Source organism: Comamonas sp. MYb69 (genome assembly GCF_037479315.1).
Lineage (GTDB): Bacteria > Pseudomonadota > Gammaproteobacteria > Burkholderiales > Burkholderiaceae_C > Comamonas.
The window spans coordinates 315,306-370,540 of the sequence record NZ_JBBGZG010000003.1 but is presented as its reverse complement, the minus strand read 5'-3'; the positions used below and the strand labels follow the sequence as shown (position 1 = coordinate 370,540).

Annotated in this window: 56 protein-coding genes (1 of these 56 only partly in view); 27 read left to right on the top strand and 29 right to left on the bottom strand. The window is 64.7% G+C overall.

Annotation, left to right across the window (positions count from 1 at the left end; translation table 11 throughout):
• The 5 genes from WH303_RS05920 to WH303_RS05900 all read left to right on the top strand — a co-directional run.
• Positions 1-642, top strand: the 3' end of a protein-coding gene (locus WH303_RS05920; protein ID WP_027010752.1) for a sensor histidine kinase. Its footprint begins 696 nt before the window's first position; 642 of the gene's 1,338 nt are visible here — the last part of the coding sequence; the start codon falls outside the window, past its left edge; it ends in the stop codon at positions 640-642.
• Positions 643-905: 263 nt separating this feature from the next.
• The gene (locus tag WH303_RS05915) at positions 906-1,067 is read left to right on the top strand and encodes a DUF1328 domain-containing protein (protein WP_021026244.1); all 162 of its coding nucleotides are present in this window, start codon (positions 906-908) and stop codon (positions 1,065-1,067) included.
• Positions 1,068-1,178: 111 nt separating this feature from the next.
• Positions 1,179-1,565 carry a hypothetical protein gene (locus tag WH303_RS05910; protein ID WP_021026245.1) on the top strand — a complete coding sequence of 129 codons (387 nt, stop codon included), beginning with the start codon at positions 1,179-1,181 and terminating at the stop codon, positions 1,563-1,565.
• A 93-nt stretch (positions 1,566-1,658) separates the two neighbouring features.
• A complete protein-coding gene (locus tag WH303_RS05905) occupies positions 1,659-1,979 on the top strand; it encodes a BON domain-containing protein (RefSeq protein ID WP_021026246.1) in 321 nt (106 codons plus the stop codon).
• A 127-nt stretch (positions 1,980-2,106) separates the two neighbouring features.
• Complete coding sequence (locus WH303_RS05900; RefSeq protein WP_339517373.1) at positions 2,107-3,231, top strand: zinc-binding metallopeptidase family protein; 1,125 nt, start codon at positions 2,107-2,109, stop codon at positions 3,229-3,231.
• A 16-nt stretch (positions 3,232-3,247) separates the two neighbouring features.
• Here WH303_RS05900 and coaD read toward each other — a convergent pair whose 3' ends face one another.
• The 4 genes from coaD to WH303_RS05880 all read right to left on the bottom strand — a co-directional run bounded on the left by coaD (position 3,248) and on the right by WH303_RS05880 (position 7,454).
• Positions 3,248-3,745, bottom strand: coding sequence for a pantetheine-phosphate adenylyltransferase (gene coaD, locus WH303_RS05895; RefSeq protein WP_043339436.1), 498 nt, complete (start codon positions 3,743-3,745; stop codon positions 3,248-3,250).
• Between the two features lie 104 nt (positions 3,746-3,849).
• On the bottom strand, positions 3,850-4,563 hold the full coding sequence (rsmD, locus tag WH303_RS05890) for a 16S rRNA (guanine(966)-N(2))-methyltransferase RsmD (protein ID WP_339517372.1): 714 nt from the start codon (positions 4,561-4,563) through the stop codon (positions 3,850-3,852).
• The gene (locus WH303_RS05885; protein ID WP_339517371.1) at positions 4,563-5,906 is read right to left on the bottom strand and encodes a M16 family metallopeptidase; all 1,344 of its coding nucleotides are present in this window, start codon (positions 5,904-5,906) and stop codon (positions 4,563-4,565) included. The genes rsmD and WH303_RS05885 overlap by 1 nt, the downstream gene beginning before the upstream one ends.
• A gap of 102 nt (positions 5,907-6,008) precedes the next feature.
• On the bottom strand, positions 6,009-7,454 hold the full coding sequence (locus tag WH303_RS05880; protein WP_021026251.1) for a M16 family metallopeptidase: 1,446 nt from the start codon (positions 7,452-7,454) through the stop codon (positions 6,009-6,011).
• 28 nt (positions 7,455-7,482) lie between these two features.
• Between WH303_RS05880 and ftsY the strand changes: the two genes are divergently transcribed.
• The 3 genes from ftsY to WH303_RS05865 all read left to right on the top strand — a co-directional run bounded on the left by ftsY (position 7,483) and on the right by WH303_RS05865 (position 12,949).
• A complete protein-coding gene (ftsY, locus tag WH303_RS05875) occupies positions 7,483-8,697 on the top strand; it encodes a signal recognition particle-docking protein FtsY (protein ID WP_339517370.1) in 1,215 nt (404 codons plus the stop codon).
• Between the two features lie 155 nt (positions 8,698-8,852).
• Entirely contained in the window at positions 8,853-12,023 is a 3,171-nt protein-coding gene (locus tag WH303_RS05870) for a metallophosphoesterase family protein (protein WP_339517369.1), read from the top strand.
• A 146-nt stretch (positions 12,024-12,169) separates the two neighbouring features.
• Positions 12,170-12,949 (top strand): DeoR/GlpR family DNA-binding transcription regulator, encoded by a 780-nt coding sequence (locus WH303_RS05865; RefSeq protein ID WP_339517368.1) that lies wholly within the window; start codon positions 12,170-12,172, stop codon positions 12,947-12,949.
• 26 nt (positions 12,950-12,975) lie between these two features.
• On the opposite strand, the gene cutA is transcribed toward WH303_RS05865, so the two are convergent.
• Positions 12,976-13,338, bottom strand: coding sequence for a divalent-cation tolerance protein CutA (gene cutA, locus WH303_RS05860; RefSeq protein WP_339517367.1), 363 nt, complete (start codon positions 13,336-13,338; stop codon positions 12,976-12,978).
• Positions 13,339-13,674: 336 nt separating this feature from the next.
• Between cutA and rpoH the strand changes: the two genes are divergently transcribed.
• The 7 genes from rpoH (at position 13,675) to WH303_RS05825 (ending at position 20,920) form a co-directional block, all read left to right on the top strand.
• Positions 13,675-14,652 (top strand): RNA polymerase sigma factor RpoH, encoded by a 978-nt coding sequence (gene rpoH, locus WH303_RS05855; protein ID WP_445228260.1) that lies wholly within the window; start codon positions 13,675-13,677, stop codon positions 14,650-14,652.
• A gap of 172 nt (positions 14,653-14,824) precedes the next feature.
• The gene (locus WH303_RS05850) at positions 14,825-15,796 is read left to right on the top strand and encodes a Bug family tripartite tricarboxylate transporter substrate binding protein (RefSeq protein WP_339517365.1); all 972 of its coding nucleotides are present in this window, start codon (positions 14,825-14,827) and stop codon (positions 15,794-15,796) included.
• On the top strand, positions 15,793-16,557 hold the full coding sequence (locus WH303_RS05845) for a sterol desaturase family protein (protein WP_339517364.1): 765 nt from the start codon (positions 15,793-15,795) through the stop codon (positions 16,555-16,557). The genes WH303_RS05850 and WH303_RS05845 overlap by 4 nt, the downstream gene beginning before the upstream one ends.
• 103 nt (positions 16,558-16,660) lie before the next feature.
• A complete protein-coding gene (locus tag WH303_RS05840; protein WP_445228071.1) occupies positions 16,661-17,524 on the top strand; it encodes a fatty acid desaturase in 864 nt (287 codons plus the stop codon).
• A 6-nt stretch (positions 17,525-17,530) separates the two neighbouring features.
• Positions 17,531-19,474, top strand: coding sequence for an iron-containing redox enzyme family protein (locus WH303_RS05835; RefSeq protein ID WP_339517362.1), 1,944 nt, complete (start codon positions 17,531-17,533; stop codon positions 19,472-19,474).
• Positions 19,471-20,394: a DUF6999 family protein gene (locus WH303_RS05830; RefSeq protein ID WP_339517361.1), complete on the top strand. Its 924-nt coding sequence runs from the start codon at positions 19,471-19,473 to the stop codon at positions 20,392-20,394. Before WH303_RS05835 ends, WH303_RS05830 begins: the two co-directional genes overlap by 4 nt.
• A 22-nt stretch (positions 20,395-20,416) precedes the next feature.
• Complete coding sequence (locus tag WH303_RS05825; protein ID WP_339517360.1) at positions 20,417-20,920, top strand: gamma-glutamylcyclotransferase family protein; 504 nt, start codon at positions 20,417-20,419, stop codon at positions 20,918-20,920.
• A 14-nt stretch (positions 20,921-20,934) separates the two neighbouring features.
• On the opposite strand, the gene ureG is transcribed toward WH303_RS05825, so the two are convergent.
• From ureG to WH303_RS05785, 8 genes are read right to left on the bottom strand one after another with little or no spacing between them, the layout of a single operon-like run.
• Positions 20,935-21,594, bottom strand: a complete 660-nt coding sequence (gene ureG / locus WH303_RS05820; protein ID WP_260718963.1) for an urease accessory protein UreG — start codon at positions 21,592-21,594, stop codon at positions 20,935-20,937.
• A complete protein-coding gene (locus WH303_RS05815; protein ID WP_445228259.1) occupies positions 21,591-22,292 on the bottom strand; it encodes an urease accessory protein UreF in 702 nt (233 codons plus the stop codon). Before WH303_RS05815 ends, ureG begins: the two co-directional genes overlap by 4 nt.
• A gap of 11 nt (positions 22,293-22,303) precedes the next feature.
• Positions 22,304-22,852: an urease accessory protein UreE gene (ureE, locus tag WH303_RS05810; RefSeq protein WP_445228258.1), complete on the bottom strand. Its 549-nt coding sequence runs from the start codon at positions 22,850-22,852 to the stop codon at positions 22,304-22,306.
• Positions 22,849-23,331, bottom strand: a complete 483-nt coding sequence (locus WH303_RS05805; RefSeq protein ID WP_339517358.1) for a GNAT family N-acetyltransferase — start codon at positions 23,329-23,331, stop codon at positions 22,849-22,851. The genes ureE and WH303_RS05805 overlap by 4 nt, the downstream gene beginning before the upstream one ends.
• A 14-nt stretch (positions 23,332-23,345) precedes the next feature.
• The gene (ureC, locus tag WH303_RS05800; RefSeq protein ID WP_339517357.1) at positions 23,346-25,064 is read right to left on the bottom strand and encodes an urease subunit alpha; all 1,719 of its coding nucleotides are present in this window, start codon (positions 25,062-25,064) and stop codon (positions 23,346-23,348) included.
• 43 nt (positions 25,065-25,107) lie between these two features.
• Entirely contained in the window at positions 25,108-25,416 is a 309-nt protein-coding gene (locus tag WH303_RS05795; protein WP_339517356.1) for an urease subunit beta, read from the bottom strand.
• 14 nt (positions 25,417-25,430) lie between these two features.
• A complete protein-coding gene (locus WH303_RS05790; RefSeq protein WP_339517355.1) occupies positions 25,431-26,039 on the bottom strand; it encodes a HupE/UreJ family protein in 609 nt (202 codons plus the stop codon).
• A 34-nt stretch (positions 26,040-26,073) separates the two neighbouring features.
• The gene (locus WH303_RS05785) at positions 26,074-26,376 is read right to left on the bottom strand and encodes an urease subunit gamma (protein WP_116924691.1); all 303 of its coding nucleotides are present in this window, start codon (positions 26,374-26,376) and stop codon (positions 26,074-26,076) included.
• A 261-nt stretch (positions 26,377-26,637) separates the two neighbouring features.
• Here WH303_RS05785 and WH303_RS05780 point away from each other — a divergent pair, with 261 nt between their 5' ends.
• A complete protein-coding gene (locus tag WH303_RS05780; protein ID WP_339517354.1) occupies positions 26,638-27,468 on the top strand; it encodes an urease accessory protein UreD in 831 nt (276 codons plus the stop codon).
• 33 nt (positions 27,469-27,501) lie between these two features.
• Here WH303_RS05780 and WH303_RS05775 read toward each other — a convergent pair whose 3' ends face one another.
• From WH303_RS05775 to WH303_RS05755, 5 genes are read right to left on the bottom strand one after another with little or no spacing between them, the layout of a single operon-like run.
• Positions 27,502-28,110: an SCO family protein gene (locus WH303_RS05775; RefSeq protein ID WP_339517353.1), complete on the bottom strand. Its 609-nt coding sequence runs from the start codon at positions 28,108-28,110 to the stop codon at positions 27,502-27,504.
• Between the two features lie 7 nt (positions 28,111-28,117).
• The gene (cyoE, locus tag WH303_RS05770; protein ID WP_027010760.1) at positions 28,118-29,017 is read right to left on the bottom strand and encodes a heme o synthase; all 900 of its coding nucleotides are present in this window, start codon (positions 29,015-29,017) and stop codon (positions 28,118-28,120) included.
• Positions 29,018-29,050: 33 nt separating this feature from the next.
• On the bottom strand, positions 29,051-30,181 hold the full coding sequence (locus WH303_RS05765; RefSeq protein WP_052329889.1) for a COX15/CtaA family protein: 1,131 nt from the start codon (positions 30,179-30,181) through the stop codon (positions 29,051-29,053).
• Positions 30,182-30,193: 12 nt separating this feature from the next.
• Positions 30,194-30,934 (bottom strand): SCO family protein, encoded by a 741-nt coding sequence (locus WH303_RS05760; RefSeq protein ID WP_312987914.1) that lies wholly within the window; start codon positions 30,932-30,934, stop codon positions 30,194-30,196.
• Complete coding sequence (locus tag WH303_RS05755) at positions 30,867-31,691, bottom strand: SURF1 family protein (RefSeq protein ID WP_339517352.1); 825 nt, start codon at positions 31,689-31,691, stop codon at positions 30,867-30,869. The genes WH303_RS05760 and WH303_RS05755 overlap by 68 nt, the downstream gene beginning before the upstream one ends.
• Before the next feature lie 203 nt (positions 31,692-31,894).
• Here WH303_RS05755 and WH303_RS05750 point away from each other — a divergent pair, with 203 nt between their 5' ends.
• Positions 31,895-32,113, top strand: coding sequence for a DUF2909 domain-containing protein (locus tag WH303_RS05750; RefSeq protein WP_339517351.1), 219 nt, complete (start codon positions 31,895-31,897; stop codon positions 32,111-32,113).
• A 26-nt stretch (positions 32,114-32,139) separates the two neighbouring features.
• Here WH303_RS05750 and WH303_RS05745 read toward each other — a convergent pair whose 3' ends face one another.
• From WH303_RS05745 to WH303_RS05715, 7 genes are all read right to left on the bottom strand, one after another.
• On the bottom strand, positions 32,140-33,021 hold the full coding sequence (locus WH303_RS05745; protein WP_027010763.1) for a cytochrome c oxidase subunit 3: 882 nt from the start codon (positions 33,019-33,021) through the stop codon (positions 32,140-32,142).
• A 56-nt stretch (positions 33,022-33,077) separates the two neighbouring features.
• Entirely contained in the window at positions 33,078-33,290 is a 213-nt protein-coding gene (locus WH303_RS05740) for a DUF2970 domain-containing protein (RefSeq protein ID WP_021026277.1), read from the bottom strand.
• Positions 33,290-33,916, bottom strand: a complete 627-nt coding sequence (locus WH303_RS05735) for a cytochrome c oxidase assembly protein (protein ID WP_027010764.1) — start codon at positions 33,914-33,916, stop codon at positions 33,290-33,292. The genes WH303_RS05740 and WH303_RS05735 overlap by 1 nt, the downstream gene beginning before the upstream one ends.
• An 18-nt stretch (positions 33,917-33,934) precedes the next feature.
• Positions 33,935-34,042: a cytochrome oxidase small assembly protein gene (locus WH303_RS05730; protein WP_021026279.1), complete on the bottom strand. Its 108-nt coding sequence runs from the start codon at positions 34,040-34,042 to the stop codon at positions 33,935-33,937.
• On the bottom strand, positions 34,039-35,685 hold the full coding sequence (ctaD, locus tag WH303_RS05725; protein ID WP_021026280.1) for a cytochrome c oxidase subunit I: 1,647 nt from the start codon (positions 35,683-35,685) through the stop codon (positions 34,039-34,041). Before ctaD ends, WH303_RS05730 begins: the two co-directional genes overlap by 4 nt.
• Positions 35,686-35,724: 39 nt before the next feature.
• Positions 35,725-37,347: a cytochrome c oxidase subunit II gene (gene coxB / locus WH303_RS05720; RefSeq protein ID WP_339517350.1), complete on the bottom strand. Its 1,623-nt coding sequence runs from the start codon at positions 37,345-37,347 to the stop codon at positions 35,725-35,727.
• A 296-nt stretch (positions 37,348-37,643) separates the two neighbouring features.
• Entirely contained in the window at positions 37,644-38,552 is a 909-nt protein-coding gene (locus tag WH303_RS05715) for a biotin synthase (protein ID WP_339517349.1), read from the bottom strand.
• Positions 38,553-38,602: 50 nt separating this feature from the next.
• Between WH303_RS05715 and WH303_RS05710 the strand changes: the two genes are divergently transcribed.
• Both WH303_RS05710 and trmL read left to right on the top strand, forming a co-directional pair.
• Positions 38,603-39,370, top strand: a complete 768-nt coding sequence (locus tag WH303_RS05710; protein WP_339517348.1) for a ComF family protein — start codon at positions 38,603-38,605, stop codon at positions 39,368-39,370.
• 64 nt (positions 39,371-39,434) lie between these two features.
• Positions 39,435-39,920, top strand: a complete 486-nt coding sequence (trmL, locus tag WH303_RS05705) for a tRNA (uridine(34)/cytosine(34)/5-carboxymethylaminomethyluridine(34)-2'-O)-methyltransferase TrmL (RefSeq protein ID WP_339517347.1) — start codon at positions 39,435-39,437, stop codon at positions 39,918-39,920.
• Between the two features lie 42 nt (positions 39,921-39,962).
• Here trmL and WH303_RS05700 read toward each other — a convergent pair whose 3' ends face one another.
• Complete coding sequence (locus WH303_RS05700; protein WP_339517346.1) at positions 39,963-40,601, bottom strand: LysE family transporter; 639 nt, start codon at positions 40,599-40,601, stop codon at positions 39,963-39,965.
• A gap of 246 nt (positions 40,602-40,847) precedes the next feature.
• Between WH303_RS05700 and kefC the strand changes: the two genes are divergently transcribed.
• Positions 40,848-42,722, top strand: a complete 1,875-nt coding sequence (gene kefC / locus WH303_RS05695) for a glutathione-regulated potassium-efflux system protein KefC (RefSeq protein WP_021025341.1) — start codon at positions 40,848-40,850, stop codon at positions 42,720-42,722.
• A gap of 74 nt (positions 42,723-42,796) precedes the next feature.
• On the top strand, positions 42,797-43,231 hold the full coding sequence (locus tag WH303_RS05690) for a DUF1841 family protein (RefSeq protein WP_021025342.1): 435 nt from the start codon (positions 42,797-42,799) through the stop codon (positions 43,229-43,231).
• A gap of 20 nt (positions 43,232-43,251) precedes the next feature.
• Here WH303_RS05690 and WH303_RS05685 read toward each other — a convergent pair whose 3' ends face one another.
• Positions 43,252-43,932, bottom strand: coding sequence for a c-type cytochrome (locus WH303_RS05685; RefSeq protein ID WP_021025343.1), 681 nt, complete (start codon positions 43,930-43,932; stop codon positions 43,252-43,254).
• A 103-nt stretch (positions 43,933-44,035) separates the two neighbouring features.
• Between WH303_RS05685 and WH303_RS05680 the strand changes: the two genes are divergently transcribed.
• Genes WH303_RS05680 through WH303_RS05670 form a run of 3 tightly spaced genes read left to right on the top strand, consistent with a single transcriptional unit; the run spans position 44,036 to position 45,728 of the window.
• Positions 44,036-44,890, top strand: coding sequence for an AAA family ATPase (locus tag WH303_RS05680; RefSeq protein WP_021025344.1), 855 nt, complete (start codon positions 44,036-44,038; stop codon positions 44,888-44,890).
• Positions 44,891-44,897: 7 nt separating this feature from the next.
• Complete coding sequence (locus WH303_RS05675) at positions 44,898-45,125, top strand: hypothetical protein (RefSeq protein ID WP_021025345.1); 228 nt, start codon at positions 44,898-44,900, stop codon at positions 45,123-45,125.
• A 9-nt stretch (positions 45,126-45,134) separates the two neighbouring features.
• The gene (locus WH303_RS05670; protein WP_339517345.1) at positions 45,135-45,728 is read left to right on the top strand and encodes a GNAT family N-acetyltransferase; all 594 of its coding nucleotides are present in this window, start codon (positions 45,135-45,137) and stop codon (positions 45,726-45,728) included.
• A gap of 19 nt (positions 45,729-45,747) precedes the next feature.
• Here the strand turns inward: WH303_RS05670 and WH303_RS05665 are convergent, their stop codons facing one another.
• A complete protein-coding gene (locus tag WH303_RS05665; protein ID WP_339517344.1) occupies positions 45,748-46,341 on the bottom strand; it encodes a hypothetical protein in 594 nt (197 codons plus the stop codon).
• A gap of 73 nt (positions 46,342-46,414) precedes the next feature.
• Between WH303_RS05665 and WH303_RS05660 the strand changes: the two genes are divergently transcribed.
• From WH303_RS05660 to WH303_RS05650, 3 genes are read left to right on the top strand one after another with little or no spacing between them, the layout of a single operon-like run.
• Positions 46,415-47,602, top strand: coding sequence for a vWA domain-containing protein (locus tag WH303_RS05660; protein WP_021025348.1), 1,188 nt, complete (start codon positions 46,415-46,417; stop codon positions 47,600-47,602).
• A gap of 2 nt (positions 47,603-47,604) precedes the next feature.
• Positions 47,605-49,491, top strand: coding sequence for an autotransporter assembly complex protein TamA (locus WH303_RS05655; RefSeq protein WP_339517343.1), 1,887 nt, complete (start codon positions 47,605-47,607; stop codon positions 49,489-49,491).
• 3 nt (positions 49,492-49,494) lie between these two features.
• Positions 49,495-53,892 (top strand): translocation/assembly module TamB domain-containing protein, encoded by a 4,398-nt coding sequence (locus WH303_RS05650; protein ID WP_339517342.1) that lies wholly within the window; start codon positions 49,495-49,497, stop codon positions 53,890-53,892.
• 129 nt (positions 53,893-54,021) lie between these two features.
• Here the strand turns inward: WH303_RS05650 and WH303_RS05645 are convergent, their stop codons facing one another.
• Positions 54,022-54,723, bottom strand: a complete 702-nt coding sequence (locus WH303_RS05645; protein WP_339517341.1) for an MOSC domain-containing protein — start codon at positions 54,721-54,723, stop codon at positions 54,022-54,024.
• Positions 54,724-55,235: the final 512 nt, after the last annotated feature.

Genomic DNA, 55,235 nt, shown 5'->3' with positions numbered 1-55,235 from the left:
ACCGCCACCTTGGGCGAGCTGGCCACCCACTTGCAGCAGGTGCGCGAAGACGAACGCGCCCACCTGGCGCGCGAATTGCACGACGAGCTGGGCGCCTTGCTGACGACGGCCAAGCTCGATGTGGCGCGCCTCAAATCCAAGATCGACATGGCAGCGCCCGATGTGCAAGAGCGCATCAAGCACCTGATCGAGACGCTCAACAGCGGCATCGCGCTCAAGCGCCGCATCATCGAAAACCTGCGCCCCTCGTCGCTGTCCAACCTGGGCCTGACGGCCTCGCTGGAGATCCTGGCCAAGGAGTTTTCCGAAAGCAGCAATGTGGCCGTCGAGCTGAGTCTGGAGCAGATCAATGTGCCCGAGGCGATGCAGCTGAGCATCTACCGCCTGATCCAGGAGTCGCTCACCAATATCGGCAAGTACGCGCAGGCGCGCAATGTGCTCATCAGCCTGCAAAGCCACCCCAAGCATGTGTTCGTGCAGGTGCGCGATGACGGCGTCGGCTTCAACCCCAGCCAGGCCCATCCGAACTCGCACGGCCTGGCCGGCATGCGCCACCGCATTGAGGCGAGCGGCGGGCGGCTGCACATCGCCTCTGCGCCGCAGCAAGGCACCACCATCTCGGCCAATCTGCCGCAGAACTAAGGGGGCGCAGGCTGCGCTCTGCAGCCTCTCTGCCCACCCCTCCCCTCCCGCACAGCAGCACCCCAGGCAGCGCCGCAAAACTTCGCGCGCTGCGCTTGCTGCGCGCCTGTCAAACAGCGCCTCAGCCCCTGCGCATCAGCGCATCGCGGGAGCTGTCCTACACCTGTTCTTCGCACCTACTGGCAAGGCTGCATGCGGGCAGCGGCCAGAATGCAGTCATTGCTCGCACCTTCTTGCACAGCAAACAACATGAGGAGAAAAATATGCTGCATTACGCTGTTGTCTTCCTGGTCATCGCACTGATTGCGGCCGTCTTCGGCTTCGGTGGTATCGCGGCCAGTGCGGTCGGCATTGCCAAGATCCTGTTTGTGATTTTTATCGTGCTGGCTGTCGCATCGTTCCTGATGGGATTGTTGAAGAAGTAGCACTTTGACAACCCTTGAACCTGTGCTCACCACACGATACATTTATCTGGTACGCGCAGGTCAACGTACACTGCAAGATCTTCATTGAACATCATAGAAAGAGGCTATTTCATGGATACCGAAAAAATTGCCAAGGACGCTGTGGACAAAGTGGAAGACACCGCCAACGACGTGCTCGATGGCGCTGAAAAGGCGGTGGGCCACACGCGCCGTGCCGTGAAGTCCGCGGCCAACAAGGCCGAGCGTGCCATCGATGAATACGGCCATGAAAAGAACCATTCCATCGATCACATTGCCTCCCGTGCACAGGACTGGGCTGAGCGTGGCATTGGCCTGGCGGCAGACTCCTCGCACCGTGCCCGTGAGCAGTTCTACCGTGCCCAGGAGCGTGCCAACGAGTACGTCTCCGACCAACCGGGCAAGTCGATGGCCATCGCTATGGCAGCAGGTGCCGCCTTGGCAACCCTGGTCATCATGGCAACCCGCCGTCGCGACTGATTTTCAAGCATCTATCGGCATACAACGGATAAGTGCGGTGCAGATGCCGATCGATTTTCAAGCACCCTAACAACACTTTGCGAGGAAACAAAAATGAAACTCTCCCGTACTATCGCTATCGCTGCTTTTGCTGGTGCAACCCTGGTGATGGCCACTGGCTGCTCCGTGGCTCGCAAGCAAGAAACCGTGGGTGAATACATCGATGGCTCCGCTGTGACCACCGCTGTCAAGGCCAAGCTGGCTGAAGACAAGGACACCTCGGCCAGCTCCATCAATGTCAAGACCATGGACGGCGGCATTGTTCAGCTGTCCGGTTTTGCCAAGTCGCAAATGGAAAAGGACCGTGCCGGTCAGATCGCTCGCGGCGTCAAGGGCGTGACCGAAGTGCGCAACAGCCTGATCGTCAAGCAATAAGCTGCGCGAGCCTGGCTCACCAAAAACCAGCTGGTGCACGCCAGCTGGTTTTTTTCGTCCCTGAAAGCAGCCATCGTCCGACCTGGGAGCCATGGTCAATTGCCCAGCGATGCGTTAAGCTTGATCGATGCGTCTTTTCCACTGCGACCAATGCGGTCACCTGGTTTTTTTTGAGAGCGTGCACTGCGTCAATTGCGGCGCCACGCTCGCCTACCTGCCCGACTGCGACGACGTCGGGGCCATGGCAGCAGTGAAGGCGGACGGCACAGCACCTGCGGCCGGCGAGCCAGCCCCCTTGTGGCAACGCATTCCCTCCAAGGCGACCTACAGCAGCCAGCGCTACCGCATGTGCGCCAACCGCGACCAGTACCAGGCCTGCAATTTTGCGATTCCGGCCGGCGAGTCCAACCGCCTTTGCAGCTCCTGCCGCCAGACGCTGGTGCTGCCCGATCTCTCGGTCGCGGGCAACACCTTGCGCTGGCAAAAGCTGGAGAGCGCCAAGCGGCGCCTCTACGTCACGTTGGCGCGCCTGGGGCTGCACCCCGATCAGCCGAGCTGGACGCCCCACTACCAGTTTCTCGCCGATGTGCCCGACCAGCCGGTGATCACCGGCCATGCCGATGGGCTCATCACTATCAACATCGCAGAGGCCGACGATGACGAGCGTGTGCGCCGCCGCGTGGCCCTGCACGAGCCCTACCGCACCTTGCTGGGCCATCTGCGCCATGAGTCGGGCCATTTCTTCTGGGACAAGCTGGTGCGCGATGGCGGCGAGCTCGACAGCTTTCGCCAGCTCTTTGGCGATGAGCGCCAAAGCTATGCGCAGGCGCTGCAGGACTACTATGCCAACCCGCCGGGTTACTCGCAGTGGAGTGCGCAATTCGTCAGCGCCTATGCGAGCGCACACCCCTGGGAAGACTGGGCCGAATCCTGGGCCCACTACCTGCATATGGTCGACATGCTGGAAACTGCAGCCAGCTACCAAACCGATCTGACCATGGCCGAAGGCCGCCCCTCGGTCACCATCAGCGACCCCTTTGTCCGGCCGCCTCCGCGCTTTGAAGACATGGTCGCGCAGTGGGTGCCGGTGACCTTGCTGCTCAACAGCCTCAATCGCAGCTTGGGCCAGCAGGATGCCTACCCATTTGCGCTATCGGCCGGGGCGCTGCAAAAGCTGCGCTATGTACACGACATTGTGCGGCGGCCCCACCCGCTCGAGAGTGGCCGCCCACCGGTGATGCACCAGCACTGAGCGGCTGCGCGCCGCATCAGGCCTCTTCGGCCCGGCGCTGCGCAACCTTGCGCTGCAGCTCCTGCGCGACATAGGGCGAGACAAACTTGTCGACCTCGCCGCTGAGCATCGCGATCTCGCGCACAAAGGTGCTGCTGATGAACTGGTAGCGGGTGCTGGGCGTCAGGAAAACCGCTTCGACATCGGGCATCAGCGAGCGGTTCATGCCAGCGAGCTGGAACTCGTAGTCAAAGTCGGTGACTGCGCGCAGGCCGCGCACAATCGCATTGCCGCCTTGCGCGACGACAAAATCACGCAGCAGGCCCGAATAGCTCTCGACCCGCACGCTGGGGTAGTGCTTGACCGCTTCGCGCGCCATGTCCATGCGCTCCTTGAGCGAGAACATGGTCTTTTTGTGGTGGCCTTCGGCCACGGCCACAATCACATTGCCAAACAGCTGGTAAGCCCTGCGCACCACGTCTTCGTGGCCCAGGGTCATGGGATCAAAGGTGCCTGGGTAGATGGCCAGTGTCATGTCTGTCTCCTGCAAAGCATCATCGTTGGGCCAGTCTCCTGGCGCATTGCAGCGCAGCATAAACCATTTCTGCCACCACCCCGCCAGCGGGCAGGCATTCCCGTTCAGTCGGCTGCGGCCTCAGCCTTCTTGAGCAAATGCGCATGCACGGCGCCCGCCTTCAGGTAGCGGTGGCGCACCAGGCCCAGCTCGGCCAGGGCCTCGTCGCTCCAGGCTTCGGGGGCTTCGAGGTAGATAAAACCCTGCGCCGTCACCGCCGCCTGCGCCGCCTTGAGCGCCGGCACAAACAGCTGGCCGGAGAATGGTGGATCGAGAAAGACCAGGTCCCAGTGCGCGGTGTAGGCCTGCAGCGCAGCCAGCGCATCGCCCCGGCTCACCTCCACCTGCGTGGCACCCAGCTTCTGCGCCAGCTGCTTGATCTGCGCAGCCAGCTGCACATCGGACTCGACCATGCGCACCTGGGTTGCGTTGCGCGATGCGGCCTCCAGCCCCAGCGCACCGGTACCGGCAAAGGCATCCAGGCAGCGCCAGCCGGCCAGGTCCTGGCCCAGCCAGTTGAACAAGGTCTCGCGCACCCGGTCGGGCGTGGGCCGCAGATCGGGGCGGGTCAGCACCGCCAGCTTGGTGCGGCGCCACTGGCCGCCAATGATGCGGATCTCGCCGGCAGCGGACGCTGCCACGCGGGCGGCATTGCCGGTGTTGCCGGTCGTGCCGCGCTTGCGGGCGGGCGCCGCGTCAGGCACGGCCTCGGCCGCAGCGGCTGCTTGTTGCACCAGGGCGCGCAACGCGCCCTCGCTTTTGATGGCACTGCGTCCCATTATGGTTTTGCTCCCAAGACCACGGTCACTTGCTTGTCGGGCTGCACCATGCGCGCCATGGCCTTGCGCACATCGTCGGCGCTGAGGGCTTCGACCCGGTCCGTCCAGTGATCCAGGTAGTCCAGCGGCAGGCCATTCCAGGCGATATTGGTCACATTGCCCAAGAGTTTGGCGTTGCTGTCCACGCGCAGCGCAAAGCCGCCAATCAGGTTGTCCTTGGCATCGCGCAGCTCCTCGGCGGTGGGGCCCTTGGCGATGAAATCGCTCAACACCTCGCGCGTCACCTTGAGCGCCTCGGCTGCCTGGTCAGGCCGGGTCTGCAAACCGATCTGGAACGCGCCCGCATCCAGCCCCGGGTTGAACGACGAGTACACGCCATACACCAGGCCGCGCTTTTCACGCACCTCTTCCATCAGGCGCGACGCGAATCCGCCGCCGCCCAGAATATGGTTGCCCACCAGCACGGCCAGAAAATCCGGATCGGCGCGGCGGATGCCGGGCTGGCCCAGCAGCACCTGGGCCTGGGCCGAGTCAAACGCGATCTGGATGTCATCGGCCTTGGCCAGCGGCTGCACGGCCGGCACCTCGGAGGGCGCCGCGCACTGCGCCTTGGGCGTGGCCGGCACCTGGGCCAGCAGGCGCTTGACCAGTGCATCGGCCTGGGCCTTGTCCAGCGCGCCCACCAGCGTCACCTTGGCGCGGCAGGCATCGACCGAGCGCGCCAGGTACTGCTGCATCAGCGCCGGGCTGATCCGGGCCAGGGTTTCTTCCGTGGCACGCTGCCCGTAAGGGTGGCTGCCAAACACGGCCTGGTTGAAGGCGCGGCCCGCCACCACCGCTGGGCGCGTATTGCCCTCCTTGATCGCGGCATTCCAGCGCTCGCGCTCGCGTTGCCAGACGGCATCGTCATAGCTGGGCTGGGCCATCTGGCGCGCCGCCAGGTCAGCGGCGCGGCCCAGCAGGCTGCTATCGGTCAGCGAGCGCAACGAGAAGGTCAGCGCATCGCTGCTGGCACCAGCACCAAAGCTGGCACCCAGATCGGCCCAGGCTTCGCCAACGGCGTTTTCGTCCAGCGCAGGCGCAGTACCCTGGGCCTTGACGCCCTTGGACGCCATCATGGCCGCCGCACTGGCCAGGCCTGCCTGGTCCGCCGGGTCGCGCCGGCTGCCGGCATCAAAGTTCAGTTGCACATCCACCATCGGGATCGTGGGGCTGTTGACCAGCCAGACCTGGGCGCCGCTGTCCTGGGTCCAATGCTCGATGGGCAGCAAGGCCCAGGCCGAATGGGAGGCCAGCAAGGCGGCTGCGCCGCCGACCAGTGTTTTGCAAAAAGAGGTTCGCATGGGTATCTCTGCTAGCCAGGGCCCGCTGCCATTTGCGGCAGGCCCTGGTAAAAACAATCGTTGGCGGGTGCGCCAAGCAGCGCATCCGCCGCGAGGTGGTGCTCAGTGCACCGCCCCGTCCTTGGTCGCGGCACCGCTGCGCTTTTGCGCGGCGCGGTCGGCATCGGTCAGCGGCTGGGGCACCAGGGTCGCCACCGTCATCTGGTCATCGCCAAAATAGCGCGCAGCCACCGACTGCACCTGCGCGGCCGTCACCGTTTTCATCAGCGCCAGCAGCTTGTCGTTGGCATCGAGCGGCAAGCCCAGCACCCAGTTGGAGCCCAGGTCATTGGCCTGGCCAAAGACCGAGTCACGCTCATAGACGGTAGAGGCCTGCCACTGCGTGCGCACCCGCTCCAGTTCGGCCTCGCCCACGCCTTCCTTGGCCACGCGGGCCACTTCGGCACGCAAGGCCGCCTCGACCTCCTTGGCGGTCTTGCCTTGCGAGGGCACACCGCCCAGCAGGAAGGTCGATGGCCCCCGGTTGACCACGCTGGCACCGCTGAAGGTGGCATCGGCCACGCGGCCGGGGCCCTGGGTCAGCTGGCGGTCCAGGCGCGCGCCGTCATAGCCACTGAGCACAGAGCCCAGCATCAACAGCGCCATCGCATCCTTGTCGCTGTCCTTGGGCTCGACCAGGTTGCGCAGGTCGGGCACCTTGAAGCTCATCACCACATAGGCCTGCTCGGCAGGCGCCTTGTAGTCGAGCCGGCGCTCGCCCTTTTGCAGCGGCTCGGGCCGGGGCTTGCGCTCGGGCAAGGCGCGCGCTGGAATGCTGCCGTAGTATTTCTCGGCCAGCTCGCGCACCTTGTCCACATCCACATCGCCAGCGACCACCACCACGGCGTTCTCCGGCACATACCAGGCCTTGTGGAAGGCACGGGCGTCATCGGGGTGCATGGAGTCGAGGTCGCCCATCCAGCCAATCACCGGGCGGTGGTAGGGCGAGGCCTGCCAGGTCGCGGCATTGAGCTGCTCCATCAGGCTGGCGCGCGGGTTGTCATCGGTGCGCATGCGCCGCTCTTCCTTGATGACCTCGATCTCTTTCTTGAACTCGCTGTCGGGCCACTGGTTGTTGGCAAAGCGGTCCGACTCCAGGCGCATCACCTCTTCGAGCTTGCCCGAAGGAATCTGCTGGTAGTAGCCGGTGTAGTCGCGGTTGGTAAAGGCATTGTCCTGACCGCCGAGCGCTGCGACCTTGCGCGAGAAATCGCCGGGCGCCACAGTGGCCGTACCCTTGAACATCATGTGCTCGAGCGCATGGGCCAGGCCCGAGCGGCCGTCGACCTCGTCCATCGAGCCCACGCGCACCCAGACCATGTGCACCGCCGTGGGCGCGCGCTTGTCAGGCTGTACGATCAGGCCCATGCCATTGGACAGTTGGAACTGCTGGGCACCAGCAGAATTGGAGGCGATGGCAGTGGTGGGCACAGGCGATGCAGCCCAGGCTGGAGAAGCCCCAGCGCCCAGGGAGGCCATCAAGGCCAGCAAAATGGTGGAACGTTTCATAAAATAGGCTGATTCTACGTAGCGCACAATGTTCAGTTTTTTCAAGAAAAAATCTCCCGCTGCCGACGCAGCCCTCAGCCCTTCCGCCGCCGAGCCAGCGCCTGCGCCCGCTCCAGCGGCTGATGTCCCGCCGCCCGCACCCCAGGTGCCCAGCGCGCCGGTGACCCCGATCCCCCCTGTGGCCGCAGAGCCCGCCAAGACGGGCTGGCTGCGTGGCCTGGGCATGGGTGGCAAGGCCGCAGCCCCGGCGCCCACGGCTGCAGAAACGGTCACGAAAAACCCAGTTACACAAGCCCCGCAGGCGCCGGTAGCTCCTATCACTATAGCACCCGAGCCCGCAGGCAGCCGCGACAGCTGGATGAACCGCTTGAAGAGCGGTTTGCGCAAAACCGGCTCCAGCATTGCGACGGTCTTCACCGGCACCAAGATCGACGAGCAGCTCTACGAAGAGCTCGAAGAGGCGCTCTTGATGGCCGATACCGGCGTCAAGGCAACCCAGCATCTGCTCGATGACCTCAAGCAGCGCGTCAAGGACAGCAAGACCACCGACCCCGCCGCTGTCAAGGACCTGCTGGCCAGCGCGCTCGCCGATCTGCTCGCGCCACTGGAGAAACCGCTGGTCATTGGCGAGCACAGCCCCACCGTCATCATGGTGGCCGGTGTCAATGGCGCTGGCAAGACCACCTCGATCGGCAAGCTGACCAAGCACCTGGCCGATGCCGGCCAGAGCGTGCTGCTGGCGGCGGCCGACACCTTCCGCGCTGCGGCGCGCGAGCAGCTGGGCGTCTGGGCCACCCGCAACACGGTCGAGATCATCAGCCAGGAAGGCGGCGACCCGGCGGCCGTCAGCTTTGATGCGGTGACCGCCGGCAAGGCCCGGGGCAAGGACGTCGTGCTGGTGGATACCGCCGGGCGCCTGCCGACCCAGCTGCACCTGATGGAAGAGCTCAAGAAGATCAAGCGCGTCGTCACCAAGGCCGATGGCAGCGCGCCGCACGAGGTGCTGCTGGTGATCGATGGCAACACCGGCCAGAACGCGCTCAACCAGGTGCGTGCCTTTGACGATGCGCTGCAGCTGACGGGCCTCATCGTCACCAAGCTCGACGGCACGGCCAAGGGCGGCGTGCTGGCGGCCATCGCGCAGGAGCGCCCGATCCCCGTGTACTTCATAGGTGTGGGTGAAAAGGTCGAGGACCTGGAGACCTTCAGCGCCAAGGAGTTTGCCCAGGCGCTGCTGGCCTGAACGCCCAGCAGCCCCGTCGCAGTTTCAAGCCCTGCCCTCTGGCGCAGGGCTTTTTTTGCGCCCGAGTCATTGTAGTTTCATGCAATCTTGTTATTTTTTGCACTTCCTGGTGAAAACATGCATTCACCACATCGGCCTTGACGGCAGGAGGTTTCATGAAAATAGCAAGCTTGCGGCAGCTGTGTGCCGCCGGGCTCTGGGCAGTCAGCGGACTGGCCCTGGCCCAAACGGTGGTCTTTAGCGAGAACTTTGATGCGGCGGGCGCAGACGCACCTGCCGGCCTGGGCACGACAGGCCCGGCCGGCTGGACGCTGCGCCTGGAGAACGCCGAGACGGTGGCCACCAGTGGCCGCTCCAGCGCCGCCAAACTGCCCTGGCTGGGCTGGAAGTTTGTCACGCCCGCTTACTGGACCGCCCAGGTCTCGGGCGGGGAGCGCGCCAAGCTGACCAAGGCCAGCGGCAAGATCGCGGTGGCCGAATCCGACGGCCTGCGGCCCAACAGCGGTCTGTTCTTCAACACCGTGATGGAAAGCCCCAGCATTGCGGTGCTGGGCGGCGGCAGCTACGCGCTGGGCTTTCTCAACCATTTCCAGATGGGTAGTACCAAGAAGGAAAGCATCAAGGTCGAGGCCGTGTTTGATGACAGCTCCGTGCAGACCCTGCTGCATGAGACCAGTGCCTCGCGCCTGAACCAGACCGAGAGCCTGGCCTTCAGTGCCCCGGCCGGCGCCAAAAAAGTCAGCCTGCGCTTTAGCTACCTGAACACCGACAACAACTGGTACTGGGGCCTCGATGACGTGGTGCTGACGCAAACCAGCAGCGAGCCACCCAAGCCCTTTGACCCCGCCAAGCTGCCCAGCACCGCCAATGCACCGGCGCTGACCGTGGGCCCGACCTTGCAAAACCCCGGCCCCGACCACATGGCCGTGATGCTGGAGACCAGCGAGTCGGCCCCCACCATCTGGTGGCGCCTGGCTGGCAGCACGGGGCCTTACACCTTGGCGCCCGCCATCAACCCAGTGGGTGACTTTGCCGACAGCAGCATCTTCTTTGCCGATATCGCCGGCCTGCAATCGAACACGCTCTATGAGTATGCCGTGGTCACCGGCACCAGCGCAGCGCCCAAGCTGGCCGGCCCCTTCCAGTTCAAGACCTGGCCACGCGAGAGCGATGGCGTTGCCAGCGCCAAGTTCGCCGTGGTCTCGGACACCCAGGATGGCCTGGCCAACCGCCTCAAGAACATCACCCAGGGCGTGATCAACAACGACTGCGCGGGCTCTGCTGCCCAGTGCGCGCAAAGCCTGGCCGGCTTCATGGTGCCCGGCGACCTGGTTGGATCGGGCGGCACGCGCAGCAACTGGAAAGACCAGTTCTTCGGCCCGCTCGCCGCCATCACGGCCTATGTGCCGCTGATCCCCTCGCCCGGCAACCATGAGTACTTTGGCGGCGAGCAGGCCAGCGCCGGCAGCGAGAAAAGCTGGGCCAAGACCTACCGCAAGTACTTCAACCGCATGCCCGCCAATGGCTCGGAAAAACACCCGCTGCACTGGTACCAGCTGGACTATCTGGGCATGCGCATTGTCGGCAGCGACTTCAACCCCGCCTCGGCCATGCACAACACCGGTGGCTGGACCGGCTATGACAACGGCCGGGGCCTGTTCCGCGCCGACTACATGCAAGAGCACCTGAACTGGTTTACCGGCCTGATGGCCCAGACCCGTGTGGACAAGAAGCCCTATATGGTGCTGCTCAACCACCACCCTTGCCTGAGCGAGAAATGGCGCCAGGGCGAGGTGATGGCCACCTGCGACTTCATCTCCCAGATGGAAGACTATGGCCGCACGACCGGCGCCATCACCGCCAACTTGAACGGCCATGTGCACTTCTATGAGCGCGGCAATTCGATGAACAGCCGCCACCTCTGGCTGAATGTGGCCTCGGGCAGCGGCACACTGGAAGGCGCCAAGCAAGACGACGACAGCGACCTGGACGTCATCGCCAACACCAAGCTCAGCTTTGGCTACGGCACCTTGGAAGCCAGCTTTGGCAGCGCCACCCCCGCCCTGACCTGGAAGCGCTACGACCTGAGCGGCTCCAACACCAGCAGCACGCCCGACGACAGCATCGCCATCACCAGCCAGGCCTGGTCCCTCAAGCCGGAACTGGTCCAGGCCCAGCTCGGCCAGGTCGACCCTGCCAGCCTGAAGCTCGCCTACCGCACAGGCGCAGGCCCGGCGCTCTATGAAGCGCAATGGCAGGTCTCCAAGGACCCGCAGTTTGCCGCCGGCCAACCGGTCTACGACGTCTGGGGCAACGACACCCGCAGCGAGAACTGGACCTACCTGAACGGTGTGCGCGTCAACACACAAAAGGATGCCGATATTGCGACCTTGCCGCTGGGCCAGCTGCTGGCCAACCCCAAGCGCGTCTACCCGAATGTGGATGCGGGCACGGCACGCGGCAAGCTGACCAGCGCCATCATTGCCGGCGGCAACAGCCTGCGTGACCGCTGGAGCTGCGGCTACAAGTGGGATGAGGATGGTGACAGCGGCGCTGAGCGCCAGGGCGGCCGCCAGTGCTATGCGCAGCTGGCCAAGGCCGATGGCAGCAAGGGCTCGGCCTGGGACCCTTTCCAGGGCCAGGCCCCGCAGGTGCTGCAGCTGGGCCAGGATGAGCGCTGGTACTGGCGTGTGCGGGTGCGCGACACCCACCTGAACTGGTCCGACTGGAGTGCCACCGGCTCCTTCGAGCTGGGCAACCCTGCGCCTGAGCCCGAGCCACCCCTGCAAGACCTGATCGACACCCAGCTGCCCACGCCCGGCGGCAACCTGCCCGCCATGGGCCTGAACATCCAGGCCGCCACCCGCTGCGACCAGTCCAACGCCAGCGTCAGCGCCGTGCCTGCGGGCCTGCTGCCCGCCGGCCTGAAAGCCGCCACCGGTCTGCTGTCCTTCACACTCTCGGGCTGCGACCATGAAGGCTTCAGCGCCCAGGTCCGCCTGGAGCTGCCCGCCGACCTGCCCGCCAACAGCCGCGTCATGAAGGTGCACACCGCAGCAGACGGCAAGCGCCAGGTCAGCGAAATCGCCGGCGCCAGCATGGCCGGCGGCGTGGTGCGCTACACCGTGACCGACGGCGGCCCGCTCGACGAAGACGGCCTGGTGAACGGCGCCATCGTCGATCCGGTGCTGGTCGCCGTGCCTGCCGATGTGGTGGTGCCGCCATCGCAAGCGGCAACGCCCGTACCCACCAACCAGCCGCTGGCCCTGCTGCTGGTGTCGATGCTGCTGATGGCAGGCGCTGCGCTCGCGCGTCGTCAACGCTGATTGGCAGCCTCCGGGCCCTCTGCAACACCTTCTGCCATTGGGCATGGGTCTTGCAGGGGGCCTTTTTATTACATACGGCCGTCAAGGCCGTTACTGCAAAATAGCGCAGGCCGCGCTGCCGGCCTGCCCTTGAAGGAAACGCATCCATGCTGCAAGAAGACCGCTTTGTCCGCATCCAGTCGCTGCTCGCCTCGATCGACCGGCTCAGCACCGACCGACTCATCCAGGACATGCAGGTCTCCCGCGAAACGGTACGCCAGGATTTGCTGGCGCTCGAATCCATGGGCCTGGTGCGGCGCGTGCACGGCGGCGTCGCCCGCGTCACACAGGACGAGCCCCCTTTTGTGCAACGCCAGGCGCTGCGCGTGGCCGAGAAGCGCGCCATCGCCAAGGCAGCGGTCAAACGCCTGCAACCGGGCCAGATGGTGTTTATCGATGCCGGTACCACCACAGCCATCCTGGCCGAAGAGCTCAGCCTGATCAGCCGCCTGGTCGTGGTCACCAACTCCATCACCGTCGCCCTCAAGCTCGCTGGCACCCAGGCGCCCGCTGGCACGGTCAACCGCATGCGCGTGGTGCTGCTGGGCGGCGATACCAACCCCGAGATCCCCTGCACCTATGGCGAGGTCACCCTCAACGAGATCCGCCGCTACCGCGCCGATGTCACCCTACTCTCGCCGGTGGGCATCAGCGCCGAGGATGGCGTGACCTTTGGCAACGAGCATGAGGCCAGCCTGGCCAGCGCCATGGCCGAGCAGTCTTCGTCCATGCTGGTGCTGGCCGACTACAGCAAGATAGGGCTGCGCAGCCGCTACGCCGTCGCCTGCCCACCCGCCCAGCAGACCCTGATCACCAATGCCCACCCCGCCAACACCGAGGCCTTGGCAGCGCTCGGCGCCCAGGGCGTGGCTGTGCTGCCCGTCTGATCGGGCTGACCAGATGCCGTAGCCCTTCACACCTGCAGCGCAGCGCCCACTTCCGCCGCGACCCAAGCCGCATAGGCGGGGCTGGCCGCGCTCTCACCCCATAGCCACTGCGGCAGCGCATAGGGGTGCAGCGGCAGCAGCAAACGCTGCAAGGCCGGCAGGCTGGGGGGCGTGGTCTTCCAGGTAATGCGCCATTCATCGGTCTGCTGCAACTGACCGTCCCACCAGTAGTGCGAATGGATTTTCTCGACCTGGGCGCAGGCCGCCAAGCGGGCCTGCACGCCCGCCTGGGCCAGCGCTTGGGCCGCCGTTTCACTGTCCACCGTTGTGCTCGCCCATGCCACCAGGTAGTGGCCGGCGGGGCCGGGGTTCATGGCCAAGGGATGCATCATTCAACTCCATGATTCTTATCAAACACGCTGCAGTTCAAAGGCTGCTCTACAGCGTAAAAACACTGAGAATATATCCAGATTTTTTAGTTCCCTGCACGGAACTTATCCACAGACTTCCCACTCCAACTGCCCTGAAAGCGGAAAGAGGTGTCAGACAGCGCCCTGCCAGCCGCTATGGCCACGATAAAGAAATGTGAATAGCATCAAAATCAGGAGCAAGCTATTCTTTATCGGCGCCAATCCCCGCCATTCTTAGTTGAAACTTAAACCCGAGATTACTGCACCGCAGCATGGGAACTCCCACAGCATCAAGGGACTCCTACCGGTGTTACTATGTATCGCATAGACGAAAGGACTTCTAGCGTGACAACTCATTCTGGAGCCGCCACCATTTCTACCGCATTGGCTCCTGCAAACCCATGGTCGTTGGTACCCCCCCTGGGCAATCTGGACGCGTACATCACTGCGGTCAACCGCATCCCGATGCTCACCCCCGAGGAAGAGCTGGGCTATGCGAAAAAACTCAAGGAAAACGGTGATGTCGAGGCCGCTGGCCGCCTGGTGCTCTCGCACCTGCGCCTGGTGGTATCCATTGCCCGCCAGTACATGGGCTACGGCCTGCCGCATGGCGATCTGATCCAGGAAGGCAACGTCGGCCTGATGAAGGCTGTCAAGCGCTTTGACCCGGACCAGGGCGTGCGCCTGGTCAGCTACGCCATGCACTGGATCAAGGCCGAGATCCACGAATACATCCTGAAGAACTGGCGCATGGTCAAGGTGGCCACCACCAAGAGCCAGCGCAAGCTGTTCTTCAACCTGCGCTCGATGAAGCAGGGCTTCAAGGCCGAAGCCGGCATGGAAGACGGTGCGATGCACCGCGAAACCCTGTCCGAGAGTGAAATTGACGCGATGGCCGCGCATTTGAACGTCAAGCGCGAAGATGTGATCGAGATGGAAACCCGCTTGTCGGGCGGCGATGTGCTGCTCGATCCGAGCCCCTCCGATGACGGCGAGCAGGCCTATGGCCCGATCGCTTATCTGGCCGATGCATCGCACGAGCCCACCGCGATGATCGAATCGCGTCAGCGCGACTACCTGGCCACCGATGGCATTCAGGAAGCGCTGGCCACCCTGGACGAGCGCAGCCGCCACATTGTGGAAGAGCGCTGGCTCAAGGTGAACGACGATGGCTCGGGCGGCATGACCTTGCATGATCTGGCTGCGGTGTACGGCGTCAGCGCCGAGCGGATTCGCCAGATCGAATCGGCTGCCATGAAGAAAATGCGCAAGGCCTTGGCCGAGTACGCTTAAGCCGTATTGCAACGATCTGCTATCGCAGCACACACCCGCATCGCAATTGGCGATAATCAAAGCGCACATGCCTTCTGGCCTGTGCGCTTTTTTATGGCCCGTATGAGCCCGGCGGACGTACAGACGGATAAACCTCCACCCATGCGGGCAGCCATGCGAATCTGGAGCTTTTATGCATTTTTCCCTGTCCCGCCGCTGCCTGGTGGCAGCCACCTTGGCCACCCTCGCCAGCACCGGCGCCCTGGCTGCAGACAACTGGCCGAGCAAACCCCTGCACCTGATCGTGGGCTTTCCGGCGGGATCCTCACCTGACCTGACCGCCCGCGCGTTGGCCGAGCCGCTGGAAAAGGCCCTGGGCCAGCCGATCATCGTCGAGAACAAGGTCGGGGCCGGCGGCAACATCGCCGCCGAGTACGTGGCGCGCGCGACCGATGGCTACACCTTCAGCGTGATGATCAACGGCAATATGACGATTGCCAGGCTGCTCAACCCCGCGATCCGCTACGACCCGCTGACCGATCTGCAGCCCGTCGGCCTGATTGGCGTGGCCCCGCTGGTACTGGTGGCGCCGGCCAAGGCGCCTGAGGGCAAGGCCTTCTTCGAAGCCGCCACCCAGGCGGGCAGCAGCTGGAGCTATGGCTCGCCCGGCGTGGGCACCATCGGCCACCTGGGCATGGAGCTGCTCAAGAGCCGCGCCAAGATCAAGCCCGAGCACATCCCCTACCCTGGCTACCCGCAGGTGTTCAATGGCATCCAGGGCGGCGATCTGCAGCTCTCGATGCTGCCACCCGCACTGGCGATGAACCAGATCCAGGCCGGCAAGCTGCGCGGCATTGGTGTGACTTCGGCCGCCCGCAGCCCGCTGGCCCCGGGCCTGCCCAGCCTCAAGGAGCTGGGCATTGCCAACTACGACATGGAAATCTGGAACGCCGTGGCCGCCCCCAAGGCCATGCCCAAGGCCCATGTCGACAAGCTCGCCGCCGCCGTCGGCGAGATCGTGCGCAGCCCCGAGATGCGCCAAAAGCTCGCCCTGCAGGGCTGGCAGGCCGTGGGCAGCTCGCCCGAAGGTCTAAAGAACCGCATTGATGCCGATGTGAAGGCGCTGGGCGCCATCATCAAAGAGCAGAACATCCGCGCGCAATGACGGCCGCCCAAGTCTTCACCGATCTCAGCGCCTGGCAGGTCATGGCCTGGGGCCTCGTGTTCTTCAGCGCGCTGTACCTGATCGGGGGACTTGGCATGACGGCGCTCAGCGGCTTTTTGCAAAAGCGCGGCATCGGCCGGGTGCTCGATACCCGGCCGCTCAAGCCCGACCAGCTGCGGCGCGAGTGGCGCCAGTCTTTTCATTCCATCCTCGTGTTTGGCCTGGGCATGGTCGTGCCCTGGGGCTTTGTGCAGCTGGGCTGGGCGCATTTCGCCGTGGCGCCCAGCGGCTGGCAGATCGCCCTCGAGATCTGGGTACTGCTGATCTGGAACGACGTGCATTTTTGGATCAACCACCGCCTGCTGCACACGCGCTGGTTCAAGCGCTTCCATGGCGACCACCACCGCTCGGTCGTCGTCACGCCCTGGTCGACCTACAGCTTCCACCCCATCGAGGCGATGATGCTGGGCAATGTGATCCTGCTGCCGATGGTGCTGCATGACTTTGCCTTCTGGTCGCTGGCCTCGGTGCCGGTGTTCAGCATCTTCCTGAACGCCGTGGGCCATGCCAATTACGATTTTTTCCCGCGCGTAGGGCCCCGCCACCCGCTGGCCGCCAGCCGCCGCCACCACCTGCACCATGCCCGGCCGGCCGGCAACTACGGCTTTGCACTGGCCTTTATGGACCGCCTGATGCGCAGCGAAGCAGACCCGCTGCCCCCGCGCCCTCCACGCCCGGCCCCAGGCCGTCCCACTGCTTGACCCGGTTGGCATGACCCGCGACGACAGCCCGCCCCTGCCCGCCACCGCCTCCCGCACACTGCCCCGGCTGCGCCACTGGCGTGACTGGCAATCACTGCTCTACATGCTGGCCCTGCCGCTGATCGCCGCCTGGCAGTGGCAGCATGGCCTGGTCTGGTGGCTCTACCTGGTCGAGCTGTTTCTGACCTTGGGTATCGGCGTCATCCACCACAACCACACCCATCTGCGCATGTGGACGGGGCCCCGAAGCCGCTGGGCCAACCGCGCCACCGACTATGCGCTGACCCTGCTGCAGGGCCACCCCACCTTTGTGTTCTGGCCCGCCCATGTGGCCAACCACCACCGCTACAAGCATGGCGAGCAGGATATCGCCCGCACCTACCGTTTTGGCGGTGACAGCAACCACCTCTGGGGCTACCTGCTCCACCCGCTGCAGGCGGCCTGGGTGCTGTACCCGCTGTTCATCCGCTGGCTGGCGGGGCTGCGCCTGCGCCAGCCCGGCGCCTTTCGCTACTGCATGGGCCAGTACGCGCTGTGGCTGGGCAGCTGGGCGGCGCTGCTGGCGCTGGACTGGAAGAAAGCGCTGGTCTTTGTCATCCTGCCCCAGCTCCATGGCCTGCACTGGCTGCTGGCCACCAACTACCTGCAACACGCCCATGCCGATGGCCGCAAGCCCCCAAAGTCCAAAAACGATACCGACGGTGGCATGCTGAACTACGCGCGCAATTTTGAAGGCTGGGTCAACCCGCTGCTCTTTAATATTGGCCTGCACACCGCCCACCATGAATGTCCGCATGCCCACTGGTCCGCGCTGACCCGCTTGCATGCCGATGAATACCGACACCGGGTCCACCCGGTGCTCAATGAGGCAGGCCTGCTGCCGTATATGGCACGGGTCTTTGTTGGAGGGATGGTTTGCCGATCGGCCCGCAGCCGGTCGCTGATGCCGCCTATGGAGAAAAAGTAGTCATCTATGCCAGTCGCTTATTCGCAGGTCTATATCGAATCCGCCGGTCACTTCATGCCCGGCGCCCCCATCGCCAACGACGGCATGGATGCCTATGTCGCGCCGCTCAACCGGCTGTCCGAACGCATCAAGCGCCGCATCCTCGCGGAAAACGGTATCCAGCAGCGCCACTACGCGATTGCGCCCGATGGCAGCACCAGCTACAGCAATGCGCAAATGGCCAAGGGCGCCATCGAGGCGGCCCTGGCGCAGGCCGCACGGCCGCTGGCCGATATCGGCTTTCTGGCCAGCGGTTCATCGGGCGGCGACGCGCTGATGCCCGGCTTTGCCAGCATGATCCAGGGCGAGATGGCCGCCCCGCCGATGGAACTGCTCAGCGTCCATGGCGTCTGCGCAGCCAGCGTGGGCGCACTGCAAAGCGCAGCGCTGGCGGTGGAGCACGGCACGCACGGCCATGCGCTGGCGGTGGCCAGCGAGATGCCCTCGCGCCTTTTCAAGCGCTCGCGCTACGCGGGCCAGGACTACAACACCGATTTTGATGCGCATTTTTTGCGCTGGATGCTGAGCGATGGCGCCGGCGCCGTGCTGCTGGGCCAGGGCACCGCCCTGCCCCAGCGCCCCGACCTGCGCCTCAAACTGCGCTGGACCCACCAGCGCAGCTTTGCCGGCGACTACCCGGTGTGCATGCAGCTGGGCCTGACGCATGACCGCCAGCGCAGCCACCTCGATTTCCCCTCCTGGGCCGAAGCCGAGGCCGCGGGCGCACTGTCCCTGCGCCAGGACATTCGCCTGCTGCCGCACCTCTTTGATGTCTGCATCCACGAGTACGCCCGCATCGCCCACCAGGGCTGGCTGCCCGAGCGCGGCATTGACCACTTTCTCTGCCACTACTCGTCCGAGAAATTCATCCCCGTTGTCGATGAGCTGCTGAACAAGGCGCAGCTGTCGATCCCGCGCGAACGCTGGTGGAGCAACCTGGCCTGGCGCGGCAATACCGGCGCGGCCTCCATTTTTGTGATGATCGCCGAGTACCTGCAGACCCAGCATGAGCGCTTGAAGCCCGGCGACACGATGCTGTGCTTTGTGCCCGAGTCCGGCCGCTTTACCGCCGGCTATATGCTGCTGGAGGTGGAGCGCAGCACGCCTGCCGGCACGTCTGCCACCAGCGCCAGCACCCCGGCCCAGCGCGCGCCACAGCACGCAGCCGCTGCAGAAAGCGCGCTGATCGCCCCGCCCCATGACCCGGCCGCCGCCCCAGCGGGCCTGGCGCCCCTGCTGACCGAGCTGGCCAGCATCTGGCACGACTACCGCTCCCAGGTCTGGCGCACGCCGCTGGTGCACCGCATCCACAGCGGCCAGATCCAGCAGGCCGACTATGTGCGCTGGATGAGCCAGTGGGTGCCCCAGGTGCGCGAAGGCAGCCTGTGGATGCGCGAAGGCGCCGCCTCGCTCACAGGGGCCTATGCCGAGCTGGCTGCGCTGATGGGCGTGCATGCCAGCGAGGAGCAGAACGACTTCAAGATCCTGCACCAGGACTACCTGAACGCTGGCGGCACGCAAACCGACATCCAGCAGCTGCGCCGCAACCCCGGCGGCGAGGCGCTCAACAGCTACCTGCACAGCCTGGCGGCCACCCCCAACCCGATTGGCCTCCTGGGCGCCATCTACATCATCGAAGGCACGGGCCAGCGCATCGTCCCCAGCCTGCTGCCACTGCTGCGCCAGCACCTGGCGCTGGGCCCGGAGTGCTTCCGTTTTCTGGAGTACCACGGCGCCAATGACGAAGACCACCTGGAGCGCTGGCTGCTGGCCGTGCAGATGGTGATGGCGCTGGATGAAAGCGGCACCGCCGCAGCAGCGATTGCCGCCACCGCACGCCATACCGCCGCGCTCTACCTGATGCAGTTCCGGCATATTCTGGATGCCACGGCCACGGAGCGCGCACGATGACCGATTTCCGCGACATTCCCCACGACGAGCGCGACCCCAATCCCTGGCTCGCGCTCTACCTGGACGACAGCACGCCGCTGCCCGACCATGTCAAGGCCGCCTGGCTCAAGGATTCGAGCAGCCGCTCGCGCCAGTTTCTGCTGCCCTTTATCCGGCCGCTTGCGCGCTTGAGCATCATCCTGATCCAGATCCTCAAGGTGCTGCTGCCCAAGCGCTGGGCGCATTCCAAGCTGCTGCACCGCACGCTGGCCTTCAGCATGAACCGCTTTGTCTCGCCCGAGGCGAACTGGCTCATCATGCGCCACTTCCACCTGGGCTCGCAGATCCTGAGCTTTATCGGCGCCAATGCGCCCACCCCCGTGCCCACCAAGCCGCTGGCACCGATGGAGATCGATGACATCAAGGATGAGCTGTTCCTCAAGCACGACCTGAACCTGTTCAACTTTGTCATCCGGCTCAACACCAGCTTGCGCAGCCACGGCCAGCACATGGGCCCGGTGGCCGAGCCCGACTTTGGCATGCTTTGCGACCCGCCGCTGCAGCTGGCAGCGATGCCCCATGGCCGGCTGAACATTCTCGATCTGCAAAGCGCCATCGAGGTCTACACGCCGGTCTACCAGCTGCTGCTGACCGACAACGATTTCTGGCGCGCCAGCAATTCGCTGCAGCTGGACGAAACCGTTGCCATCTATGCGGCCAAGATCCTGTCCTCGCCCGAGCACCTGGTGATGCTCAACAACAAGCACCCGCTCGTGCCGCTGTCCACCTTGCGCGCCGGCCACCGCCTGGTGCTCCATGGCCTGTCCACCGAGATGCTGCACTGCCTGCTGATGCGCATGGCGACCGGCGAGACCCCACTGCCCAGCCGCGAAATCGCCAAGACCCGGCAGGCAGCCGGCCGGCCTGCGCAGGCCAGCTGATCCATTTCCCTTAAAGCCTTCGATGCCGACCCCGCTCCCAGAACACCCCGCCAGCAACCCGCCCTGGCGCCCTTGCGGCGCGCGCCATGTCGCCGTCTATGGCACCTTGCGTGCCGGCGGCGTCAACGACATTGCCCGGCTACAGCCTGGCATCAGCTGCCTGGGCCGCAGCTTGCTGACCGGCACCTTGTTTGACCTGGGCTGGTACCCGGGCCTGCAGTTGCAGGGCAGCGGCCTGGTGCTCGCCGAGGTCTACCCCTTGAACGATGCGCTGGAGCAGGCCATGGACCGCATCGAAGGCATCTGGCCCCAGGATGTGGGCGAATACACCAAGCGCGTGCTGACCCTGGACGTCGCGCTAGCCGATGGCGGACAGCAGCCGCGGGAGGCACTCGTGTACGAGGCCCTGCCCCCGGCCTTGCAAGGCCGCATGCAGATCAGCGCGCAGGACTGGCTGGCCTGGATTGCAGAGCAGGGACGCGATCACCCCGATACGGCGTTCATCTTGAACACGCCCCAGGGCTGAGCCATTGGTGCAACTCAGCCCAGCAGCAGTCCCTGCTTTTCGATAAAGGCCACCACCTCGTCCAGGCCATCGAGCGTCTTCAGGTTGGTCATCACAAAGGGCTTGGTGCCCTTGGGGCCGCTGCGCATGCGCTCGGTGTCGCTGCGCATCACCTCCAGGTTGGCGCCGACATAGGGGGCCAGATCGGTCTTGTTGATCACAAACAGATCGCTCTTGGTGATGCCGGGGCCGCCCTTGCGCGGAATCTTCTCGCCGGCCGCCACATCGATCACATAGATGGTCAGGTCCGACAGCTCGGGGCTGAAGGTGGCAGCCAGGTTGTCGCCGCCCGATTCGATAAACACGATATCGGCATCGGGAAACTGGCCCAGCATGCGGTCGATCGCTTCGAGGTTGATGGAGGCATCTTCGCGGATCGCCGTGTGCGGGCAGCCGCCCGTCTCCACCCCCATGATGCGCTCGGCCGGCAGCGCGCCACTGACGGTCAGCAGGCGCTGGTCTTCCTTGGTGTAGATGTCATTGGTGATGGCGATCAGGTCCCATTTGTCGCGCATGGCCTTGCACAGCATCTCCAAGATGGTGGTCTTGCCCGAGCCCACGGGCCCGCCAATGCCGACGCGCAACGGAGGCAGTTTTTTGCTGCGGTGGGGAATGTGGTGCAGTGCAGTGCTCATGATCGAAAAAGCCGTGAATATTGGTGTTCATGCCGGGCCGAGAGAATGGCCAGCATCGGGGAAAAAGCCTGGCGTTCGTCATCGCCCAGCGCCAGCGCGTGCTCGGCCGCCGCCGGTATCGCCTCTGCCAGCCGCGCCAAAATGCGCTGGCCGGCGCTCTGGCCCAGCGGTACGGATTTGATCGCTGCCTGCACCATGTTCTCAGCCCAGCCAAAGGCATAGGCGAGCAGCGCATCACGCGCGCCTGCGCCTGCCAGGTGCGCGGCCAGCGCAAAGGCCAGCGGATAACTCGCATCCTCGGCCGCCAGCCAGTTCACCAGGACCAAGGCCTGGGCATCATCGGCATAGCGGTTCTGCAACCAGGCCACCAGCGAGCGGCCCATCTGCTCGGTCTGCAGGCGCAGCTCGCTGCTCTCGCGCGTCTGCAGCACCCAGGCGTTGAGGGCCACCAGGCGCGCGCGCTCATCGCTGTGCCAGGCCTGCATGGCCTGGGCCAGTACCGCCATATCACCCCGGGCCTGGGAGAGCTGCAGCTGCTCGGCAATCCAGTCTGCTGCCTGCGCCTCATTGCCGACCAGCGCGGCATTCACGCCCGCCTCCAGCCCTTCGGAATAGGAGAATCCTCCTATCGGCAAGGCCGGCGAGGCCAGCCACATCAGCTGCAAAAAGCTGGCGGGCGACAGGCTGAGGGGTTGCATGCTCATCCGTGCTAGTGCGGATGGGCATGGTCATGCCCGTGGCCATGGCTGTGCCCATGCCCATGGTGGCTGTGGCCATCGTTGGTGACATGGCCGCCATAGGCGCCGCCTTCCGGCTCAAAGGGCAGCTCCGCCTCGACCACGGTCATGTGCATGCTGCGCAGCATGTCGGCCAGCACATGGTCGGGCTCGATCTTGAGGTGGTCGGGCTGCAGCTCGATGGGCACATGGCGGTTGCCCAGGTGGTAGGCCGCACGCATCAGGTCAAAGGCCGAGCCATGCTGCGCGCAGGCGCTGATGTGCAGCACTTTCTGCGGCGCGGCCCGCACGAGAATCACCGAGCCATCTTCGGCGACCAGCACATCGCCACCGCGCACGGCCTGGCCGCGTGGCAGAAAAATCGCCAGCGCCCGGCCGCTGCTGTCGGTGGCCGAGAAGCGCGACTTCTGGCGCACATCCCAGTCCAGCTCGACAAAGCTCGCGCGCTTGCGCAAGGCCGGTGCCAGGCCCTGGCCAGCGGGCAGGCATTTGGAGACTTGCAGCATCGCCCCGTCCGTCATGGCAGCTCCAGGCGCATAAAGCAGCTGTTCGGATCGGGCTGGTAGCTGCCGAACGGCGCGCAGGGGACAAAGCCATTGCGCGCGTAAAAGCGGCGCGCCGGTGCAAAAAAGGCCTCGGTGCCCGTCTCCAGACTGATGCGCCTGGCCCCCATCGCGCGGGCCTGGGCCAGCACATGGTCCAGCACCTGCTGGGCAGCGCCCGAGCCGCGCTGCGCCGCCTCCACCCGCATCGATTTGAGCTCCAGATGGCCGGCATCCAGGGTCTTGAGCGCGCAGGTGGCGACCAGGGCCTTGGGCTCCTGCGCGGCGGTCCAGCCCGTCCACAGCTGCAGCCCAGGCGCGCGCAGCTGCTCGGGATCGAGCGCATGCACGCTCTCGGGCGGCGAGATGCGGCGCATATCGCTCAGGTGCGCTTCCAAAAACGCCAGCACGCGCGCGTCGGTCACGGGGTCCAGCTCGAAAATCAATGGGCTTGCCATGGGTGCTTACCGGTTCAAAACAGAAAATAACGCTGGGCCATCGGCAGGCTGCTCGCTGGCTCGCAGGTCAGCAGCTGGCCGTCGGCGCGCACCGCATAGGTCTGGGCATCCACCTCCATGTGCGGCGCCAGGTCGTTGTGCACCATGTGCTGCTTTTGCAGGCCGCGTATGCCTTTGACGGCAGACAAGGTCTTGGCCAGGCCAAAGCGCTGGCCGATGCCGGCAGCCAGGCCCGCTTGCGAGACAAAGGTCAGCGAGGTCTTGGCGATCGCGCCGCCAAAGGCACCAAACATCGGGCGGTAGTGCACCGGCTGGGGCGTCGGGATCGAGGCATTGGGGTCACCCATGGCCGCCATCGCGATAAAGCCGCCCTTGAGAATGCAGCTGGGCTTGACGCCAAAAAAGGCCGGCTTCCAGATGACGATATCGGCCCACTTGCCCACTTCCAGGCTGCCCACCTCATGGCTGATGCCATGGGCGATGGCCGGGTTGATGGTGTACTTGGCGATGTAGCGCTTGATGCGGAAGTTGTCATGCCGCTCGCTGTCACCCGGCAGGGGGCCGCGCTGCAGCTTCATCTTGTGCGCCGTCTGCCAGGTGCGCAGGATCACCTCACCCACCCGACCCATGGCCTGGCTGTCGGAGCTGAACATGCTGATGGCGCCGATGTCGTGCAGGATGTCTTCGGCCGCAATGGTTTCCTTGCGGATGCGGCTCTCGGCAAAGGCCAGGTCCTCGGCAATGCCGGCATCGAGGTGGTGGCAGACCATCAGCATGTCCACATGCTCGTCGAGCGTGTTGATCGTGTAGGGCCGCGTCGGGTTGGTGGAGCTGGGCAGCACATTGCTCTCGCCTACCACTTTCAAAATATCGGGCGCATGGCCGCCGCCCGCGCCTTCGGTGTGGAAGGTATGGATGGTGCGGCCCTTGAACGCGGCCACCGTGTCTTCGACAAAGCCGCTTTCGTTCAACGTATCGGTATGGATCGCCACCTGGGTGTCGGTGAGCTCGGCCACGTCCAGGCAGTTGTCGATGGCCGCTGGCGTGCTGCCCCAGTCCTCGTGCAGCTTGAGGCCAATCGCGCCGGCATCGATCTGCTCATGCAGGGCCAGCGGCAAGCTCGCATTGCCCTTGCCCAGAAAACCCAGGTTCATCGGGAAGGCATCGGCCGCCTGCAGCATGCGCTCCATGTTCCAGGCGCCGGGCGTGCAGGTCGTCGCAAAGGTGCCGGTGGCCGGGCCGGTGCCGCCGCCAATCATCGTCGTCACCCCACTGGTCAGCGCCTCTTCGATCTGCTGGGGCGCGATGAAGTGGATGTGCGTATCGATGCCGCCAGCGGTGACGACCATGCCTTCGCAGCTGATGATCTCGGTGCCCGGGCCGATGATGATGTCCACCCCCGGCTGCGTGTCCGGGTTGCCCGCCTTGCCAATCGCGGCAATGCGGCCCGCTTTGAGGCCGATGTCCGCCTTGACGATGCCCCAGTGGTCGATGATCAGCGCATTGGTCAGCACCGTGTCCATCGCGCCCTGCGCACTGCTGCGCTGGCTTTGCGCCATGCCATCACGGATGGTCTTGCCACCGCCAAACTTCACCTCTTCGCCATAGCCGCCCGCGCGCAAGGTGAAGTCCTGCTCCACCTGCACGACCAGTTCGGTATCGGCCAGGCGCAGGCGGTCACCCACCGTGGGCCCATAGGTTTCTGCGTATGCGCGTCTGTCCATTGTTGCCATCAGAACCATCCTGTCTTAGAACGCTGGCACAGCATGCCGGGCCTCATTCCAGCGCCCCTTGCACCAGGCCGCGAAAGCCGTAGATCTGCCGGTCGCCGCCCAGGTCCACCAGCTCCACCGTACGCTGCTGGCCCGGCTCAAAGCGCACCGCCATGCCGCTGGCAATATGCAGGCGCATGCCATGGGCCGCCTGGCGGTCAAAGACCAGGCCGGCATTGGTCTCGGCAAAGTGGTAGTGCGAGCCGACCTGGATAGGCCGGTCGCTGGCGTTGTGCACCACCACGGTGGTGGTGCGGCGCCCCGGGTTCAGCACATGTTCGCCGTCATCCAGCAGCAGTTCACCTGGGATCATCGTGCTGCTCCTCGTCAGGCCAGGCGCGTCAGCATGGCTGCGCCCAAGACCGCGGTGGCGCCGCCCGCCAGCTTGGCCAGCCAGCGGTGGCGCTGCATCAGGGCCTTGCCCAGCACCATGCCGCCGACATGCAGCAGGGCCGAGCCCAGCGCCATGCCCGCCAAGGCACCCACAGAGGCCCAGCCTGTATCCGCTGCCAGTTCGAACCCATGGGCTGCGCCATGGAAAAACGCAAACACACCCGCCAGCGCAGCGGCCAGCACCCAGGGCATCTGCTTTTGCACTGCTACCAACAGGCCCAGCACCAAGACGGACGCAGCAATCATCGGCTCCACACCCGGCACCCACAGGCCCGCAAAACCCGCCAACGCCCCCGCTACCAGCAGGGCCACAAAGGCGGCCGGTGCGCGCCAGGCGGGCGTCACCGTCAGCGCACTCCAGGCGCCCACGGCCAGCATGGCCGCCATATGGTCCGCGCCGGTAAACGGGTGGGCAAAGGCATGGCCAAAGCTGCTCAAAAAGCCATGGTGGCCGCCGCCGTCGCTGCCCACATGGGCGAGTGCGGACAGCGGCAAGGCGGCAGCGGCAGCCGCCACGGTGGCAGAGAGTTTCTTGAAGTTCATGGTGCTAGGCTTGCGCAAGGGAAAAGATGGGGATTCAGACAATGGGCTCATGCACGGTGACGAGCTTGGTGCCATCGGGAAAGGTCGCCTCGATCTGGATATCGGCAATCATCTCGGGGATGCCCTCCATCACATCGGCGCGCGTGAGCACCGTGCGGCCAGCGCTCATCAGCTGGGCAACGGTCTTGCCATCGCGCGCGCCCTCCATCACAAAGGCGCTGATCAGCGCCACCGCCTCGGGGTAGTTCAGCTTGAGCCCCCGGGCCAGGCGCCGCTCGGCCAGCAAGGCGGCGGTAAAGATCAGCAGCTTGTCTTTTTCGCGAGGTGTCAGTTCCATACCTAGTGCAAAGCAAGGCACATGCCAAGGGGCTGCAGCGGCAGAGCATGCACGCTTTCCGTGCTGCATCCTCTGCTCCTTGCACCACAAGCATGCAGACCTGCCGTTCATGCACCAATTCAGCACAGCCAGCACCCCAGGGCGGTGCAGTTCCTGGCACGTGGATTGCAAAACCCCAGCCATGTCTTGTGCACCCTACTCACCTCCGATCCCGGCCCTTGGGCCCTGCTGGCCAGCGGGCATTCAGCACCAGCCGCAGCCATGAGCTGGCATGCCCAACTAGACCTGCGCTACGGCCAGCAAGCCGGCAAGACCTCGGTGCAGTTCAGCCACGATGGCCCGCTGCGCATTCTCAAAAGCCTCTACCCCGAAGGCCCAGGCATTTGCCACAACGTGCTGGTGCACCCGCCCGGTGGCCTGGTGGGGGGCGATGTGCTGGATATCTCGGTCGAGGTGGCGGCAGGCGCGCATGCGCTCATCACCACGCCGGGCGCGACGCGCTTTTACAAGAGCAATGGCCAGCCGGCCTTGCAGCGCACCCGCCTTAAGCTGCAGGCCGGCGCCCGGCTGGAATGGCTGCCGCTGGAGGCCATTGCCTACAATGCCTGCGACGCGGCCAATGAGCTGCAGATGGCGCTGGCACCGGGTGCAGAGCTGCTGACCTGGGACATCACCGCGCTGGGCCTGCCGCTGGCCGGCCAGCCCTTTACCCAGGGCGTGTTTTCACAGCACATCGCCTGGCCGGGGCATTTTCTGGAGCGTGGCCGCATCCGGGCCGATGATGGGCTGCTGCTCAACGGCCAGCTGGGCCTGGCGGGCCAGCGCTGCATGGGCAGCCTGCTCTATGCCAGCGGCTCACCGATCACCCGCGCGCAACGCGAAGCGCTGCTGGAGAGCACCCAACTGTTGCTGGAAGCCGCGCCTGCAGAGGTCATGGCTGGCGTGACTGCGCCGAATGAGCACATGCTGGTGCTGCGTGGTCTGGCGCCCGTGGTGGAGCCCGCTATGCAGCTGTGGAAGACGGTCTGGGGCCACTGGCGCAGCAGCCTCTGGGGCTTGCCAGCGCAGCGGCCGCGTATCTGGTCGATGTAAGACCTGTTCAAAGGGGCTGCTTGCCCCGCGCGATTAAGCGCCGTCGATCAGCTGTTCGATATCCTTGGCGAGCGTATCGACCGGGGTGCCATAGCGGCTGTACAAACGCAGGCGGCCTTCCGGGTCGAAGATGTAGTCGCCCGCGGTATGGTCCATCGTGTAGCTGCCCGGGGTCTGGCCCTCGACCCGCTTGTAGTAAACCTTGAAGTCCTTGGCCATCTTGGCCGTTTCCTCGTCGCTGCCGCGCAGCGCCAGAAAGCTGGGGTCAAAGTTGGCCAGGTAGGCCTGCAGAATCTCGGGCGTGTCGCGGGAGGGATCGACCGAGGCAAAGATCACCTGCAGCTTGTCACCCTTGGCGCCGAGCTTTTGCTTGACGGCGGCCAGGTCACCCAGAGTGGTCGGGCAGACATCGGGGCACTGGGTAAAGCCAAAGAACACCAGCACGACCTTGCCCTTGAAATCCGCCATGCTGCGGCGCTGGCCATGCTGGTCGGGCATGGAGAAGTCCTGCCCATACTCCTTGCTGCCGGTCAGGTCGATGGCGTTGAAATCGGCCTTGGATTTGCAGGCGGTGAGGACACCGGCGGTCGAGGCCAGCATGGCCGAGCCCGCCAGCCAGCGAAGGGCATTGCGCTTGTTCATTGCAGATTTACCAGCTCACATAGTGGTCCACCAACAGCGCCACAAACAGCAGGCTGAGGTAGACCAGCGAAAAACGGAAAGTCTTGCGCGCCAGCGCATCGGAGTAATTGCGCCACAGCGCAAAGGCATAGCCAAAGAACCCGGCACCCAGCACGACTGCGGCCACCAGGTAGATCCAGGAGCTCATCTGGATGATGAAGGGCAGCAGGCCGGCGGCAAACAAGACCACGGTGTAGAGCAAGACCTGCACGCGGGTGTAATAGTTCCCATGGGTGACCGGCAGCATCGGCAGGCCGGACTTGCGGTAGTCCTCGACCCGGTACAGCGCCAGCGCCCAGAAGTGCGGCGGCGTCCACAGGAAGATGATCAGGAACAGCAACAGTGCCTGGGGCGAGACATCGCCGGTCATCGCGGCCCAGCCCAGCACGGGGGGCATGGCGCCCGATGCGCCACCGATCACGATGTTCTGCGGCGTCAGCGGCTTGAGGATCACCGTGTAGATGACGGCATAACCGACAAAGGTCGCAAAGGTCAGCCACATGGTGATGGCATTGATCCAGACGATCAAAATGGCCGAGCCGGCGATGCACAGCCCGGCAGAAAACATCAGGGTCTGCAGGTTGGACAGCTCGCCGCGCGCGGTGGGGCGCCAGGCGGTGCGCTTCATGCGCGCATCGATGCTTTGCTCGACCAGGCAGTTGAAGGCCGCTGCGGCCCCCGCCACCAGCCAGATGCCCGCACAGGCGACGGCCATGCGCAGCAGCTCGGCGCCGGTGGGCACACCGGGCACGGCCAGCACCATGCCGATCAGTGCGCAAAACACAATCAGCTGCACCACCTTGGGTTTGGTCAATGCATAGAACTGCGCAAAGCGGTTCGGCATTGGCGTTGCGGCAAGTTCGGTCATCGGGGCACTCAGTCTTTGTTCCATACAGCGTCATCAACTCGCAGCACTGCGGGCAGGTTCAGGGCCCGCAGTACACCAGATCCAGGTCAGCACCACCATGATGGCGGCAGCGCCCCCGGTGTGCAAAACGGCCGCCAGCATCGGCCAGTCCAGCACCACATTCGACAGTCCCGTGGCAAATTGCAGCAGCGTCAGGCCCACCAGCCAGCGGCGCTGCTGCCTGAGCAGCGGCACCGTGCGCAGGGCCCAGCCCAGCCACAGCAGGGCGGCAATCACCAGGTAGGCAAACAGCCGGTGCATGTAGTGGATGGCCACCAGCGCTTCATAGCTGATGTGCGCACCGTCGGCCAGAAAGCCCAGCGGGCGCCAGATCTGGAACCCGTCAAAGTTCATCGCCGGCCACCAGGCGCCATTGCACATGGGAAAGCTGGTGCAGGCCAGCACCGCATAGTTGGTACTGACCCAGCCACCCAGGGTCACCTGCGCAAACACCAGCAGCGCCGTGACCGCCACCAGGCCCCGCAACAGGCGCGGCACTGGGACTAACCCTAGATTATCGGCAAATTGCGTGTGGCGCGTTGCCTGCACGGTTAATAGCATCAAGAGCACGGTGCCGCCCAGCAGGTGCAAGGTCACGATCGCAGGGAACAGCTTCATCGTCACCGTGAGCGCGCCAAAGGCCCCCTGGATCAGCACCCAGACCAGGGTGGCGGTCGGCCACCAGGGGCTGATCGGCTGCGGACCCCGGCGTTTGCGCTGCAGCCAGGCACTGGCCGTCAGCACAATGATCAGGCCGCCCACCGCGGTGGCCAGGTAGCGGTGGATCATCTCCACCCAGGCCTTGCCATGGGTCACCGGGCCGGTCGGCATGGCCTCTTGCGCGGCAGAGATCTCGGCATGCGCGCCAATCGGGCTGGCATTGCCGTAGCAACCGGGCCAGTCCGGGCAGCCCAGGCCCGAATCGGTCAGGCGCGTGAACGCGCCAAACATCACCAGGTCAAAGGACAAAAACAAGGTCAGTACCGCCAGCACCTGCAGGCGCTTGAGCGGCGTGGCACCGCGGTGGCGCCACCAAATCCAGACGATGGGGCCCAGCGCAATGATGGCCCCGGTCAGCAACACACGCGCCAGCGGCGCGAAATCATATAAATCCTGCGATGTCATGCTAGCTATCCACTACCGCCCTTCCTTGTCCCAACTCGACGACGCACGCAGCAGCCGCTCCAGATCCTTGCGCGCCTTGGCCGCATCGGAGCGGCTGAGCTGGGCGGGAAAACGCATCATCCAGTGGCCCAGCGGGTCCACCACATACAAATGTTCGCCCAGCTGCTGGCCGGCCGCCGGCTGCAGCCACTGGGCCACCAGCGCCTGGGGCACCCGCAGCACGGTGGCCTGGTCCAGTGCCGTGCGCAAGGCTGGCGGCGGCTCGCCGTCGTCGGTCACCAGCCAGACCCAGTCCAGCCGGTCCTTCTCGCGGCCCAGGCTCTCGCGCAGCTGGCGCTGCAGATAGAGGTTGTTCTGGCAGACCGCGTCGCAGGCCGCGCCCGAGGCACTCAGCAGCAGCCACTGGCCCTTGAGGCTTTGCAACTCAAACGGCTGGCCATCGAGTGTCTTGACCTGCGCGGCCGGAATCGTCGGCTGCTGGCCCACCAGCTCGCCAAAATTGCGCCGCCCCTCGGGCCGGATCACGTAGTAGGTGAAGTAGGACGCGATCACCGGCGCCGCACAGACCAGCAGCACCAGCAGCATCTTGAGGCGGCCGCTGCGCGAGCGCTCGGCCTCCTCCAGCGCCGCTTCGGCCTGCTCGGCAGGCGGCAGGCCATGCACGGTCAGGCCCAGCAGCGCCTCATCAGCGGGCGGCGGCGCTTGGGTGGCTGCGGCGTCGAAGGACACGTCGGACAATTTGGAACCAGACATAGAGGATCGCAATCAGGCTACACAGACCAAACCATTGAAATGCATAACCATAATGCTTTTCCACGCCGCTGCCTACTACAGGCCAGTCGCGCAGCAGGCCCTCACTGGCCGGCCCGGTCTGCACCACGGTGAGTGCAGCCAAGGGCAGGCCGGTCTCCTGCGCGTAAGCATCGGTATCGAGATTCTGCCGGATTCGGGAAACCCCTGGGTGCGCGGCGGACGTCTGCAGCTCCAAAAGGCGTGCCGGCTGGCCCGCCACCCGGCCCTGCAATTGCACGGTACCGCCAGGCGTTTGCACCTGCGGCAGCGCCAAGCGGTCTTCAAAATTGCGCGGCGCCCAGCCCCGCTGCACCAGCACAGTCTGCGGCTGGCCTGGCGCTACTGGGCCGGCCAGGCGCAGCGGTGTCAGCACATAAAAACCGGGGCGCGCCTGCATCTGGCGGTTGTCCAGGTAGACCGTGTACTGTGGCAGCCATTCGCCGCGCAGCACCACCTGGCGGTGCTGCAGGCTGGCACGCTCGGCCTCACCCAGGGGCTGCAGCAAGCTCGCCCCGTCCAGCGCCGGCAGGGCTGCACGCGCATCAAGCTGCGCCTGGTAGGCCAGCTTCTCATCGGCGCGGCGCAGCTGCCAGAACCCCAGCGAGGCGGTCAGCAGCATCGAGGCTGCTGCCGCGACGGTGATCAGCACGAAACGCAGCTGCGCACGGCGCTCCGTAGGGGTCTTGGGGATGGATGAGGAAGCAGAAGGCGCGGGCATACGCTGCTTATACCCGGTGCAGAGCGCGGCAGCCACCAGCGCGCTGGCCAAGATACTGCGGGGAGAGGCTATTGGGGTGCAGGCCGATAGCGCCCCGTCTGGCGCTGCCGCACAATGGGTTTGTTGCGCCGGGCGCCAGACAGCCGTTCGAAGCGACTTGCAGCGCACGCCAAGAACACCGAGACCACCCTGAGGACAGCACCATGCATCTGCTCATCGCACTCGCCTTTGTCGTGATACTGGCCTGCCTGGCAGCGGCCGGGCTTTTCATGCTGCGCGGCAACCCGTCGGGCGCCGGCAGCAAGCGCATGGCCTGGGCGCTGACCTTGCGCATTGCGCTGTCGGTGCTGGTGTTTGCCGGCATCTTGCTGGCCTGGAAGCTGGGCTACCTGCAGCCCCATGGCATACCGCTGGGGGCTTGAGGCCCTGCAGCAGCACCCCACCCCAACTACATCCAGTAGACGAGGATATAGAGGCCCAGCCAGACCACATCGACAAAGTGCCAGTACCAGGCAGCGCCCTCAAAGCCAAAATGCTTCTTGGCGGTGAAATGGCCTTTTTGCAGCCGCAGGGTGATGACCAGCAGCATCAGCATGCCGATAAACACATGCAAGCCGTGGAAGCCCGTCAGCATGTAGAAGGTGGAGCCGTAGGTGCCGGAGTTGAGCTTGAGGTTCAGCTCGGTGTAGAGGTGGAAGTACTCATAGCCCTGCACGCAGAGGAAGACGATGCCCAGCACCACGGTCATCCACATAAAGCGGATGCACTTGCTGCGCTGGTCGGCCTGCAGGGCATGGTGGGCGATGGTCAAGGTAACGCCCGAGGTCAGCAGCAGCGCGGTATTGATGGTGGGCAGCCAGAAAGGGCCCACGGTCTGGAACGGCTCGACGATGCCCGCAGGCGAGGCCGTGGCGCCCATTTCCACGCTGGGCCACACGGCCTTGAAGTCGGGCCAGAGAATGGCGTTGTCGAGGCTGCCCAGCGCCGGCAGCGAATGGGCCCGTGCCCACCACAGCGCGGTAAAGAAGGCGCCGAAGAACATCACCTCCGAGAAGATGAACCAGCTCATGCTCCAGCGGTAGGACAGGTCGATGCGGTGGCTGTAGAGGCCCTGCTCGCTTTCGCGGATCGCATCGCCAAACCACTGGTACAGCACAAACAGCCACCAGGCAATGCCGACAAAGAGCAGGTACATGCCCCAGGTGTGGCCATTGACCCAGTTGCCGGCGCCGGCAATGACAAAGCCCAGGCCAATGGCCGCCATCACCGGGTGGCGGGACTCGGCCGGAACATAGTAGTACGGTGTGGTGCCATGGGAAGTCGCACTCATCGCTGCTCCTGGTATTTCGTTTATTGATTCATTCTTCCGCGATGCCAATACTGGCATCAAACCAACCATTGCACCAGGGCCATCAACCCCAGCACAAACAGGAAGATCGCCACCAAACCCACGGCAATCACCTGCAGTGGCGTGATCTGCACGCCATCCTCTTGCCATTCCGACCCCTTGCGCACCCCCAAAAAAGACCAAGCCACAGCCTTGACCGTGCGCCAGAGATTGCCCTTGCGCGGCGGTTGCGGGCCGGGCGCGCTGGCCATCAGGATGCCCCTGCCTGCACCCCGGCGCCCTGCACCGCAGGCGCCAGCACCGCCGTCGACGCAGGTGCCGCCGGGATGCGGCCACCGACCTCAAAGAAGGTGTAGGACAAGGTGATCGTCGTCACATCCTTGGACAGCTTGGGGTCGATCACAAAGGCCACTGGCCATTCCTTGCGCTCACCGGGCTCCAGGGTGTACTGGTTGAAGCAAAAGCATTCGAGCTTGTTGAAATAGGGCGCGGCCTGCTTGGGCGCATAGCTGGGAATCGCCTGGGCCGACATGCGGTGGTCCTGCTCGTTGCGGAACTCGTACATCACCGTGCTCAGCGCGCCGGGGTGTACCTGCATCGTGCGCACCGCCGGTTTGAAGCTCCAGGGCCCACGCGCATTCGCGTCGAACTCGACGATGATGGTGCGGCTTTCGTCGACCTGGCTGTTGAGCTTGACGTTCTTGCCGGCCGTGCCGTTGCCCGGCACATCGCGCTCGGTCAGCGCCAGGATGTTGATGCCCGTGACCTCGCAGATGCGCTTGTACAGCGGGATCAGCGCGTAGCCAAAGGCAAACATGCCAAAGGCAACCACGGCCAGCTTGCCCACCATCTTCGCGTTGTCTGCATGTCTGCTCACCTGCTGCTCCCTGTGCTGCTAGAGCACCGTCATTTTTACGAGAAATCCGATGAAGAAGGCCAGCGCGATCGACGCCAGAATCCATGCCAGTCGCCGGTTGGCCTTGCGCTGCGCGGGGGTGATCATCCAATCACCTTGGTTGCAGTAGCGTCCAGCTTGGGCGGGGTCTCAAAGGTATGGAAAGGCGCGGGCGATGGCACCTCCCACTCCAGACCTTCGGCCCCTTCCCAGGGCTTTTGCGGCGCCTTCTCGCCACGGTGGCGCATGCCAGGCCAGACCACAAAGGCAAAGAAGTAGACCTGCATCAGACCAAAGCCGAAGGCACCGATCGAGGCAATCATGTTGAAGTCGGCAAACTGCATCGGGTAGTCGGCATAGCGGCGTGGCATGCCGGCCAGGCCCAGAAAGTGCATCGGGAAGAAGGTGATGTTGAAGAAGATCAGCGAGCCCCAGAAATGGATGCGGCCGCGCGACTCGGCATACATCACGCCCGTCCACTTGGGCGCCCAGTAGTAGTAGCCGGCAAACATCGAAAACAGCGAACCGGCAACCAGCACATAGTGGAAGTGCGCCACCACGTAGTAGGTGTCCTGCAGCTGGATATCGATGGGCGCCATCGACAGGATCAGGCCCGTGAAGCCGCCCATCGTGAACACGAAAATAAAGCCCACCGAGAACAGCATCGGCGTCTCGAAGGTCATCGAGCCGCGCCACATCGTCGCCACCCAATTAAAGATCTTCACTGCCGTCGGCACCGAGATCAGCATGGTTGCGTACATGAAGAACAGCTGGCCGGTCACCGGCATGCCGGTGGTGAACATGTGGTGCGCCCAGACAATGAAGGACAGGATCGCAATCGCCGCCACCGCATAGACCATCGAGGCATAGCCAAACAGCTTCTTGCGGCTGAAGGCCGGCACGATCTGGCTGATGATGCCAAAGGCCGGCAAGATCATGATGTAGACCTCGGGGTGGCCGAAGAACCAGAAGATATGCTGGTACATCACCGGATCACCACCGCCAGCGGGGTTGAAGAAGCTGGTGCCAAAGTGGCGGTCGGTCAGGGTCATCGTGATCGCGCCGGCCAGCACCGGCATCACGGCGATCAGCAGGTAGGCGGTGATCAGCCAGGTCCAGGCGAACATCGGCATCTTCATCAAGGTCATGCCCGGTGCGCGCATGTTCAGGATGGTGACGATGATGTTGATCGAGCCCATGATGGAAGAGGCACCCATCACATGCATCGCAAAGATGCTGGTGTCCATCGACGGACCCATTTGCAGGGTCAATGGTGCGTACAAGGTCCAGCCGGCAGCCGGTGCGCCGCCAGGCATGAAGAACGAGCCCACCAGCATCAGGCCGGCCGGGATCATCAGCCAGAAGCTGAAGTTGTTCATGCGCGCAAAGGCCATGTCGCTGGCGCCAATCTGCAGCGGCAGCATCCAGTTCGCAAAGCCGACAAAGGCCGGCATGATCGCGCCAAACACCATGATCAGCCCGTGCATCGTCGTCAGCTGGTTGAACAGCTCGGGGTTGACCAGCTGCAGCCCGGGCTGGAACAGCTCGGCCCGGATCAGCAGCGCCAGCACGCCGCCCACCATCAGCATGGTGAACGAGAACAGCAGGTAGAGCGTGCCGATGTCCTTGTGGTTGGTGGCAAACACCCAGCGCCGCCAGCCCGTGGGCGCACCATGGTGGTGGTCGTCATGGGCATGGTCGGCCTGGCCGTGGTCGCTATGGCTGGGGTCTGTGGGGAGAACAGCGCTCATAAATCTTGACTCCGATGGCTCTTCTAGGGCTTGCACGCCTTAGGGTGCAGCAACAATATCGACACGGCGCGCCTGGCTGTCAGCGCCCTCACCTGCGGTAATGGTCTGCGGCTTGCGCATCTCGATACGCGCCTCTGCCACGCCTTGCGCTACCAGCAGCTCGGCCACGGCCTGGGCGCGCTTCTTGGCCAGCTCGGCATTCTGGTCGGCATGGCCGGTGCCATCGACAAACCCGGACAACGCCACCTTGCTGCTTTGGCCGGCCAGCGTGGCGGCGGCTTTTTTCACCGCCTCCTGGGCCTGGCCGTCCAGCTCGCTCTTGCCGCTGGCAAACAGCACCTGGCCGATGGGTGCTTCTGCAGTTGCAGCAGCAGGTGCAGCGGGGGCAGGACTTGCAGGGGTGGCTGCCGCAGCGGCGCCGGCATCAGAAGCCGCAGCTGCCGCAGCGGGGGCTGCTGCCGGCGCAGCCGCTGCCGAACCTCCACCTTCCGGGAATTTGCCGGTGCGTGCCGCGACAAACTGGGCGGGCTGCACCATGGTGCCGGTCTTGTTGCTCCAGTGGTTCTTGGTAAAGGTGACGACCGCTGCCAGGTCGGTATCGCTCAGCTGCTTCCAGGACGGCATGGCGCCATTGGCGCGGCCCTCGAGCACCGTGTGCATCATGTCGGCCGTGGGGCCCAGTACCACCGGGCTGCCATCGAGCGCCTTGATGGGGCCAGCCCCCTTGCCGTTGGCCTGGTGGCAAGCGGCACAGTTGGCGGCATAGACCTTCTCGCCCCGGGCCACCAGTGCGGCCAGCTCCCAGACCTTGTTGGGGTCATCGGCCTGCGCGGCGAGCAACTTCTTTTGCTCGGCCACCCATGCGGAGTAATCGCTGGCCGACAGCACCTTCACATGGATGGGCATGTAGGCATGCTCCTTGCCGCAGAGCTCGGCGCACTGGCCGTAGTAGTCGCCGGTTTTCTCGGCGCGGAACCAGGTGTCGCGCACAAAACCGGGGATCGCATCCTGCTTGATACCAAAGGCCGGCACCATGAAGGAGTGGATCACATCGGCGGCGGTGGTGATGATGCGCACCTTCTTGTCGACAGGCACAACCAAGGGCTTGTCGACGCGCAGCAGGTAGTCATTGGGCGCCTTGGAGACATCACCGCTGTTGGACATCGCGCGCTGGCCGCTATCCAGCGTAGAGATAAAGTTCAGGCCCTCGCCTTCGCCGGTCAGGTAGTCGTAGCCCCATTTCCACTGGTAGCCGGTCACCTTCACGGTCAGGTCGGCATTGGTGGTGTCCTTTTGCGCGACCAGCACCTTGGTCGCCGGCAAGGCCATCAGGATCACGATGATGAAGGGCAGCACCGTCCAGGTGACCTCGACCGTGACCGATTCGTGGAAGGTGGCGGGCACCGCCCCCTTGGATTTGCGGTGCTTCCAGATGGAATAGAACATCACCGCGAACACACCGACAAAGATGATGGTGCAGATCCAGAGCATCATCCAGTGCAGCGTGTGCTGCTCCTGGGCAATTCGGGTGACGGGAGGCGCCAGGTTCATCTGCCCAACGGCCGGGCCGCCGGGAAGACTTTGCACCGCATGTGCTGCAGAGGTGAGGCCAGATGCCACCAGCAGCAGCCAAGAAGCCAGCTTATGAGAATCACTTTTCATAGTTGTCACTTACTTCTCATCTTCTCATCGTTATGTAGGGCAGGCTGGCGTGTCGGTGGGGAAGACATCCAGCCGCGTGGTGCAGACACCGCCGGGTGCATCTCCGCTTGCACCCATGCCACTTGGTCATTACAGCGAGCATGGCCGCAACCGCGCAAGATTGCAACCCATGCAATCCCGGGATCATAGGAGATTGACAACAGCAGCTGTCCACCACTGGACAGCGCGCGATTATGGTAGGGCCTATGAAGGCCCCGCCGACCGCCTGCGCATCGCACAGCAGCGGCATCGCCCCCTCAGGCGCCGCCTGGGCGCCCCTGGCGCAGCATCTGCTGCATATCCTGCACGCTGATGCTGCTCTCGCCCTGCACCTTCATGCGTGGCGTGGGCTTGAACGCATGGCCGTAGATGATCTCGAACGAGACCACCAGGCGCCCCTGCTCCTGGGCATCGGCCAGCTTGGCCGTCAGCAAGGCATCAAGCTGGTCACGCCACTGGCGGCCACGCAGGCCGCCAAAGCGGGCCGGGTGCAGGTTGCGGCCCAGCTCGCGCAGCTCGGCACGCAATTGCGCGGCGCCTGAGTACGACAGGGTGATGCGCTCCATGTCCATCACCGGCTCGGCAAAGCCGGCCTGCACCAGCATGTCGCCCCAGTCGTGCATGTCGGTGAACTCATGGCTGGCAGCGGGCCAGCCCTGGCTGGCATAGGCCGCACGCAGCTCTTTGAGCGTATCGGGCCCGAAACAGGAAAACATCACAAAACCGTTGACCGCCAGGCTCTGGTGCCAGGTCTGCAGCAGCTGCTGGGGGTTGGGATGCTGGTGCAGCGCCATATTGGCCCAGAGCATCTGCACACTTGCGGGCGCAGGCAGGCCCCAGTGCAGCTTGGCCTGGCGCCAGCGGCTCAGCGCCCACCAGGGCTTGTCCAGCTGGCTGCGCAGCAGCGCGGCATGGGCCGGGCGGCTTTCCACGATATGGATATCGGCCGCCGGGTAGCGCTCGGCCACCTGCCGGTGCGCCTCCAGCCCGCCGTATACGGGCTCCCAGCTGCACCAGGCCTCTGGTTTTTGCACGATCCACTGCAGCCGGTCCTGCATGCGACGGCCCACCTCTTCGTGCAGCCAGGGGCTGTGCGCAGGCGCGCGCCGCTGCCAGGCATGGGCGGCGTTGGGGTCGATCGACGGAGGTGCGGTAAATTCAGCCATGGGGGAACACCTGCGCTTTGGCGCGCAGATTATTGATTGGTATTAAAGCGATGACAGCAGCCACACCCGAGAAACACCGGCCCAGCCTGTGGCAGCGTGCGGCCCATGTGCTGGGCCACTGGCCCAGCCAGTGCCTGGTCTGCCGCAGCTGGCCCAGTGACTGGATCTGCACGGCCTGCGCCAGCGTCTGCTGGCAGCCGGGCCTGCGCCGCTGCAGCCGCTGCGCGCTGCCCTTGCCGGCCAGCACCGAGGTCTGCGCCGGCTGCCTGCGCGAAGCGCCGCTGTTGCAGCGCTGCCATGCCGCCGTGGACTATAGCCCGCCTTGGGATGGCATGGTGCTGCGGCTCAAATTTCACCAGCAGCTGGCATGGGCAAACCGCATGGCCCAGCTGCTGCTGCGCACCCCGGGGGTACTGGCCAGCCTGCAGCAGGCCAGCGTCATCCTGCCCGTGCCGCTGTCTGCCGCCCGCATGCGCGAGCGCGGCTACAACCAGGCACTGCTGCTGGCCAAGGCACTGCACCGGCAGGCGCCCAGCGGTCTGGCGCTGGCCACAGTGCAGCCGCGCTACCTGCAGCGGCTGGTGGACACACCCGCCCAGGCCGGCCTGGGGCGCGCGGCCCGGCTGCGCAACCTGCGCCATGCCTTTGCGCTGCGTCCGGGCCTGCAGGCGCAGGATCTGGGTGAGTACCCACTGCTGGTCGATGATGTGATGACCACCGGCGCCACCTTGGGCGCGGTGGCGCAGCTGCTGCAGGCGCAAGGCGCGCCAGCGGTGCAGGCACTGGTGTTTGCCAGAACGCCCGCGCCCGGCCAATAGCGCAGCGGTCCACCCTTGTTTGGCGGGGCCGCTACACTGGCGCCCTTGTTTTTGCGCATTTGCCATGTTCAACGTCGTCCTGGTCGAACCCGAAATCCCTCCCAACACCGGTAATGTGATCCGCCTGTGTGCCAATACCGGCAGCCGCTTGCACCTGATCGAGCCGCTGGGCTTTTCGATGGAAGACCGCTTGATGCGCCGCGCCGGCCTGGACTACCACGAGTACGCCGCCACCCAGCGCCATGCCCATTGGGACGCCTTTATCGAGCGCATGCAGCCTGCCGCCGACCGCATGTTTGCAATGACCACCCATGGCAGCAGCCCGGCGTTTGATGTGCGCTTTCAGCCCGGCGACTGGCTGGTGTTTGGCTGTGAGACCCGAGGTTTACCGATCGCCGTGCGCGAGAGCTTTCCCACGAGCCAGCGGGTGCGCCTGCCGATGGTGGCGGGCCAGCGCAGCCTGAACCTGTCCAATGCGGTGGCGGTGACGGTGTTCGAGGCCTGGCGCCAGAATGGCTTTGCGATGCCGGACGGCAGGCCAGCGAAGTAAGGACTTAGCTGCCCCGCAAACTCAGCGGGGCATGCCTTAGACTCAAGCCGCGCTTTGCGAGCGCTTGACAAAAAACAGGCCCATGCCCACCAGCATCAGCAGGCCGCCAAACACCTTGTTCTGGATGCGCATGGCGCGGCTGTCGCGCAGCAGGCGGCGCAGCACGCTGGCGCTGCCGGCGTAGCCATGCATCACCACGGTGTCGACGGCCAAGGTCGTGGCAGCCAGAATCAGCAGCTGCAGCCACAGCGGGCGCTCGGAGGTCATGAACTGGGGCAGCACCGCCACCATGAAGATGATGCCCTTGGGGTTGGTGGCATTGGTCAAAAAGCCGCTCAGCGCCCGCTTTTGCCAGCTGCCGCTGGCGGGCTGCTCAGCCTGGGTGTCCATGATGCCGCCCTTGGCGCGCCATTGTGCGAAGCCGATATAGATCAGGTAGCAGGCGCCGACGATCTTGACGACGTTGAAAGCGGTCTCCGAGGCGATCAGCAGCGAGCCCACGCCGGCGCCGGCAATCAGCAGGATCAGCAGCAGGCCCAATTGCAGGCCCAGGATGGTGGCGCTGGTCTTGCGCACTCCGTTGGAGAGCCCGTGGCTCATTGACAACACGGCGCCCGATCCGGGAGATACGGCAATGATGCAAGCCGCAACGAGATACGCCATCCAAGTATGCAAATCCATGGTTCATCCTGGGGCAGCGGAGCCGTCCGCCACCAACGCAGCCCCTGTGGGGCAAAGCGGCGATTATCGCGCGGCCCGGCCAGGCACCTGGGCGCTCGGCCATTGTTGCAAATTTATTTTTTTGATAGCTAAGGCGGCAATACCCACAAGCGCCAACCGCAAAACATTGCAATAAATTACCGTGACCCGGCAAATAAAAGTAATCTGTGCAGCGCAACGACAAAACACCGATAACAAAACGCAAGCATGGAACACGCTCCCGCCTGGCTTACCTATACCTTTCTCTACCTGGCCGCGGCCGTCATCGCGGTACCGATCTCCCGCGCGCTGGGCCTGGGCACCATCATCGGCTACCTGGTTGCGGGCATCATCATCGGCCCCAGCGGCCTGCAGCTGGTCAGCAATGTGCAGGACATCCTGCATTTCTCCGAATTCGGCGTTGTGCTGATGCTGTTCCTGATCGGGCTGGAGCTGCAGCCCAGCCGCTTGTGGAGCATGCGCCGGCCCATTTTTGGCGTGGGCACCGCCCAGGTGCTGCTGTGCACTGCCGGGCTGTTTGCCGCGGGCCTCGCCTTTGGCTATGACTGGCATCTGGCGCTGATTGCCGCGCTGGGCCTGGCGCTGTCATCGACCGCGATCGCGCTGCAAAGCATTGCCGAGCGCAATTTGATGTCCACCACCAGCGGCAAGACCAGCTTTGCGATATTGCTGTTCCAGGACGTCGCCGCCATCCCGATCCTGGCGCTGATCCCGCTGCTGGCCGTGGGCCACCAGGCCGCGCAGAACGATGGCAATGTGCTGATGGAAATCGGCAAGACGCTGGCCATCATCGTGGCCGTCATTCTGGTGGGCCGCTACCTGCTGCGCCCAGTGCTGCGCTGGATTGCCCAAAGCGAATCGCGCGAGATATCGACCGCCACCGCCTTGTTGCTGGTCGTGGGCATTGCGTTCCTGATGCTGCAGATTGGCCTGTCGATGGCGCTGGGCGCCTTTCTCGCCGGCGTGCTGCTGGCCGACAGCGAGTTCCGCGCCGAGCTCGAGACCGATATCGAACCCTTCAAGGGACTGCTGCTGGGCCTGTTCTTCATCGCGGTGGGCATGAGCATCGATTTCGCGGTCATCGTGCAGGCGCCGCTGGCCATGCTGGTGCTGGTGCTGCTGTTCTTGCTGATCAAGTGCGTGGTCATCTATGGCCTGGCCCAGCTGCTGCGCATGCCGGTGCAAGAGCGCCCGCTGTTTACCCTGCTGCTGGCCCAGGGCGGGGAGTTTGCCTTTGTGGTGTTCAGCGCCGCCCAGGCGCAGCGCATCTTGACGCCCCAGCAGTCGTCCCTGCTGATCGGTTCGGTCGCCATCTCGATGGTGGCCACGCCGCTGATCGTGGCGGCGATGGACCGCTGGCTGATGCCGCGCTTTGCCAACCTTGCCAAGGGGGGCGATACACCACCCGAGCTGAGCGAGCAGCAGGAAGCCACCGTGCTGATCGCCGGCTTTGGCCGCTATGGCCAGATCGTCACCCGCGTGCTGCTGAGCCAGGGCATCAAGGCCGTCATCCTGGACCACAGCGTGGAGATGCTGGAAGTGGCACAGAACTTTGGCTACCGCGTCTTTTATGGCGATGCCACGCGCCAGGACCTGCTGCGCATTGCTGGCGCCGAGAAGGCCGAGGTCATGGTGATTGCGGTCGATGACGAGCTGCAGACCAACCAGATCGTGCGCCTGGTGCAGCAGCATTTTCCGCACCTCAAGATCGTCGCCCGGGCCAAGGATGTGGCGCACTGGTATGCGCTGCGTGACATGGGCGTGCACCATGTGGACCGCGAGGTGTTTGACTCCAGCCTGCAGACGGCCGAGAAGGCTTTGGAGCTGATGGGCTACAGCGCCGAAGACGCCCAGTATGTGGTAACCGTGTTCCGCGCGCACAACATTGAGCTGTCCGACAAGATGTACGAACACCACCATGACCGCGAAACCATGCTGGCCGTTGCCAAGCAGGGCCGCGAGCAGCTGGTCGAGCAAATGGCGCGCGAGCGGCAGGAGCGCCAAGAGCAGGTGCAGGAAGCCAAGGACGCGCCAAGCAGCCCCTACCCACCGCCGCCCGAAGACCCGCACAGCCAGATCTGAGCTCTCGCGCCGCACAAAACCGGCTTAACCACAACCCAGCGTAGCTGCCAGGTGCATGCTACGCTGTGCGCCCTATGTTCAACCCCTCCCAAGCCGATGTCCGGCGTTTTTTCTGCGCCGCCTATGCCAAGCACCAGGCGGGCCAGCCCATGGAAGCCATCGAGACCCTGGCCAGCCTATGGATCGATGAGCACCCGGAATACCGTGAAGACCTGAGCGACGTCGATGCGGCCATCGCCCGCAACTACGACCTGACGCCGGAAAAGACCAACCCCTTCCTGCACCTGTCTATGCACCTGTCGATCAGCGAGCAGTGCAGCATTGACCAGCCGCGCGGCATTCGCCAGGCGGTGGAGCTGCTGGCCAAGCGCCTGGGCTCACTGCACGACGCCCACCATGTGGCCATGGAATGCCTGGGCACGATGCTGTGGGAGAGCCAGCGCTCAGGCCGCCCGCCCGATGGCAATGCCTATGTGGCCGCTGTGCAGCGCCAAGCCACCAAAGACTGAGCGCCTAGTCGCCAACCGCTTTAATTAGCTGCCTGCTTGCTGCGAAAGCGCGACTCGGGCACGATCTGCAGCGGGCCATCCAGGCTGCCAATGTAGTTGGCCAGCGCCTTCATCTCGGCATGGGTCAGCTGCTTGGCCATGCCCACCATGATCGGGTGGTTGCGGCCGATGCGGGCGTTTTTCTCGATGGTGTAGGACTTGAGCGCCGCGTAGAGGTAGTCGGGATGCTGACCACCCAGCTTGGCGTACGAAGGATCGAGCGGCTTGGAGAAGTTGTCGCCATGGCAGCTGACGCAGGTGCCTTTTTTCAGCAGCTCGGCCACTTCGGCGCTGGGTACCTTGGACGGTTTGTCTGCCAGCTGGGTCTCGCCCACCGTGTGCTGCGCGTAGTAGGCAGCCAGATCGGCAATATCTTGCTCGCTCAGCGAATCGGCAATGGCACGCATCGTCGGGTGTTTGCGGTCGCCCTTCTTGTAGGCATGCAGGGCCGCGTCGATGTATTTTTCGCTCTGGCCCGAAATCTTGGGCACCTGGTAGACCTCGGGGAAGCTGGCCTTGTAGCCCACAATGCCGTGGCAGCCGATGCACATCGCCACCTTGCCCTCAGCCGCCTTGGCATTGCCCTTGATCTCCTGCGCGCAGACTGCGCCGGTCGCTGACGCGACAAGCAAGGCAAATATCGTGGTCCATCTTTTATTCATTGTGCGCACAATCGTGTGGTTCAGGCCGCCGCAGTGATGCGGAGATCTGGGTTTATAGTCAACGCTGTACTGGCCCCGTCATCACGATTCTGCATCCACTTCCATGAAATTCCAAGGCACACAGAACTACGTCGCGACCAATGACCTCATGCTGGCGGTCAATGCGGCAATTACCCTTCAAAGACCGCTTCTCGTCAAGGGGGAACCAGGGACAGGGAAAACCATGCTGGCGGAGGAGGTTGCACAGGCGCTAGGCATGCCGCTGCTGCAGTGGCATATCAAGTCCACCACCAAGGCCCAGCAGGGTTTGTATGAGTACGATGCGGTCAGTCGTCTGCGTGACAGCCAGCTCGCCGACCCCGAGAGCGCAGCCCGCGTCAAGGACATCAACAACTACATCCTCAAGGGCGTGCTCTGGCAGGCCTTCACGGCCGACGCGCCGGTGGCGCTGCTGATCGACGAGATCGACAAGGCGGATATCGAATTCCCCAATGACCTCTTGCGCGAAATCGATCGCATGGAGTTCTACTGCTACGAGACGCGCCAGATGATCCGCGCCAAGCACCGCCCGCTGGTGGTCATCACCTCGAACAACGAAAAGGAACTCCCGGACGCCTTCCTGCGCCGCTGCTTTTTCCACTACATCAAGTTCCCCGATGCCGAGACCATGCAGCAGATTGTGGCCGTGCACTTTCCTGCACTCAAGCAGGAGCTGCTGTCGGCGGCGATGAAGGTGTTCTTCGACATCCGCAACCTGCCGGGCCTGAAGAAAAAGCCCTCCACCAGCGAGCTGATCGACTGGCTCAAACTGCTGGTGGCCGAGGACATTCCGCCCGAAGTGCTGCAGACGGCCGACCAGAAAATCGCCATTCCGCCGCTGGTGGGCGCGTTGCTGAAGAACGAGCAGGATGTGAGCCTGTTTGAAAAGCTGGTGTTCATGAACCAGCGCAACCGCTAAAAACGCCATGGCCACCCCACAGCAACTGCTGATCGAAGGGCTGAGCGACGCGGCCGGTTTTCTCGCCGGCGCGCTGCTGGGCTGGGGCATTGGCGCGCTGCTGGGCTGGCAGCTGTTCTCCGAAGGCTATGGCGCCAGCAGCATCGCCGCCATTGCGCTGGTGGGCCTGGGCGGCGGCGCCGGCTTGCAACTGGCCCGGCGCTGGCGCATCCGCCGCAACAACCACACTGAATAGGACGAGGCAATGGCCTTTGTAGAACCCACCGAACTGCGCGCCCGTGGCGTGCTGCTGACCCCGCTGACCTTGGCGCATGAGGCAGGCCTGCGCGCCGCCGCGCAAGACGGTGAGCTGTGGACCATCCGCGTCACCTCGGTGCCCGAGCCCGAGAACACCCGCGCCTACATCGAGCAAGCCCTGGCGATGCGCGAAGCGGGCAGCCGCATGCCCTTTGCGGTCGTAGACGAGGCCAGCGGCCAGCTGCTGGGTACCAGCAGCTACCACGACATCGTGCCAGCGCTCAAACGCGTGGAGATTGGCTATACCTGGTACGCCCGCAGCGTGCAGCGCAGCCATGTCAACACCACCTGCAAGCTGCTGCTGCTGACCCATGCCTTTGAGACGTTGGGCGCAGCCGTCGTGGGCTGGCGCACCGACAACTACAACTTTGCCAGCCAGCGCGCGATTGAGCGCCTGGGCGCCAAGAAGGACGGCGTCATCCGCCACCATGCACCGCGCCGCGATGGCACCGTGCGCGACACCGTGCTCTACAGCATGCTCGCCGGTGAATGGCCCGAGGCCAAGGCGCAGCTGCTGTACCTGCTGAACCAGCCGCGCTGACATTAAAGAGACGGCTGATTTAAGCCGTCTGCAGGTTCAGCACGCCCAGGTACTGCTCGGGCAGAATCTGGCGCAGATGGGTTTTGACATTGTCGGCATAGCCGGTGTTGGTCATCTGCTCGAGGAAAGTGACCATGTCCACCAGACCCAGGAGCAGCTCGGTCTCGTCACTGGCCTGCTGCACCCGCACGGCCAGTGCCATCGCATCGGCACTGCGCTGCATCTGCAAAATCCCCACCGCATACATCTTGCAGCCCGCCAGCGAACGTTTGCTGCCCTGGCTGGCACGCGTTTGCTCGACATAGACGGGGGCCGCAGGCGGTCTGGGAGCGGCCTGCACCGGCGGCGCAGGCGCTGCAACCGGTGGCGGTAGCGGTGGGGCCGGAGGAGGCGGTGGTGGTGGCGGCGGCGGAGCAGGCGGCTGTTGCATCGCCAGATAACCGGCCGTGACCAGGGCATCGAGCACGCTGCCAGCGCTGTCCCCGACCCAACGCGCGATCTCTTGACGCGAGCGGTTGCCATCGCACAAGATCAGAATCTGGCGCTCCTGCACGGACAGGCTGCCGCGGTCACGCAACGCCTGGCGTGCCTTGTCCGTTTTGATCATCACCATGACAGCTTGCCTTTTGAGTACCCGTTAGACTGGAGAGGCTAGCGCCAAACTGTTACGGATTGTTTACAAGACCATGTTGATAGACTTTTTCTACACCTTGCGCGCGGCCAAGTTGCCAGTGTCGGTCAAGGAGCTGCTCACCCTGCTCGAAGCACTGGACAAGGGCCTGGCCGGGCCCCGCTCCGAAGACGCCTGGAGCCTGGACGATTTCTATTTTCTGGCCAGGCTCTGCCTCGTCAAGGATGAAAAGCTGTTCGACAAGTTCGACCAGGCCTTTGGCGCCTACTTCAAGGGCATGGAGATGCTCACCGACTGGAAGAAGGAGCTGCCCGAGGACTGGCTCAAGCAGGTGCTGGAAAAAGAGCTGAGCGCCGAGCAAAAGGCCGCCATCGAGGCGATGGGCTGGGACGAGCTGATGGAGACGCTCAAAAAACGCCTGGAAGAGCAAAAAGGCCGGCACGAAGGCGGCAACAAATGGATTGGCACCAACGGCACCAGCCCCTTTGGCCATGGCGGCTATAACCCGGCAGGTGTGCGCATTGGCGGCCCGGGCAAGAGCCGCAGCGCCGTCAAGGTCTGGGAGCAGCGCGCCTACCGCGACTACGACGACACCCAGGAGCTGGGCACCCGCAATATCAAGGTGGCGCTGCGCCGCCTGCGCCGCTTTGCCCGGGAAGGCAATGAGCTGGAGCTGGACCTGCCAGACACCATCCGCGCGACTGCGGCCAATGCCGGCTACCTTGATATCAAGATGGTGCCCGAGCGCCATAACCATGTGAAGGTACTGCTGCTGATGGATGTGGGCGGCACCATGGACGACCATATTCAACGCGTCGAGGAATTATTCAGCGCCGTCAAAAGCGAGTTCAAGCACCTCGAGTTTTATTATTTCCACAATTGCGTCTACGACTATATGTGGAAGAACAATAAACGCCGCTACGCTGAGAAATTCCCCACCTGGGACATCATCAGAAAATATAACAAAGATTACAAACTCATCTTTGTGGGCGATGCCACAATGAGTCCATACGAAGTCCTACAAGCAGGAGGCTCTGTTGAGTACAACAATGAGGAACCTGGGGCCGAGTGGCTTAAGCGATTGACCCACGCCTTTCCCAAACACGCCTGGATCAATCCGGAGCCCCAAGGCGTGTGGCAATACCGCCAAAGCATCAGCCTGATACAACAACTCGTAGGCGACCGTATGTTTCCCCTGTCACTCAAAGGGCTGGAGGACACCATGCGCTTGCTGTCAAAGTGACCATGCGACACCGTCTGACAACGCCGGTTCTGCCGGCGTTTTTTATTCTTACTGCTGCCCTGCTGGCAGGCTGCAGCAGCACCCCCAAGGCCGACGACGCGGACGACACCGCGACGCATGCCAGCAGCGAGCCCGCGTTTGATATCACTGTCAAGGCACCCAAGAAAGTGCGCGAGTACCTGGAGCAGTATGTCGAGCTCAAGCGCTACCGCAACTTTCCCGGCCTGCAGATGAGCGAGATGACGCGCCTGCTGGGCGGCGCCGATGAGAATGTGCGCGAGCTGATGGGCACCCTGGGCTACTTCAGCCCCGAAATCAAGATCGACGCCTACGACACCGGCGCTGCCCCTGCCGACAGTGGCATATCGGCAGAAAACAGCCAGACAAGGCCGCAGCTGGTCATCGAGGTCGAGCCCGGCCCGCAGACCAAGGTGACCGAGGTGGCGCTGGACTACAGCGGTGAGGTCACCGAGGAGAAGAACTTTGCCGCGCGCCGCGCGCGCTTCGAGCGCAACTGGGATCTGCAGCCCGGCGAGGGCTTTACCCAAAAGGAATGGAGCAGCGCCAAGTCCGAGGGCCTGCGCAGCCTGCAGCGCAACCGCTACCCCACCGCCAAGATCAGCAACAGCCAGGCCAATATCGATGGCGATAGCAACGAAGCCAAGCTCTCGGTGGGCTATGACAGCGGCCCGCTCTACAAGTTTGGCCCGCTGCGCATCGAAGGCGCCGAGCGCTATGACGCCCAAGGCATTGCCCGCATTGCACGGCTGCCCAGCGGCCAGAACTACAGCGAGGCCGACATGCTCGATGCCCAGACCCGGCTGGCAGGCAGCGGCTACTACGACTCGGTGTTTTTGACGCTGGACACCGACACCGCCAACCCCAAGGAAGCAGCGGTAATCGCCCAGGTGCGCGAGGCCAAGATGCAAAAGGTGGTGTTCGGTATCGGTATGTCCACCGACACTGGGCCGCGCCTGAGCCTGGACCACACGCACAACAAGATGCCCTGGCTGGGTTGGCGCGCGGTGAGCAAGTTCTCGTTCGAGCGCGACAAGAAGCTGCTGTCCACCGAATGGACCGACCTGCCCAAGGAGAGCGGCTGGGCCTACTTTGGTGCGGGCGAGGTCAAGCGCGAGCTCAACGGCGACTTCACCGTCAACTCCATGCAGCTGCGCGGCGGCCACAAAAAGAGCAGCGACCATATCGACCGCAGCGCCTTCTTGCAGTACGACTTCTCGTCGGTGCAGGGCCAGGAGAAGATCCCATCGAGCAGCGCCTTGAGTGTGAACTACGGCTGGACGGGCCGCTATTTCAACAACAACACCGACCCCACGCGCGGCTACGGCATTGCCGCCGAGCTGGGCGCGGGCTACACCATCACGCCGGACCGCGACCCCTTTGTACGCAGCCTGCTGCGCTGGCAAGGCTTTGTGCCGGCAGGCAAGGTCACCGCGCCCAACGGCAGCTCGCGCAGCGCCCGCATAGCGCTGCGTGCCGAGGGCGGTGCCATCCTCGCCAAGGACTCGGCCGTGATCCCCGCCACCCAGCTGTTCATCACCGGTGGTGACACCACCGTGCGCGGCTACGGCTACAAAAAGATCGGCACCCGCGTGGCCGATGACCAGGTCTATGGCGGCCGCTACATGTATGTGGGCAGTGTCGAGTACCAGCGTCCCCTGGTGCGCAATGGCGAGATCAGCGCCTGGGAATCGGCCGTGTTTGCCGATGTGGGCTCGGTCGCAGACAAGGCCGGCGATCTGTCGCCCTACTGGGGCATTGGCACGGGCCTGCGCTGGCGCAGCCCCGTGGGCGCGCTGCAGGCCGATGTGGCCTATGGCTTGAAAGACGAACGTTTCCGCTTGCACCTGCGTCTGGGATACAGCTTCTAAAACATGGCAGATACACACGCAACCGCACCCACCGCCAGCGCAGCGCAACCAGCGGCGTCGCCGCCCAGCGGCCCTTCTTCCCCCAAAAAACGTAGCGGCCTGCGGCGCGCCGTGCGCGCGCTGCTGTGGCTGTTTGCCGCCCTGATCCTGCTGCTGGCGGCCTTGCTGGGCGGCGCCTGGTGGTGGAGCGGGCAGAACGATTCGCTCGCCCGAACCATCACCCTGGCCCAGCGCTTTTTGCCGGCCGACATGCAGCTGCAAGCACAGGACGTGCAAGGCAGCCTGCGCGGCGGCGGCAGCATTGGCCAGCTGCGGTGGAGCAACCCGTCGATCAGCGTACAGGTGGACCAGGCCACCATTGGCTGGAGCCTGGACAAGATCTGGGACCGCGAGCTGCGCCTGGCGCCCATCCATATCGCCAAGCTCAGCATCACGCCGTCGGGCATCGACCAACCCAAGGAACCCAGCCAGCCTCTGGAGCAGCTGCCCCTGCCGCTGCGCGTGCTGGAGGTGCCCTTCGCGGTGGACGAAATCGTCTGGGCCGCGCCGCAGCCCATCACCGTCACGCAACTGCAGGGCCACTACCTTTATGCCGCTGACAAGCACCAGCTGCAGATCGACAAGGTCGAGGCCTTCAACAGCCGCCTGCAGCTCAAAGCCGATGTGGATGCACTGGCGCCCATGCAGATCGCTGCCGATCTGAAAGCCCAGCTGGACCAGCCCGCCACCGACACCCTGCCCGCCATCCTGGCCGATGCCGGTGTGCAGGTGACCGGTACCTTGTCCGGCCTGGATGCCGCCTTGCGCGTGCAGGCCCAGGTCAAGCCGCAGTTTGAGGCAGCGGCCCCCAAGCCCACGGCGGCCGATGCACCGGCACCCACCGCCGCCCGCAAAAAGACGGCCGCCAAGGCGCCATCGGCGCAAGAGAAAGCCGCCAAGGCCCAGGCCGCCCGCTCCGCCCAGGCGTTGGCGGGCGCAGCGCCGATGCAGGCCGATGTCGATGCCACCGTCTACCCTTGGCGCCCCTGGCCGCTGGGCCCCGCGCAGGCCCAGCTGCAAAGCGTCAACTTGGCTGCCTTTTTGCCCAGTCTGCCCACCACCTTGCTCAATGGCCAGTTGGCAGTGACGGAGGCGGCCGCTGATCTGCTGAGCAGCACCCATGCCGCCCATCCAGCGCCCGCAGTGGTGGATGCGCCGGTGGACCCCATGGCCACCAGCAGCGCAGCACCAGCAGATTCCGACACCTCGCCGACCAAACCCGCAGCACCCCCTGCGCTGCTGCCGGTGCCACTCGATATCCAGATCGATATCAGCAACGCCCTGCCCGGCCCCATCAACCACCAGCTTCTGCCGGTGAGCGCCGTGCAGACCCATGCGCTGTTTGATGGCCAGCGGGTGGACGTGCTCGAAGGCAGCGAAGTCCAGCTGGGCAGCGGCAGCCTGAGCGCCCAAGGCCACTACCGCCTGGCCGACCACCATGCCGGTATCCAGGCGGCATTGCGCGCGGTCAACCCCGCACTGGTCGATACCCGCATCGACAGTGCACCACTGTCGGGCAGCCTTTCGGCCCAGTCGCAAAACGACGCCATTGTGTTTGACGCCAACATCACGTCCGAGCGCCGCACACCGGCCAAGGCCACCGCAGCGAGCACCAGCTTGCCGATCGACCGCGTGATCGCCAAGGGCCAGTGGAAAGCGCCCGCGCTGCAGCTGCAGAGCGCGCAGATCGATGCGCTGGGCGCCCACATCAGCGCCAAGCAGCTGACCGCCAACATCGACCAGCGCAGCGGCGCGGGCGAGCTGTCGGTGCAGGCGCCCGGTGCCAACCTGGACGCCAAGGCGCAGGCCGCGCCCCAGCAAGGCCAGGGCACCATCGCACTGCGCCTGAGCAGCGCCGAGCAACTGCTGCAATGGCTGCGCAAGCTGCCGGGCATGGCCCAGGCACTGCCCGAAGGCATGCTGGCCCAGGGCAGCCTCGACGCCAAGCTGCGCTTTAGCGGTGGCTATGGCGATGCACTGCGCCAGCTGCAGCAAGCGGGGCTGCTGGCCCAGCTGCCTGCGGGCATTCCTTCCGGTGGCCAGCCTTTTGCGCTGGATGCCAACATCAGCACCCCACAGCTGAGCCTGCGCACCAGCGCCGATGCTGCGGACCTGTGGCAGCTGCGCGATACCGAGCTGGCCCTGGTTGGCAACCTCAAAAAAGTGCAGCTCGATCTGCGTGCCCAAGCCCAGCACGGCGAGCAGCAGATGGCTGCCCAGGTCAGCCTGGCCGCCAACAGCACGGCGGCCAAACAGTGGAGCGGCGCCTTGAGCAAGCTGCAAGCGCGCGCCACGCTGCCGCCCAACAAGGCGCCGTGGCAGCTGCAGCTGCAGCAGCCGCTGGACTTCAAACTGCAGCTGCCTGCCGGCAACCAACCGCTGCGCGCCAGCACCGGCGCCAGCCAGTTGCAGCTGACCGGGCCCGAGCCCGGCACGGTCACCCTGCAATGGAACCCCCTGCAGTTCAGCCAAGGGGCCGACCAGGCCGTGCAGCTGCAAAGCACCGGCAGCCTGCAAGGCCTGCCCCTGCGCTGGATCCGTGCTTTCCAAAAGCCCGCCCCCAGCCAGGCGCAAAAGCACAGCCCGCTCGATTCGGACCTGGTGGTCCAGGGCCGCTGGGATGTCAACACGCAAAACGGCCTCAACGCCAAGGTCGAAGTCGAGCGCGCCAGCGGCGATCTGCAACTGCACACCCAGGGCAGCGCGCCTACCAACGTCACCTTCCACTCCAGCGGCAAGGAAGGCGCCGTGTCCAAGGCCTTCTCGGCCGAAGGCCAGACGATCATCGCCCGCATCCGCACCGCCAAGGTCGAGCTGACCGTGCAGGACCGCCAGCTGCGCAGCCGCGTGCAATGGGATTCGGTCAACGCAGGCCAGCTCACGGCCGATGTGCAAACGGCGCTGCAGTACGAAGGCAAGAACTACCTGGGCGCCACCGTGGCCCCCGATGCACCGCTGTCCGGCAACGTGCAGGCCCAAATGCCTGACCTGGGCATCTGGGCCAGCTTTGCCCCACCGGGCTGGCGCGTGGCCGGCAGCCTGGCAGCCAATGTGCAGCTGGCAGGCAACCTGCAAGACCCGCGCTGGAGCGGCAGCATCACCGCCGACAAGATGCGTATCCAGTCGCAACTGGATGGCGTGGACCTGCGCAACGGCAGCCTGCGCGCCCAGCTCAACGGCAATACGCTGGAGCTGCAAAGCCTGCACTTTGACGGCGGCGAAGGCAGCCGTGCGCGCATTGCCGGCTACAGCGGCAACCTGACGGCCGCGCCCACCAGCGGCGGCACGCTCGACGCCACCGGCACCATCAGCTGGACCATGCCGCAAAACGGCGCCGCGCCCGATATCCGCATGGACATCCGCACCCAGGCCAAGGCCTTGCAGGTGCTGGTGCGCGCCGACCGCCAGGTCAGCGTCTCCGGCCAGGTGCGCAGCCAGCTGCAGCAAGGCCAGATGAGCATTACCGGCGACCTGACCGTGGACCGCGCCAGCATCATGCTGGCCGATGAATCCTCACCCACGCTGGGCAGCGATGTGGTGGTCAGCACCAAGGCCAGCCGCGCAGCGGCTGCCGAAAAAGCCAAGCAAGAAGCGGCCAAGGCTGCGCAGGCCAAGCTCGGCGCTCCGGCTGGCCGGGTCGAGCCCGCCAAGCCGCTGATCCTGAACGTCAAGCTCGACATGGGCCGTGACTTTGCGCTGCAAGGCTATGGCATCACCACGCGCCTGACTGGCACGCTCAATGTGCAAAGCAGCGGCGGCGCCGGCATTGGCATGCCGCGCATCACCGGCGTCATCAGCACCGAAGAAGGCCGCTACCGCGCCTGGGGCCAGGTGCTGAATGTGGAAACCGGCCTGATCCGCTTCAACGGCCCCTACAACAACCCCTCGCTCGATATTCTGGCGCTGCGCCCCAATATCGCCGTCAAGGCTGGCGTGCAGGTCAGCGGCTCGGCGCAGGCGCCACGCGTGAGCCTGTACTCCAACCCCGAGATGCCTGATGCAGAAAAAATCTCCTGGGTGGTGATGGGGCGCGACCCTGCTGGCGGCGGCGCCAGCAGCGCGCTGATGCAGCAAGCGGCGCTGGCCTTGCTCAGCGGCGGCTCGGGCGAGAGCGTGACCGGCAATATCGCCAAGAGCCTGGGCCTGGACGAAATCGGCTTTGGCGGCACCGACCGCGATTCGGCCAGCCTGTCCGTCGGCAAGCGCCTGTCGCAAGACCTGTACGTGACCTACGAAGCGGGCCTGGCCGGCACCTTGGGCGCCCTCTACATCTTCTACGACTTCACGCGCAACCTGCAGCTGCGCGGCTCAGCCGGTACGACCAGCGCGCTGGACCTGATCTATACCTTGCGCTATGACTGATGGAGCCGCTGAGCGCCTGCCATGCGCCATGTGACCTATGACAGGCCCCCGCAGTTGCAAAACGGCGGGGGCCTGTTTGCCAGGGGCTCGGCAGACGTTGGGCTCAGCGTTGCGCTGGCAGCATAGGCATCAATCCGTGCCCATGCCGAAGAATCCAGCACCGGACCACGGCGCAGCGCCCGGCGCATCGCGCTGGCCCCTCACTCTGGCGGCCATGCGCTCTGGGAGCTGGGACAGTACCTTGGGGAAAGCGCGGCAGTAGGCCGTTTGCACACCCGCCATCTCAGCGAGCTGGCGATAGCTGATCCAGGCACCCTCCGGAACCGCGCAGGCCACCTGTTGAACCCTCTCCTGCCACTGGTCGCTGAACGCTGGCCCCTTGGCACGGCTCAGCGATACCTCGGCACCACGGCGAATGGTGCCGCCTCTCAACACGCGGGCGAGCATGCCCCTGTCTCGGCCGATCGAAGCGAGGGTGCCCGGGCACCTGCGCTCCAGCAACCGGCAAGGTTCACAGAGAAAGCTGATCGCGACGACAACCTCGCTGCCCATGCGCAACAGATCACCGGAGGCCAACCCGCTGGTGGAGAAATCCACCCGCATATTCTCTCGGAGCGAGCCTTCCGCCAAGCCCCAGCGCTGGTAGGCATCAGTGCCGGCGACGAGCAGCTGCCGGGGGGATAACGAGGAAGCATGCCGGTCGCCAGCCAGCCCATAGCCGCCCAGCGCCTGGACTTCGGCCACGGAACGGGGTTCTGGCTCCTGGACCACCCTGACGTAGAGCGCCTGCAAGGAGCCCAGGGGTTGCCAGCTGTCTTGGAGGTCGGCCAAGGAGGGGAGTGGGATGGGATGAACGGGGAACATGCGCTGCCATTTTGCGCTTCCCAACGCTGGTGTTGGGTTTTCCCCCGAACTGACCGCTGATGCTTTGAAGGCCCATGAACATGCCTCTACCCCTCCCCCCGCTGCGCAAGCACAAAAGGGGCGCGGGGGGAAGAAGAAAACCCAGGTGGACGAAAAGCCCAAGCTCAGCGCTGCCGCTGCGCAGGCCGCGATTGCCGAGGCTATGCAAGCCGCCGAGTCGCAAAACCCCGCTGACGCGGCCCAGATCCGGGATGCTGGCCAGGAAGACATACCAGGCGCGGCCGCAGCCGCGCAGGATGACGAGGCGCAGGATGACGAGGCGCAGGATGACGAGGCGCAGGATGACGAGGCGGGGGCGGGGGGGGGGACCCCCCCCCCCCCCCCCCCCCCCCCCCGGGGGGGGGGGGGGGGGGGCCCCCCCCCGCCCCCCCCCCCCCCCCCCCCCCCCCCCCCCCCCGCCCCCCCCCCCCCCCCCCCCC

Excerpts from the sequence above, each read along its gene's own strand:
- WH303_RS05915 (WP_021026244.1), top strand. The coding sequence starts at position 906 with ATGCTGCATTACGCTGTTGTCTTCCTGGTCATCGCACTGATTGCGGCC.
- WH303_RS05910 (WP_021026245.1), top strand. The coding sequence starts at position 1,179 with ATGGATACCGAAAAAATTGCCAAGGACGCTGTGGACAAAGTGGAAGAC.
- WH303_RS05905 (WP_021026246.1), top strand. The coding sequence starts at position 1,659 with ATGAAACTCTCCCGTACTATCGCTATCGCTGCTTTTGCTGGTGCAACC.
- WH303_RS05900 (WP_339517373.1), top strand. The coding sequence starts at position 2,107 with ATGCGTCTTTTCCACTGCGACCAATGCGGTCACCTGGTTTTTTTTGAG.
- coaD (WP_043339436.1), bottom strand. The coding sequence starts at position 3,745 with ATGACACTGGCCATCTACCCAGGCACCTTTGATCCCATGACCCTGGGC.
- rsmD (WP_339517372.1), bottom strand. The coding sequence starts at position 4,563 with ATGGGACGCAGTGCCATCAAAAGCGAGGGCGCGTTGCGCGCCCTGGTG.
- WH303_RS05885 (WP_339517371.1), bottom strand. The coding sequence starts at position 5,906 with ATGCGAACCTCTTTTTGCAAAACACTGGTCGGCGGCGCAGCCGCCTTG.
- WH303_RS05880 (WP_021026251.1), bottom strand. The coding sequence starts at position 7,454 with ATGAAACGTTCCACCATTTTGCTGGCCTTGATGGCCTCCCTGGGCGCT.
- ftsY (WP_339517370.1), top strand. The coding sequence starts at position 7,483 with ATGTTCAGTTTTTTCAAGAAAAAATCTCCCGCTGCCGACGCAGCCCTC.
- WH303_RS05870 (WP_339517369.1), top strand. The coding sequence starts at position 8,853 with ATGAAAATAGCAAGCTTGCGGCAGCTGTGTGCCGCCGGGCTCTGGGCA.
- WH303_RS05865 (WP_339517368.1), top strand. The coding sequence starts at position 12,170 with ATGCTGCAAGAAGACCGCTTTGTCCGCATCCAGTCGCTGCTCGCCTCG.
- cutA (WP_339517367.1), bottom strand. The coding sequence starts at position 13,338 with ATGCATCCCTTGGCCATGAACCCCGGCCCCGCCGGCCACTACCTGGTG.
- rpoH (WP_445228260.1), top strand. The coding sequence starts at position 13,675 with ATGTATCGCATAGACGAAAGGACTTCTAGCGTGACAACTCATTCTGGA.
- WH303_RS05850 (WP_339517365.1), top strand. The coding sequence starts at position 14,825 with ATGCATTTTTCCCTGTCCCGCCGCTGCCTGGTGGCAGCCACCTTGGCC.
- WH303_RS05845 (WP_339517364.1), top strand. The coding sequence starts at position 15,793 with ATGACGGCCGCCCAAGTCTTCACCGATCTCAGCGCCTGGCAGGTCATG.
- WH303_RS05840 (WP_445228071.1), top strand. The coding sequence starts at position 16,661 with ATGCTGGCCCTGCCGCTGATCGCCGCCTGGCAGTGGCAGCATGGCCTG.
- WH303_RS05835 (WP_339517362.1), top strand. The coding sequence starts at position 17,531 with ATGCCAGTCGCTTATTCGCAGGTCTATATCGAATCCGCCGGTCACTTC.
- WH303_RS05830 (WP_339517361.1), top strand. The coding sequence starts at position 19,471 with ATGACCGATTTCCGCGACATTCCCCACGACGAGCGCGACCCCAATCCC.
- WH303_RS05825 (WP_339517360.1), top strand. The coding sequence starts at position 20,417 with ATGCCGACCCCGCTCCCAGAACACCCCGCCAGCAACCCGCCCTGGCGC.
- ureG (WP_260718963.1), bottom strand. The coding sequence starts at position 21,594 with ATGAGCACTGCACTGCACCACATTCCCCACCGCAGCAAAAAACTGCCT.
- WH303_RS05815 (WP_445228259.1), bottom strand. The coding sequence starts at position 22,292 with ATGCAACCCCTCAGCCTGTCGCCCGCCAGCTTTTTGCAGCTGATGTGG.
- ureE (WP_445228258.1), bottom strand. The coding sequence starts at position 22,852 with ATGACGGACGGGGCGATGCTGCAAGTCTCCAAATGCCTGCCCGCTGGC.
- WH303_RS05805 (WP_339517358.1), bottom strand. The coding sequence starts at position 23,331 with ATGGCAAGCCCATTGATTTTCGAGCTGGACCCCGTGACCGACGCGCGC.
- ureC (WP_339517357.1), bottom strand. The coding sequence starts at position 25,064 with ATGGCAACAATGGACAGACGCGCATACGCAGAAACCTATGGGCCCACG.
- WH303_RS05795 (WP_339517356.1), bottom strand. The coding sequence starts at position 25,416 with ATGATCCCAGGTGAACTGCTGCTGGATGACGGCGAACATGTGCTGAAC.
- WH303_RS05790 (WP_339517355.1), bottom strand. The coding sequence starts at position 26,039 with ATGAACTTCAAGAAACTCTCTGCCACCGTGGCGGCTGCCGCTGCCGCC.
- WH303_RS05785 (WP_116924691.1), bottom strand. The coding sequence starts at position 26,376 with ATGGAACTGACACCTCGCGAAAAAGACAAGCTGCTGATCTTTACCGCC.
- WH303_RS05780 (WP_339517354.1), top strand. The coding sequence starts at position 26,638 with ATGAGCTGGCATGCCCAACTAGACCTGCGCTACGGCCAGCAAGCCGGC.
- WH303_RS05775 (WP_339517353.1), bottom strand. The coding sequence starts at position 28,110 with ATGAACAAGCGCAATGCCCTTCGCTGGCTGGCGGGCTCGGCCATGCTG.
- cyoE (WP_027010760.1), bottom strand. The coding sequence starts at position 29,017 with ATGACCGAACTTGCCGCAACGCCAATGCCGAACCGCTTTGCGCAGTTC.
- WH303_RS05765 (WP_052329889.1), bottom strand. The coding sequence starts at position 30,181 with ATGACATCGCAGGATTTATATGATTTCGCGCCGCTGGCGCGTGTGTTG.
- WH303_RS05760 (WP_312987914.1), bottom strand. The coding sequence starts at position 30,934 with ATGTCTGGTTCCAAATTGTCCGACGTGTCCTTCGACGCCGCAGCCACC.
- WH303_RS05755 (WP_339517352.1), bottom strand. The coding sequence starts at position 31,691 with ATGCCCGCGCCTTCTGCTTCCTCATCCATCCCCAAGACCCCTACGGAG.
- WH303_RS05750 (WP_339517351.1), top strand. The coding sequence starts at position 31,895 with ATGCATCTGCTCATCGCACTCGCCTTTGTCGTGATACTGGCCTGCCTG.
- WH303_RS05745 (WP_027010763.1), bottom strand. The coding sequence starts at position 33,021 with ATGAGTGCGACTTCCCATGGCACCACACCGTACTACTATGTTCCGGCC.
- WH303_RS05740 (WP_021026277.1), bottom strand. The coding sequence starts at position 33,290 with ATGGCCAGCGCGCCCGGCCCGCAACCGCCGCGCAAGGGCAATCTCTGG.
- WH303_RS05730 (WP_021026279.1), bottom strand. The coding sequence starts at position 34,042 with ATGATCACCCCCGCGCAGCGCAAGGCCAACCGGCGACTGGCATGGATT.
- ctaD (WP_021026280.1), bottom strand. The coding sequence starts at position 35,685 with ATGAGCGCTGTTCTCCCCACAGACCCCAGCCATAGCGACCACGGCCAG.
- coxB (WP_339517350.1), bottom strand. The coding sequence starts at position 37,347 with ATGAAAAGTGATTCTCATAAGCTGGCTTCTTGGCTGCTGCTGGTGGCA.
- WH303_RS05715 (WP_339517349.1), bottom strand. The coding sequence starts at position 38,552 with ATGGCTGAATTTACCGCACCTCCGTCGATCGACCCCAACGCCGCCCAT.
- WH303_RS05710 (WP_339517348.1), top strand. The coding sequence starts at position 38,603 with ATGACAGCAGCCACACCCGAGAAACACCGGCCCAGCCTGTGGCAGCGT.
- trmL (WP_339517347.1), top strand. The coding sequence starts at position 39,435 with ATGTTCAACGTCGTCCTGGTCGAACCCGAAATCCCTCCCAACACCGGT.
- WH303_RS05700 (WP_339517346.1), bottom strand. The coding sequence starts at position 40,601 with ATGGATTTGCATACTTGGATGGCGTATCTCGTTGCGGCTTGCATCATT.
- kefC (WP_021025341.1), top strand. The coding sequence starts at position 40,848 with ATGGAACACGCTCCCGCCTGGCTTACCTATACCTTTCTCTACCTGGCC.
- WH303_RS05690 (WP_021025342.1), top strand. The coding sequence starts at position 42,797 with ATGTTCAACCCCTCCCAAGCCGATGTCCGGCGTTTTTTCTGCGCCGCC.
- WH303_RS05685 (WP_021025343.1), bottom strand. The coding sequence starts at position 43,932 with ATGAATAAAAGATGGACCACGATATTTGCCTTGCTTGTCGCGTCAGCG.
- WH303_RS05680 (WP_021025344.1), top strand. The coding sequence starts at position 44,036 with ATGAAATTCCAAGGCACACAGAACTACGTCGCGACCAATGACCTCATG.
- WH303_RS05675 (WP_021025345.1), top strand. The coding sequence starts at position 44,898 with ATGGCCACCCCACAGCAACTGCTGATCGAAGGGCTGAGCGACGCGGCC.
- WH303_RS05670 (WP_339517345.1), top strand. The coding sequence starts at position 45,135 with ATGGCCTTTGTAGAACCCACCGAACTGCGCGCCCGTGGCGTGCTGCTG.
- WH303_RS05665 (WP_339517344.1), bottom strand. The coding sequence starts at position 46,341 with ATGGTGATGATCAAAACGGACAAGGCACGCCAGGCGTTGCGTGACCGC.
- WH303_RS05660 (WP_021025348.1), top strand. The coding sequence starts at position 46,415 with ATGTTGATAGACTTTTTCTACACCTTGCGCGCGGCCAAGTTGCCAGTG.
- WH303_RS05655 (WP_339517343.1), top strand. The coding sequence starts at position 47,605 with ATGCGACACCGTCTGACAACGCCGGTTCTGCCGGCGTTTTTTATTCTT.
- WH303_RS05650 (WP_339517342.1), top strand. The coding sequence starts at position 49,495 with ATGGCAGATACACACGCAACCGCACCCACCGCCAGCGCAGCGCAACCA.